Annotated in this window: 51 protein-coding genes and 1 tRNA gene (2 of these 52 cut by a window edge); 21 read left to right on the top strand and 31 right to left on the bottom strand. The window is 46.2% G+C overall.

What is annotated here, in order from left to right; genetic code table 11:
• On the top strand, positions 1–378 hold the 3' portion of the coding sequence (locus tag L5M49_RS01525; RefSeq protein ID WP_263191884.1) for a PLP-dependent aminotransferase family protein. It extends 981 nt beyond the left edge of the window; 378 of the gene's 1,359 nt are visible here — the last part of the coding sequence; the start codon falls outside the window, past its left edge; the stop codon is at positions 376–378.
• Positions 379–571: 193 nt separating this feature from the next.
• Here the strand turns inward: L5M49_RS01525 and L5M49_RS01520 are convergent, their stop codons facing one another.
• Positions 572–2,446 (bottom strand): choice-of-anchor I family protein, encoded by a 1,875-nt coding sequence (locus L5M49_RS01520; RefSeq protein WP_263265319.1) that lies wholly within the window; start codon positions 2,444–2,446, stop codon positions 572–574.
• Between the two features lie 452 nt (positions 2,447–2,898).
• Between L5M49_RS01520 and L5M49_RS01515 the strand changes: the two genes are divergently transcribed.
• The 3 genes from L5M49_RS01515 (at position 2,899) to ilvN (ending at position 6,853) form a co-directional block, all read left to right on the top strand.
• Positions 2,899–4,122, top strand: a complete 1,224-nt coding sequence (locus L5M49_RS01515; protein ID WP_198572274.1) for a multidrug effflux MFS transporter — start codon at positions 2,899–2,901, stop codon at positions 4,120–4,122.
• 518 nt (positions 4,123–4,640) lie between these two features.
• Positions 4,641–6,359 (top strand): acetolactate synthase 3 large subunit, encoded by a 1,719-nt coding sequence (locus L5M49_RS01510; protein ID WP_105252618.1) that lies wholly within the window; start codon positions 4,641–4,643, stop codon positions 6,357–6,359.
• On the top strand, positions 6,359–6,853 hold the full coding sequence (gene ilvN, locus L5M49_RS01505) for an acetolactate synthase small subunit (protein ID WP_028759823.1): 495 nt from the start codon (positions 6,359–6,361) through the stop codon (positions 6,851–6,853). The genes L5M49_RS01510 and ilvN overlap by 1 nt, the downstream gene beginning before the upstream one ends.
• A 97-nt stretch (positions 6,854–6,950) precedes the next feature.
• Here the strand turns inward: ilvN and L5M49_RS01500 are convergent, their stop codons facing one another.
• The 14 genes from L5M49_RS01500 to trmJ form a co-directional block, all read right to left on the bottom strand.
• Complete coding sequence (locus L5M49_RS01500; protein WP_028759822.1) at positions 6,951–7,394, bottom strand: Hsp20 family protein; 444 nt, start codon at positions 7,392–7,394, stop codon at positions 6,951–6,953.
• 361 nt (positions 7,395–7,755) lie between these two features.
• Positions 7,756–8,187 carry a nucleoside-diphosphate kinase gene (gene ndk, locus L5M49_RS01495; protein ID WP_263265318.1) on the bottom strand — a complete coding sequence of 144 codons (432 nt, stop codon included), beginning with the start codon at positions 8,185–8,187 and terminating at the stop codon, positions 7,756–7,758.
• Between the two features lie 197 nt (positions 8,188–8,384).
• Positions 8,385–8,552 carry a hypothetical protein gene (locus tag L5M49_RS01490; protein WP_006081849.1) on the bottom strand — a complete coding sequence of 56 codons (168 nt, stop codon included), beginning with the start codon at positions 8,550–8,552 and terminating at the stop codon, positions 8,385–8,387.
• Positions 8,553–8,769: 217 nt separating this feature from the next.
• Complete coding sequence (gene iscX, locus L5M49_RS01485) at positions 8,770–8,967, bottom strand: Fe-S cluster assembly protein IscX (protein WP_028759821.1); 198 nt, start codon at positions 8,965–8,967, stop codon at positions 8,770–8,772.
• A 113-nt stretch (positions 8,968–9,080) separates the two neighbouring features.
• Complete coding sequence (gene rimK / locus L5M49_RS01480) at positions 9,081–9,986, bottom strand: 30S ribosomal protein S6--L-glutamate ligase (RefSeq protein ID WP_006081851.1); 906 nt, start codon at positions 9,984–9,986, stop codon at positions 9,081–9,083.
• A 157-nt stretch (positions 9,987–10,143) separates the two neighbouring features.
• The gene (gene fdx / locus L5M49_RS01475; protein ID WP_006081852.1) at positions 10,144–10,482 is read right to left on the bottom strand and encodes an ISC system 2Fe-2S type ferredoxin; all 339 of its coding nucleotides are present in this window, start codon (positions 10,480–10,482) and stop codon (positions 10,144–10,146) included.
• 8 nt (positions 10,483–10,490) lie between these two features.
• The gene (gene hscA, locus L5M49_RS01470) at positions 10,491–12,353 is read right to left on the bottom strand and encodes a Fe-S protein assembly chaperone HscA (protein WP_263265317.1); all 1,863 of its coding nucleotides are present in this window, start codon (positions 12,351–12,353) and stop codon (positions 10,491–10,493) included.
• A 67-nt stretch (positions 12,354–12,420) separates the two neighbouring features.
• Entirely contained in the window at positions 12,421–12,945 is a 525-nt protein-coding gene (gene hscB / locus L5M49_RS01465) for a co-chaperone HscB (RefSeq protein WP_263265316.1), read from the bottom strand.
• A 16-nt stretch (positions 12,946–12,961) separates the two neighbouring features.
• Positions 12,962–13,285, bottom strand: coding sequence for an iron-sulfur cluster assembly protein IscA (gene iscA, locus L5M49_RS01460; RefSeq protein WP_006081855.1), 324 nt, complete (start codon positions 13,283–13,285; stop codon positions 12,962–12,964).
• Positions 13,286–13,299: 14 nt separating this feature from the next.
• Complete coding sequence (gene iscU / locus L5M49_RS01455) at positions 13,300–13,683, bottom strand: Fe-S cluster assembly scaffold IscU (RefSeq protein WP_006081856.1); 384 nt, start codon at positions 13,681–13,683, stop codon at positions 13,300–13,302.
• A 37-nt stretch (positions 13,684–13,720) separates the two neighbouring features.
• Complete coding sequence (locus L5M49_RS01450) at positions 13,721–14,935, bottom strand: IscS subfamily cysteine desulfurase (RefSeq protein ID WP_113940595.1); 1,215 nt, start codon at positions 14,933–14,935, stop codon at positions 13,721–13,723.
• A gap of 80 nt (positions 14,936–15,015) precedes the next feature.
• On the bottom strand, positions 15,016–15,477 hold the full coding sequence (gene iscR, locus L5M49_RS01445) for a Fe-S cluster assembly transcriptional regulator IscR (RefSeq protein ID WP_006081858.1): 462 nt from the start codon (positions 15,475–15,477) through the stop codon (positions 15,016–15,018).
• 390 nt (positions 15,478–15,867) lie between these two features.
• Positions 15,868–16,689: a serine O-acetyltransferase gene (gene cysE, locus L5M49_RS01440; RefSeq protein ID WP_263265315.1), complete on the bottom strand. Its 822-nt coding sequence runs from the start codon at positions 16,687–16,689 to the stop codon at positions 15,868–15,870.
• A gap of 40 nt (positions 16,690–16,729) precedes the next feature.
• Positions 16,730–17,458, bottom strand: a complete 729-nt coding sequence (gene trmJ, locus L5M49_RS01435) for a tRNA (cytosine(32)/uridine(32)-2'-O)-methyltransferase TrmJ (protein ID WP_263255051.1) — start codon at positions 17,456–17,458, stop codon at positions 16,730–16,732.
• A 153-nt stretch (positions 17,459–17,611) separates the two neighbouring features.
• Between trmJ and suhB the strand changes: the two genes are divergently transcribed.
• A complete protein-coding gene (suhB, locus tag L5M49_RS01430; RefSeq protein WP_028759815.1) occupies positions 17,612–18,415 on the top strand; it encodes an inositol-1-monophosphatase in 804 nt (267 codons plus the stop codon).
• Between the two features lie 270 nt (positions 18,416–18,685).
• On the opposite strand, the gene lolE is transcribed toward suhB, so the two are convergent.
• From lolE to L5M49_RS01415, 3 genes are all read right to left on the bottom strand, one after another.
• A complete protein-coding gene (lolE, locus tag L5M49_RS01425; protein ID WP_105252620.1) occupies positions 18,686–19,936 on the bottom strand; it encodes a lipoprotein-releasing ABC transporter permease subunit LolE in 1,251 nt (416 codons plus the stop codon).
• Positions 19,933–20,628 carry a lipoprotein-releasing ABC transporter ATP-binding protein LolD gene (gene lolD / locus L5M49_RS01420; RefSeq protein ID WP_028759813.1) on the bottom strand — a complete coding sequence of 232 codons (696 nt, stop codon included), beginning with the start codon at positions 20,626–20,628 and terminating at the stop codon, positions 19,933–19,935. Before lolD ends, lolE begins: the two co-directional genes overlap by 4 nt.
• Positions 20,629–20,762: 134 nt before the next feature.
• Positions 20,763–21,995 (bottom strand): lipoprotein-releasing ABC transporter permease subunit, encoded by a 1,233-nt coding sequence (locus L5M49_RS01415; RefSeq protein WP_263265314.1) that lies wholly within the window; start codon positions 21,993–21,995, stop codon positions 20,763–20,765.
• 94 nt (positions 21,996–22,089) lie between these two features.
• Here L5M49_RS01415 and L5M49_RS01410 point away from each other — a divergent pair, with 94 nt between their 5' ends.
• From L5M49_RS01410 to L5M49_RS01400, 3 genes are all read left to right on the top strand, one after another.
• Positions 22,090–22,731, top strand: a complete 642-nt coding sequence (locus tag L5M49_RS01410) for a hypothetical protein (RefSeq protein WP_263265313.1) — start codon at positions 22,090–22,092, stop codon at positions 22,729–22,731.
• Positions 22,732–22,816: 85 nt separating this feature from the next.
• Complete coding sequence (gene mfd / locus L5M49_RS01405; protein ID WP_263212749.1) at positions 22,817–26,302, top strand: transcription-repair coupling factor; 3,486 nt, start codon at positions 22,817–22,819, stop codon at positions 26,300–26,302.
• Complete coding sequence (locus L5M49_RS01400) at positions 26,302–27,303, top strand: peptidoglycan binding protein CsiV (protein ID WP_173244633.1); 1,002 nt, start codon at positions 26,302–26,304, stop codon at positions 27,301–27,303. Before mfd ends, L5M49_RS01400 begins: the two co-directional genes overlap by 1 nt.
• Positions 27,304–27,351: 48 nt before the next feature.
• On the opposite strand, the gene L5M49_RS01395 is transcribed toward L5M49_RS01400, so the two are convergent.
• The 3 genes from L5M49_RS01395 to L5M49_RS01385 all read right to left on the bottom strand — a co-directional run bounded on the left by L5M49_RS01395 (position 27,352) and on the right by L5M49_RS01385 (position 32,174).
• Positions 27,352–27,627, bottom strand: coding sequence for an acylphosphatase (locus L5M49_RS01395; RefSeq protein WP_028759808.1), 276 nt, complete (start codon positions 27,625–27,627; stop codon positions 27,352–27,354).
• 598 nt (positions 27,628–28,225) lie between these two features.
• On the bottom strand, positions 28,226–29,926 hold the full coding sequence (locus tag L5M49_RS01390; protein ID WP_263265312.1) for a toxin-antitoxin system YwqK family antitoxin: 1,701 nt from the start codon (positions 29,924–29,926) through the stop codon (positions 28,226–28,228).
• A gap of 10 nt (positions 29,927–29,936) precedes the next feature.
• Positions 29,937–32,174 carry a hypothetical protein gene (locus tag L5M49_RS01385; RefSeq protein ID WP_263265311.1) on the bottom strand — a complete coding sequence of 746 codons (2,238 nt, stop codon included), beginning with the start codon at positions 32,172–32,174 and terminating at the stop codon, positions 29,937–29,939.
• A gap of 682 nt (positions 32,175–32,856) precedes the next feature.
• Here L5M49_RS01385 and L5M49_RS01380 point away from each other — a divergent pair.
• Complete coding sequence (locus L5M49_RS01380; RefSeq protein WP_263265310.1) at positions 32,857–33,564, top strand: hypothetical protein; 708 nt, start codon at positions 32,857–32,859, stop codon at positions 33,562–33,564.
• A gap of 957 nt (positions 33,565–34,521) precedes the next feature.
• Here L5M49_RS01380 and ycfP read toward each other — a convergent pair.
• On the bottom strand, positions 34,522–35,061 hold the full coding sequence (gene ycfP / locus L5M49_RS01375; RefSeq protein ID WP_263265309.1) for an alpha/beta hydrolase YcfP: 540 nt from the start codon (positions 35,059–35,061) through the stop codon (positions 34,522–34,524).
• 79 nt (positions 35,062–35,140) lie between these two features.
• A complete protein-coding gene (gene nagZ, locus L5M49_RS01370; RefSeq protein WP_263265308.1) occupies positions 35,141–36,169 on the bottom strand; it encodes a beta-N-acetylhexosaminidase in 1,029 nt (342 codons plus the stop codon).
• A gap of 385 nt (positions 36,170–36,554) precedes the next feature.
• Between nagZ and L5M49_RS01365 the strand changes: the two genes are divergently transcribed.
• A complete protein-coding gene (locus L5M49_RS01365; RefSeq protein WP_131524458.1) occupies positions 36,555–37,931 on the top strand; it encodes an L-serine ammonia-lyase in 1,377 nt (458 codons plus the stop codon).
• A 118-nt stretch (positions 37,932–38,049) separates the two neighbouring features.
• Here the strand turns inward: L5M49_RS01365 and fghA are convergent, their stop codons facing one another.
• Both fghA and L5M49_RS01355 read right to left on the bottom strand, forming a co-directional pair.
• On the bottom strand, positions 38,050–38,892 hold the full coding sequence (gene fghA / locus L5M49_RS01360; protein ID WP_261272584.1) for an S-formylglutathione hydrolase: 843 nt from the start codon (positions 38,890–38,892) through the stop codon (positions 38,050–38,052).
• Between the two features lie 165 nt (positions 38,893–39,057).
• Positions 39,058–40,197, bottom strand: coding sequence for an S-(hydroxymethyl)glutathione dehydrogenase/class III alcohol dehydrogenase (locus L5M49_RS01355; RefSeq protein WP_006081880.1), 1,140 nt, complete (start codon positions 40,195–40,197; stop codon positions 39,058–39,060).
• 176 nt (positions 40,198–40,373) lie between these two features.
• Between L5M49_RS01355 and L5M49_RS01350 the strand changes: the two genes are divergently transcribed.
• On the top strand, positions 40,374–41,252 hold the full coding sequence (locus L5M49_RS01350) for a LysR family transcriptional regulator (protein ID WP_014610473.1): 879 nt from the start codon (positions 40,374–40,376) through the stop codon (positions 41,250–41,252).
• A 45-nt stretch (positions 41,253–41,297) separates the two neighbouring features.
• Here the strand turns inward: L5M49_RS01350 and L5M49_RS01345 are convergent, their stop codons facing one another.
• Positions 41,298–42,587, bottom strand: coding sequence for an NAD(P)/FAD-dependent oxidoreductase (locus L5M49_RS01345; protein WP_263183977.1), 1,290 nt, complete (start codon positions 42,585–42,587; stop codon positions 41,298–41,300).
• A 504-nt stretch (positions 42,588–43,091) separates the two neighbouring features.
• On the opposite strand from L5M49_RS01345, the gene L5M49_RS01340 reads away from it, so the two are divergent.
• Positions 43,092–43,739 carry a class I SAM-dependent methyltransferase gene (locus tag L5M49_RS01340; protein ID WP_263265307.1) on the top strand — a complete coding sequence of 216 codons (648 nt, stop codon included), beginning with the start codon at positions 43,092–43,094 and terminating at the stop codon, positions 43,737–43,739.
• Between the two features lie 51 nt (positions 43,740–43,790).
• Here the strand turns inward: L5M49_RS01340 and L5M49_RS01335 are convergent, their stop codons facing one another.
• Positions 43,791–44,369: a nuclear transport factor 2 family protein gene (locus tag L5M49_RS01335; RefSeq protein WP_263265306.1), complete on the bottom strand. Its 579-nt coding sequence runs from the start codon at positions 44,367–44,369 to the stop codon at positions 43,791–43,793.
• 432 nt (positions 44,370–44,801) lie between these two features.
• On the opposite strand from L5M49_RS01335, the gene L5M49_RS01330 reads away from it, so the two are divergent.
• Together L5M49_RS01330 and L5M49_RS01325 are read left to right on the top strand one after the other, a co-directional pair.
• Positions 44,802–46,790 carry a TonB-dependent receptor domain-containing protein gene (locus L5M49_RS01330; protein WP_263265305.1) on the top strand — a complete coding sequence of 663 codons (1,989 nt, stop codon included), beginning with the start codon at positions 44,802–44,804 and terminating at the stop codon, positions 46,788–46,790.
• A 535-nt stretch (positions 46,791–47,325) separates the two neighbouring features.
• Positions 47,326–47,616: a cytochrome c3 family protein gene (locus L5M49_RS01325; RefSeq protein ID WP_028759787.1), complete on the top strand. Its 291-nt coding sequence runs from the start codon at positions 47,326–47,328 to the stop codon at positions 47,614–47,616.
• Between the two features lie 237 nt (positions 47,617–47,853).
• Here L5M49_RS01325 and L5M49_RS01320 read toward each other — a convergent pair whose 3' ends face one another.
• Together L5M49_RS01320 and L5M49_RS01315 are read right to left on the bottom strand one after the other, a co-directional pair.
• Complete coding sequence (locus tag L5M49_RS01320) at positions 47,854–49,863, bottom strand: ATP-dependent DNA helicase (RefSeq protein WP_263265304.1); 2,010 nt, start codon at positions 49,861–49,863, stop codon at positions 47,854–47,856.
• A gap of 614 nt (positions 49,864–50,477) precedes the next feature.
• Positions 50,478–50,897 (bottom strand): PRC-barrel domain-containing protein, encoded by a 420-nt coding sequence (locus tag L5M49_RS01315; protein ID WP_028760076.1) that lies wholly within the window; start codon positions 50,895–50,897, stop codon positions 50,478–50,480.
• A gap of 285 nt (positions 50,898–51,182) precedes the next feature.
• On the opposite strand from L5M49_RS01315, the gene L5M49_RS01310 reads away from it, so the two are divergent.
• The 7 genes from L5M49_RS01310 (at position 51,183) to L5M49_RS01280 (ending at position 55,741) form a co-directional block, all read left to right on the top strand.
• Positions 51,183–51,344 carry a DUF3309 family protein gene (locus L5M49_RS01310; protein ID WP_081729035.1) on the top strand — a complete coding sequence of 54 codons (162 nt, stop codon included), beginning with the start codon at positions 51,183–51,185 and terminating at the stop codon, positions 51,342–51,344.
• A gap of 38 nt (positions 51,345–51,382) precedes the next feature.
• Positions 51,383–51,724, top strand: a complete 342-nt coding sequence (locus tag L5M49_RS01305; protein WP_028760077.1) for a BON domain-containing protein — start codon at positions 51,383–51,385, stop codon at positions 51,722–51,724.
• Positions 51,725–51,828: 104 nt separating this feature from the next.
• Positions 51,829–52,518 carry a Crp/Fnr family transcriptional regulator gene (locus L5M49_RS01300; protein WP_263265303.1) on the top strand — a complete coding sequence of 230 codons (690 nt, stop codon included), beginning with the start codon at positions 51,829–51,831 and terminating at the stop codon, positions 52,516–52,518.
• Positions 52,519–52,665: 147 nt separating this feature from the next.
• A complete protein-coding gene (locus L5M49_RS01295; RefSeq protein ID WP_263265302.1) occupies positions 52,666–53,433 on the top strand; it encodes a Crp/Fnr family transcriptional regulator in 768 nt (255 codons plus the stop codon).
• A 500-nt stretch (positions 53,434–53,933) separates the two neighbouring features.
• Positions 53,934–54,110, top strand: a complete 177-nt coding sequence (locus L5M49_RS01290; protein ID WP_258547609.1) for a hypothetical protein — start codon at positions 53,934–53,936, stop codon at positions 54,108–54,110.
• A gap of 345 nt (positions 54,111–54,455) precedes the next feature.
• The gene (locus tag L5M49_RS01285; RefSeq protein ID WP_028760080.1) at positions 54,456–54,878 is read left to right on the top strand and encodes a DUF4398 domain-containing protein; all 423 of its coding nucleotides are present in this window, start codon (positions 54,456–54,458) and stop codon (positions 54,876–54,878) included.
• Positions 54,878–55,741, top strand: coding sequence for an OmpA family protein (locus L5M49_RS01280; protein ID WP_263265301.1), 864 nt, complete (start codon positions 54,878–54,880; stop codon positions 55,739–55,741). The genes L5M49_RS01285 and L5M49_RS01280 overlap by 1 nt, the downstream gene beginning before the upstream one ends.
• 142 nt (positions 55,742–55,883) lie before the next feature.
• On the opposite strand, the gene L5M49_RS01275 is transcribed toward L5M49_RS01280, so the two are convergent.
• Positions 55,884–55,960, bottom strand: a tRNA-Asp gene (locus L5M49_RS01275).
• 391 nt (positions 55,961–56,351) lie between these two features.
• Positions 56,352–57,671: the 3' portion of a TIGR03503 family protein gene (locus tag L5M49_RS01270; RefSeq protein ID WP_263265300.1), read on the bottom strand. It continues 54 nt past the right edge of the window; only the last 1,320 of its 1,374 coding nucleotides appear in the window; its start codon lies off the right edge, out of view; it ends in the stop codon at positions 56,352–56,354.

The raw sequence follows: 57,671 nt of genomic DNA, 5'->3' as shown, positions 1-57,671 counted from the left end.
TGGATGGTGTCGCCGCTGAATATTGAAATAGCCTGTCAGTTGATAAAGAAAGGTCATATCACTGCAGAACGAGATACGCTCGTACGTCAACGCCAACGTCACTGTATCGCCATGGGCGAACGACTGGGATTAACCCAAACTTGGCGAGGGTTAAACGGTTGGATACAACTGCCAGAAGATATCAAAGCCCATCACCTCGTTACCGCACTGGCCGCAAAAGGCATATTAGTCCGTAATGGTGATGACTTTAATTGCCATGATAATTTTATCCGCTTGAGCCTTGGTGGCGCCGAAAACGACACTCAATTCAATCTCGCGGTTGAATGCATAGAATCGACCATACGTTCCTTAGTGCAAAATGCTTATTCAGTGGTGTAAAAGCGCTTAAAGACCATTAAGCTCAGCCAATTTTTATGCGCCATTTCAGATGAAGTTAATTCACACAAAATGGCGAATTTTGTAGAAGAGTGAATAAAAAAGCGCCAGTAGCATACATGCTACTGGCGCTGGTGTTACTGACAAGCTTGATGAACTATCGGTGAGCCATTAGCTATAACTTACTAGTGCACCACTATTTAATTTTAAGTTGGTAAACACTTGTGGTGCCACTGACTTCATTGCCTATGATTAACAAAGGATTACCGTTAGGGCTTTTATCGGCACTGACAAATTTCATCCCTTCTGGTCCCAAATCACCCGCCAATGTTGCATCACCTTTGACTGCACCTGTAGCGGTATCGACAACGAAGTCAGCTTCAAAATCACGGTTCACAACATAGTCGACAAAATGTACATCAAAAGGATTAGTCACGTCATAGATCATAAAGCCAGAGGTACGTTCTAAACCAACAAAGGCATATAGTCGTTGACCAATTTGGCCTAGGGCTAAAGCTTCTGGCTCTGGCCCCTTGTCATCGCTGCGACTATCACCTTTATTTTCTTCGTTGTTATTGTTGAACTTATCCCCCAGTAGTGCGGCGGTAATACGTTCAAAATCACTGCCACTGTCAAACACTTGCTGACCATCAGCATTCCAAATCGAGAAGGAACGAGCACCAAAGCTCACGACTTTGTCGTAGTCGCCATCCTTATCATCGTCCCCCATGCTCGTCGTTACCTTAAGACGCGCTAATTGGGTTTTATCTTTTGCGGCGGCAAATTGTGGGTGATTCGGGTCGAGCACTAAATCCCCTGCGCGGGCTTCTTCCGAAAAAGCCGCATAGTCACGGGAGTCACCTTCATTCGCAGTCACAATAAAGTCAGTGTTATTCCAACGGTAGCTAGCAAGGGTATCGGGTTGATACATGCCGTACATCCCAGTGTAGCTTTGCAGGTTCACAAGATTGTCTTTGTCACTCGCATCAATTTTATTCACATCAAGCCCGTAATCTTTGAGGCCTAGTGGTAAAATCTTAGAGACTTTCGCATTGGCGATATCAATCACGGCAATAGCATTGTTCTCTTGTAAACTGACAAATGCACGGCGGTTATCTTGGCTAATGGCGATATATTCAGGTTCTAAATCCTGCGCCACACTCGCCATTGGACCATTAATTTTAATATCAGCGGTGATTTCAGTTGCACGCGCACCGCCCTGATTAAACGCACTAAAATTTATGATGGTCGCAGCGGCTGCTGGCTTACCGTCAGTAATCGCAATAAGCGCAACACTGCCTTCAGGATCTAAGGTATAAGCAGGATTAGGTTCGCCTTCATTGGCCACGAGTAAGGTTTTACCATCATGGGTGAACACCACATTATCGGGTAAAGCACCGACTTTGACGGCGCTGATAAACTGCGGAGCATCTGTGCCGTTAAGCTGATAAAAAGCTACAAAACCATTGGCTTGAGTTTTATTGCCTGCAGAGTCACCACGCTCAATGGCAGCCGCTAACAAGTTGCCTGAAATACTCACGCTGTTAACGCTACCCATAAAGGTTTGACCCACATCCTTAGCAACATCGAGTTCTGCTAATTTGTCGAGATTATTCAATGCTAAAGGATCTGTGGCGTTTGATGAGGTCCCTAATAAACTGCCATCTATGATGTCAACTTTGCCGCTGATCGCATTAACCACAAAAATACGGTTAGATGCACTGTGATATTCAACGATTTCGGCGGCACTTAAGCCATAAACGCCAGTCTGATGACGACCAATCAACTCTGCTTTTAAGCTTGCAGTTTGTGGCTGGCAAATATATTGGGATTGCGCGACTGCAATTTCACTGTTATCCAATTGTCCATTATGGTTGGCATCTAATCCGGTATCGATACGCTGACCACCGGCGGGACAATTTGCATCACCAATAGTTAATGCGGTCACTTTAACCAGTGAATTTAAGCCGTTGTCGCCTTTATCACCTGCAGCGCCATCATCACCGCTGCAAGCACCGAGTAATAAGCTCGCCATAATGGCGGCTGCAAGCGGGAGTCGTTGTGTTTTCATCGTGTCATTCCTGAATATTTTATTTTTAGTAGGGTGAAGCTAAAGCCCACTAAATTAGTCAGCATAAAAGACACCTAGATGACAAAGCAGTGACACTCAGATGACAACTAACACTTTTGAATGAAGCATATTGGAGGATAACGGCTCGAGCCGCCAAGGTTATGCCTCGATTATCGAGACTTGCTACTTAGTTACAATTTAATCGGTAAAATACGGTAAAGAAATCATCGCAAAGATTGGTTTATTTGTCCTAGCGCTTTACTATGCTATTGCTTAATGCCTTACCGTGAAAATTGATCGAAGCACAATTCACTTTTCCCCAAACACTGCCAATTAGCGCAAGATGCTGGCTAAAAATGGACGGATTAGAGTGAATTGTCCTAGTACAATTTAAACCACGCCGCATAACCCTGAGAAATACGCTTTCAATTCTTTCGCCACCCGAGGTAACAGTGGACCCACAATCACAACCTTCTGCCCATAACGGTAGACGTATACCGAATTTAGCACTGCTTATTCCCATGCTAGCGGCGATTGTCGCGATCACACCATTGGCCATCGACATGTACTTACCTGCGATGTCGACATTGGCCCTTAGTTTTCATACCGATATCACAACAGTGCAACAGTCCCTGAGTATCTACTTAGCAGGCTATGCACTAGGCATGTTGTGTTTTGGCCCCTTAGCTGACCGCATTGGCCGTCGCCCTATGGTGATAATGGGGCTGAGTGGCTTTATGCTAACCAGTTTACTGATTGGTTTTGCTGGTCAAGTCGAAGTCTTTCTTGGGCTACGCTTTTTGCAGGCCTTTATCGGCGCAGCAGCGACTGTGGTGGTACCGGGATACATCAAAGAAGTCTATGGCGATAATACCGCCAAAGGTATGTCTTACGTGAGTTTAATCATGATGTTAGCGCCATTACTGGCACCTAGCATTGGCAGCGTTATCTTAGAACTCGGTGATTGGCATTTAATCTTCTTCATTCAATCTGCCTATGCCGCAACCCTGTTATTACTCGTGCTGTTTGCGCTAAAAATGCCCAGCGATAAAGATATGGATACCCGCAGCCAAAAATCGTTTCTTGGTGCCTATGCGACCGTATTTTCCCGATCTGGCGTTAAGTTAAACATTGCCAGCGGCGTGTTAACGTCTTTTGCGTTTTTCTGTTATCTCACCGCATCCCCCTTCGTTTATATGGAAGTCTTTGCCTTAGATAAATCCTATTTTGCCATCTTGTTTAGCACCAACGTTGGCGCCTTGATGTTGGCCAATATCATTAATACTCGCATTGTCGGCCGCTATGGTTCACTGCGTATGTTGCACGTATCGACCTTTTTTGGCGCTATTGCGGGGGCTGGTTTATTAACGGTCAACCTACTGGATATGAGCTATCATTTTACCGTGATCATGCTTATTCCTTTGATGGGCAGCCTAGGGGTGATGTCAGTCAACGCCGATGCGATAGTGCTGATGAAGTTCAAACAAGAAACCGGAACGGCAACGGCGGTTATTGGCACATTAAGATTTGGCTGTGGTGCGTTAGCGGGGCCGTTATTAGCGGTGTTCTATGATGGCACAGCAGTGCCCTTCTCTGCCCTCATGTTAGGCTCTATTGTGTTAGTCGGTATTTGCCAATTTAATCGTCCAAAGCATCAAATACAGCCGACGGTTTAAGGATCTATTTTTAAGGTTCCATGGATACCAATGCCACATCGGCAACACATGTTTGATCGCGTGAAAACAGCGCATTGGCTTTCACTAATGTAGCAAATAAGTAATATTCAATCGCAACAGTTAAGTATCTGCTTATCTAACGTCCCACACCAAAACGGCACTTTTAGTGCCGTTTTTGCTTTTTAAGCATCTAACAATCTGAAAAATATATGATAAACCCATAAATCAGCCTAGATTACTTGGCGATTCCAGCAAGTTCTCCAGCCATTCAAACGTGAAATTGTTTCAAGTTGGTTATTTTTTACATAAAAGGCTTGAAATGTTGTTTTTTTTGAATATGATGAAATTCTGTTCATTGCAACAGTTGCTGCATCCTAAGGATGAATCACTTGTCTTCTACGAAGTCAGTTCAGCATTTCGGAGTCTGAATTACCCTTCAGGCTTAATTTTTAGAGCGATTACCGTCGCTGTAACAAAATACTGTTTACCGTAACGGTACTATGCAATAGGAGTTCCACATGGAGATGTTATCCGGCGCCAGCATGATAGTGCGTTCTTTGATTGATGAAGGCGTAAAGCACATTTTTGGCTATCCTGGCGGTTCAGTTTTAGATATCTACGATGCCCTGCACGTTATCCCAGGAATTGAACACATACTCGTTCGACACGAACAAGCCGCCGTACACATGGCCGATGGCTACGCCCGTGCCACGGGTAAAGTGGGTGTGGTATTAGTCACTTCAGGACCCGGTGCCACCAACGCGATTACCGGTATTGCCACCGCCTACATGGACTCTATTCCCCTCGTCGTATTATCGGGTCAAGTACCGAGCAACCTTATCGGTAATGACGCCTTCCAAGAATGCGATATGATCGGCATCTCTCGTCCAGTGGTCAAACATAGCTTTTTAGTAAAAGATCCCACTCAAATCCCTGAAACGATAAAAAAAGCCTTTTATATTGCCTCTACCGGCCGCCCTGGGCCTGTGGTCGTCGACCTGCCAAAAGATTGCTTAAACCCAGCGCTGCTGCACGAATATATTTATCCCGAAAGCGTGAAAATGCGCTCATACAACCCGACAACCTCGGGGCATAAAGGACAGATCCGTCGTGGACTACAGGCACTATTAGCGGCTAAAAAGCCTGTGCTCTATGTCGGTGGCGGCGCCATTATCTCAGGTTGTGATAAGCAAATTTTACAATTAGCTGAGAGACTGAATATTCCCGTCGTCAGCACACTTATGGGACTCGGGGCTTTTCCAAGTACCCACAAAAACAGCCTAGGTATGCTAGGGATGCACGGTCGCTACGAAGCCAATATGACTATGCATAACTGCGATTTGATCTTCGGTATTGGTGTGCGCTTCGACGATAGAACCACGAATAATGTGGAAAAATACTGCCCGAATGCAACCATTTTACACATAGATATCGATCCCTCGTCTATTTCAAAAACTATCCACGTCGACATTCCCATCGTAGGGTCGGCCGACAGTATTTTAGACAGCATGTTGACACTGTTAGATGAATCGAACGAGCACAATGACAACGATGCCATCGCCACTTGGTGGAATGATATTGAGCAATGGCGCGGCCGCGATTGTCTGGCCTATGACAAAAACAGTGGTCGCATCAAACCACAGCAAGTGATTGAAACCTTGTATAAGCTGACCAATGGCGATGCCTATGTCGCCTCTGATGTTGGCCAGCACCAGATGTTTGCCGCCTTGTACTATCCGTTCGATAAGCCGCGCCGCTGGATCAATTCAGGGGGTCTAGGCACCATGGGGTTTGGCCTACCCGCCGCGATGGGGGTTAAAATGGCGATGCCTGATGCCACGGTTGTCTGTGTCACGGGAGATGGTTCAATCCAGATGAACATTCAAGAGCTTTCGACCGCGCTGCAATATGATACGCCGGTTAAAATTATCAACTTAAACAATCGTTTCCTTGGCATGGTTAAACAATGGCAGGACATGATTTACTCTGGCCGTCACTCACATTCCTATATGGATTCAGTACCTAATTTTGCCAAAATTGCCGAGGCCTATGGCCATGTAGGTATGACGATCAGCGATCCCGCCGAACTTGAGTCAAAAATGGCAGAAGCGCTGGCGATGAAAGACAGACTGGTCTTTATCGACATCATGGTGGATGAAACTGAGCACGTGTACCCAATGTTGATCCGTGGTGGTGCGATGAATGAAATGTGGCTGACCAAGACGGAGAAATGCTAATGCGTCGAATTATATCTGTATTATTAGAAAACCAATCCGGCGCCCTTTCTCGTGTGGTCGGTTTGTTTTCACAGCGCGGCTATAACATTGAAAGTTTAACGGTGGCGCCAACGGACGATATCACACTGTCGCGGCTTAACATCACAGTCGTTGCCGATGAAATGGTGTTAGAGCAAATAGAGAAGCAGCTACATAAACTCATCGATGTGTTAAAAGTTTCGAATATTACCGAGTCAGCTTATATTGAACGCGAATTAGCCCTTATCAAGGTCCGCGCCCAAGGCGAGTTTAGGGAAGAAGTTAAACGGATGGCGGACATTTTCCGCGGCCAGATTGTCGATGTCACCGCCAATTTATATACCATCCAAATGGTCGGCACATCAGAGAAACTCGATGCGTTTATTCATGCGCTAGGTGAAGTGACTAAATTGGTCGAAGTCTCTCGCTCCGGTGTGGTGGGTTTGGCTCGCGGAGAAAAGGCCATGAAAGCGTAACTTTCTCACGGAAATCTCGCGGACATTTTTTGCGTGAACACAAAAACAAGGGGAGCATTATGCTCCCCTTGTTTTTAGGTGGTTACCACAGTGTCAATTATGACTGGCTGTCTAGCAAGCGCGATGAAGTGATCTCAATTTTGCGTGGTTTCAATGCTTCAGGGATTTCACGCACTAAATCAATATTGAGTAAGCCATTTTCTAAACTTGCGCCGAGCACAGTGACATAGTCTGCCAGTTGGAAAGTGCGCTCAAAACCGCGTTCCGCTATGCCTTGGTACAAGTATTTACGCTCGGTTTGGCTTTCAGCTTTGTTGCCTTTCACCAGTAATTTCTCACCTTCACTGCTGATCTCAAGTTCATTCATTGAGAATCCGGCCACGGCCATAGTAATGCGATAGCGATTTTCGCCTAATAATTCAATGTTATATGGGGGATAGCCAGTATTGCCATTATTAGCGGCGGCATGTTCTGCCAGCTGAGCTAAACGGTCAAAACCAATGGCACTACGGTACAGGGGAGCTAGATCATAATTACGCATATTCATATCCTTGTCTTAAGCAATATGGAGAATTGGCGGACGGTTTTCACGATGAAAACGCTTGTAGAGTCTGCCGAGTTAAATCTTCTGCCCTTACGGCACAGAATTCACACTAGGATCCTCATCGAGCTATCCTGAAATAGATATAAGGACGGGAGAGAAAATTTCAAGCAAGAAAATTAAAAAAATGTGCAAAATTTAAAAAGACCAACAAAAACGAACTCTTATTAATTTTAATACTTTGAATTGACGTGTGATTTGTATAGAGGCATTAGCGTCATTGCAACACGGAAATCTATATTCGCTAAATTGCAGCCAATAAAAAAGGAGCCTAGGCTCCTTTTTCAGTCTTAGCATCGAATTAACGAGTGCGTGGACACAATTCTTCAGCGCTGAAGAAGTAAGCAATTTCACGAGCAGCAGATTCAGCAGCATCTGAACCGTGAGCCGCGTTTTCGTCAATGCTTTCTGCGAAATCAGCACGGATAGTACCAGGAGCTGCTTGAGCAGGATTAGTTGCACCTAAAATTTCACGGTGAGCTAAAACAGCGTTTTCGCCTTCTAATACTTGGACCATGATTGGACCAGAAGTCATAAATGCAACCAGAGCACCGAAGAAACCGCGCTCGCTATGCTCAGCATAGAAACCTTCAGCTTGTTCTTTGGTCAGGTGTAACATTTTAGCTGCAACGATCTTAAGACCAGCAGTTTCAAAACGATTGTAGATAGCACCGATGTGGTTTTTTGCAACAGCATCTGGCTTGATAATAGAAAATGTGCGTTCGATCGCCATAACTAGCTTCCTTTGTCAGCAAGTTTAAAAAATTCGCGCGGATTATACGAAATTTAAAAGCTAAATCCTATCTTTATAGCAAATTAGTCTGAGATATTGCGCACATTCGCTTTATTCGTAATCAGTTTGATCACACAAAATACCCCGCTAGGAGGATAAATCCTTAGCAGGGTTCATTAACTCATTAAAAAATGGGATTATTTTCTATTTTTTGCCCAAATACCAGCCCATGCAATCAAAGCGACTAAAATGACTGCGGGTGCAAGATCTAACAAGTGATGGAATAAACCGACACCGCCATGACCTGGATGAGCCCAAGCCATTGAAGGGACAAGCATACATAACAATACAAGCAAAAGTTTCATGTGAACATCCTTGCAGTTGCGATAATAAAGTTAAGCCATATAAATGCCTTAACCAATATACAACAAATTACGATATCCACTGAAAATGAACTTGACTGTGATCAAACTCTCGCGAAATATTCTCTGCGCCACTGCAAATACGTGAGGTAAATCACCTTAGTTAATTTTCTGAAGGACAAGATGCCTCACATAAAAAGCCGTACCACAACTGTGCTCACTACTTTTCATCAATCCAACACTGCTGAATTGCTTCCAGTATTTTTTCATTGCAATGCTTAGGATCATCAGCAAAATCATTCAAAGCTAACACCCACTCATACAGTTGGGTGAAATGCAGCTGAGTGGGATTCACCTCTGGGTGTGCTTCGAGTAATTCCAACGCAATATCTAACGAATCTATCCAAGTTAATGTCATCGTTTTCCCCTATTCTGTTCGCTTGAATGGATAAGCTAGTGCTTAACGCCGTTACCCATAAGGAGGTGAATCAAGTGTTGATATTCCGTAGTCAATACTCGACAACCGAGGCATTACCCCTGTGCTTGCGTCACCTTTTTTACTTTAATCGCATTTTTTTCAACAAAATCAATAATAGCACCCGCAACATCTTTCGTGGTGGCGCCTTCAATCCCCTCAAGCCCTGGTGAAGAGTTCACTTCCATGATCACAGGGCCATGGTTTGAGCGTAACAAATCAACCCCTGCCACATTTAATCCCATCGTCTTCGCCGCACGAATAGCTACAGAGCGCTCTTCAGGAGTCAGTTTGACTAAACTCGCCGTGCCACCACGGTGCAAATTAGAGCGGAACTCACCGGGCATCGCTTGACGTTTCATGGCGGCAATCACTTTATCGCCGAGCACGAAACAACGAATGTCTGCGCCGTTGGCTTCTTTGATATATTCCTGCACCATGATGTTGGCTTTAAGGCCCATAAAGGCTTCAATCACGCTCTCAGCCGCTTTGCGAGTCTCGGCTAATACCACGCCAATACCTTGGGTGCCTTCGAGTAATTTAATCACCAGAGGCGCGCCACCCACCATATCAATTAAGTCAGGAATATCACTCGGTTTATTGGCAAAACCGGTAATAGGCAAACCAATACCGCGGCGTGACATCAGCTGCATAGAACGCAATTTGTCCCGTGAGCGGGAAATTCCAACTGAATCATTTAAGGCATAGACGCCCATCATCTCAAATTGGCGCAACACCGCCGAACCATAAAAGGTAATCGACGCCCCAATACGGGGGATCACGGCATCAAATGCGGGTAACTCTCGCCCACCAATGTGGATACTCGATTGCCGCATATTGATATTCATATAACATTCAAGGGGATTGATTACGTGTACTTCATGACCACGTAATTGAGCCGCTTCAACGAGTCGCTTCGTTGAATATAACTCTGGCCCTTGCGATAAAATCGCTATTCTCATTTGGTCTCCGGCAACCATTAATTTTGAGCGCATAATACGCCTGCGCAAGGATAAATCAAACAACTAGAGGCATAGACAAGATTAGTTGCACAAATGCTCAACGCCAAAAGCAAAAAACCAGTCACGTGGACTGGTTTTAATCATTATCGAAGCAATATTAATTGCCTTCGCTAACCATGTTAACCGTGTATTTAGGGATCTCAATCACCATGTCAGTGTCGACCACTTTAGCCTGACAAGATAGACGGCTTTCGGGCTCGAGTCCCCATGCTTTGTCTAACATGTCATCTTCTAGCTCATCACTTGGCTCAAGATCATTAAAGCCTTCACGCACGATACAGTGACACGTCGTGCAAGCACAGGACTTTTCACAGGCATGCTCGATATTGATGCCATTACGCAGTGCAACATCGAGAATGGTCTCACCAACATTCGCCTCAAGCACAGCGCCATCAGGGCACAACTCGGCATGGGGAAGAAAGACTAATTGGGGCATTACATCACCTATATGTTGTCGATCGACTGGCCTTTAAATGCCACTCGAATAGAATTGTCCATACGTCTGGCAGCAAAATCTTGGGTTTGCTCATCCAGTTTTTCAATCGCGAGCTTAATCGCATCGGCATCATCGCCCGCGGCAACTTGCGCCACATTGGCCATAGTAGCATCGATCTGAGCACGCTCATCGGCATTCAGCAAATCGCCATCCTTCGCTAACGCGGCATGTAAAGACTCGAGTACCCTCGCCGCCTCCACTTGCTGCTCGGCCAGCATACGACGACCGATATCGTCTTTGGCATACTTCATCGAATCTTTCAGCATAGTGGCAATTTCAGTATCCGATAAACCAAATGATGGCTTAACTTGAATACTTGACTGCACGCCGGTGGATTTCTCCATCGCTGTCACGCTGAGTAAACCATCGGCATCCACTTGGAATGTCACCCGAATGTGCGCAGCGCCAGCGGCTAACGGCGGAATACCTTTTAAAGTAAAACGCGCCAGTGAGCGACAATCGTCAACCAGCTCACGCTCGCCCTGCACCACATGGAATGCCATGGCCGTTTGACCATCTTTAAAGGTGGTAAATTCCTGTGCTCGCGCAACCGGAATCGTGGTATTACGCGACACCACTTTTTCCACTAAGCCGCCCATGGTTTCTATGCCTAATGACAAAGGGATCACGTCGAGCAATAACAAATCCGATTCAGGTTTGTTGCCCACTAAAATGTCGGCTTGAATGGCCGCACCAATGGCGACAACACGATCGGGATCGATAGATGTCAGGGGTGGTTTACCGAAGAAAGCTTCGACCTGTTCACGCACTAATGGCACGCGCGTTGAACCGCCAACCATCACAGTTTCAAGCACTTCATCCGTCGTGACGCCCGCATCACGCAGGGTACGGCGACAGCTGGCAATCGTCTTTTTCACCAATGCCGCAATCATGGCATCAAATTCAGCTTTAGTAACGATTTGCGTCAGTTCAGTACCATCGGCAAGGATCACTTTCGCTTCAGTTTCTGCTGCATCAGTTAAGGCTTCTTTAACTCGACGCGATTCAATCAGCAACTGACGACTTAATTGTGAGTCGATGTCGCTAAGCTGCCACACTTGCTGCATATGTGCTTGCAATAAATGATCGAAATCATCACCGCCAAGCGCTGAATCACCACCCGTGGCAAGTACTTCGAATACACCGCGATTCAAACGCAAAATAGAAATATCAAAAGTGCCGCCGCCTAAATCATAGATGGCAATCACACCCTCTTGCTTAGAATCTAAACCATAGGCAATCGCAGCAGCAGTCGGTTCATTCAACAAACGTAGCACTTTAACACCCAGCAAAGCTGCGGCATCTTTTGTGCCTTGGCGCTGGGCATCATCGAAATACGCAGGCACAGTGATCACCACGCCTTGCAGTTCGCCGCCTAAGGTTTTTTCAGCGCGGGCGATCAGCGGACGTAAAATCTCCGCAGATACTTGCACGGGATTCACTTGGCCTTGGGGAGTCACAAATAAAGGTAAACCGTTTTCGCTTTCGGCAAACTCGTAGGGTAATGATTGCTCGCCAGCTTGAATATCCGCTAGGCTGCGGCCCATAAAACGCTTTACCGAAACGATCGTGTTTTGCGGATCCTGCGCCGAACTCAACGCCGCAAGTGCGCCGACTTCGACTGAATCTTGGGTATAACGCACGATAGAAGGTAATGAATGCTGTCCAAGTTCGTCCGGCAGGGTTGCCGTCTCTCCACTTCGAACGGCCGCCACCAAAGAATTGGTCGTACCTAAATCGATGCCAACGGCAAGTCTATGTTGGTGCGGCGCGGCACTTTGACCGGGCTCAGCTATCTGCAAAAGGGCCATATATATCCAACTTAGTAATGCCAACTCAAGCGTACTTGAGTCAGCAAAGTAACATAAACACGGAAAATCAATCTAACAGAGCGTCTTCGACTCTGGTCAACTCGTCGTGTAATTTTACCATAAATTTGAGTTTGCGAACTTGATCCGCCGCTAACAATGCATCTTCAGCCTGCTCACTGGTTAATAGTTGAGTCAGTTGCTGAGTGAGTTGCGCGCGGTACTCTGCAAACGATTGATATAGCTCGTCAATACTTGCTTGAGGATCGGCACTATCGCGTATATCTTCTAACGCCTCGCGCCATTCCATTTGCTGCATCAAGAAGCCGGTATCTTTCACTGTCGTGGTTTCATGGCTTAATTCAATTCCACGCAGCGACAACATATGCTCAGCGCGGCGAATGGGATCTTTTAAGGTTTGAAAACCATCATTGACTTGCGCCGTGCGCTGCACCGACAGCAATTTTTGCTGTTCAGTATCATTGGCAAATTTATCGGGATGAACCGCCCGTTGCAGTTCGCGATAGCGTTCTGCAAGTAAGGCGGTATCAATATCGAAGGCAGGGGAAAATTTAAACAGCTCGAAATAATTCATGCGTCAACTTTAGCGGTTAAACAGTGAAACTCTCACCACAACCACACTCACCTTTTGCGTTAGGATTATTAAATTGGAAGCCTTCATTCAGCCCTTCTTTAACAAAATCCAGCTCGATCCCTTGAAGATAGATAAGGCTCTTGGCATCTATGATGATTTTCACATCTTCGATATCAAACACTTCATCGTCATCATTTAAAGAATCAACGAACTCAAGTACATAAGCCATACCAGAACAGCCTGATGTTCTTAAGCCGAGACGAAGGCCTACACCTTTGCCTCGGTTGACTAAGAAAGATCTGACACGATCGGCTGCCGCTGGGGTCATTGTAATCGCCATCTTAACTCCAGATGTTACTTAGCTTGTTTCGATTTGTACTCGTCGATAGCAGCTTTAATGGCATCTTCAGCCAAAATTGAACAGTGGATCTTCACTGGTGGCAATGCCAATTCTTCAGCGATATCCGTGTTTTTGATCGCCGCAGCTTGTTCGATAGTCTTGCCTTTAACCCACTCAGTTACCAGTGAGCTAGACGCAATCGCGCTACCACAACCGTAGGTTTTGAACTTAGCGTCTTGAATGATGCCATCAGCACCAATTTTCAACTGAAGTTTCATTACGTCACCGCAAGCAGGCGCGCCTACCATACCGGTCACGACCGAAGGATCGTTTTTATCAAAAGAACCAACGTTACGTGGATTCTCATAATGATCTATCACTTTTTCACTGTAAGCCATGGTACTGCTCCAAAATTATCTATTGTAAAGGTCAGAATTAATGATGTGCCCATTGAACTTGGTTCAGGTCGATCCCATCTTTAAACATTTCCCACAAAGGAGACATTTCTCTTAATTTATCAATAGATTGAGTAATTACTTCGATAGCGTGATCGATTTCTTCTTCGGTTGTGAAACGGCCGATTGAGAAACGAATCGAGCTATGTGCCATTTCATCATTTAAGCCAAGTGCACGTAATACGTAACTAGGCTCTAGGCTGGCTGAGGTACAAGCCGAACCCGATGAAACAGCTAAATCTTTCAGTGCCATCATTAACGACTCACCTTCAACATAGTTGAAGCTGACGTTGAGGCTACCGCTAACACGCTCAATCGCATCACCATTGATATAGGTTTCTTCAATGTGCTTGATGCCATTCCATAATTTGTCACGTAATGCACCGATACGGGCATCATCAGAGGCCATTTCCGCTTTTGCGATTGCAGCAGCTTCACCTAAACCTACGATTTGATGCGTTGGTAACGTACCGCTACGCATGCCACGCTCATGACCACCACCGTGCATTTGCGCTTCTAGGCGAATGCGTGGCTTACGACGAACATATAGTGCGCCGATACCTTTAGGGCCATACATTTTGTGGCCAGAAATCGAGATCAAATCCACTTTCGTGGCTTGCACATCGATAGGTACTTTGCCTGCACTTTGTGCCGCATCCATGTGGAAAATGATGCCTTTTGAACGGCATAGTTCACCGATTGCATCGATATCGTGGATCACACCGATTTCGTTGTTAACGTGCATAATGCTGACAAGGATAGTGTCGTCACGCATTGCCGCTTCTAAACGTTCCATCGGAATGATGCCGTTTGCCGCAGGCTCTAAATAAGTCACTTCGAAACCTTCACGCTCTAATTGGCGACAAGTATCGAGAACTGCTTTATGTTCAGTCTTACTGGTGATGATGTGCTTGCCTTTCTTGTGATAGAAATGAGCAACACCTTTTATCGCTAAGTTGTTCGATTCCGTCGCGCCAGAGGTAAACACAATTTCGCGGTGATCGGCGTTAATTAACTCGGCAACTTGGTTGCGAGCAATATCCACCGCTTCTTCGGCTTGCCAGCCGTAGCGGTGTGAACGTGAGGCCGGATTACCAAAGATGCCGTCCATTGTCATGCATTGGAACATCTTTTCCGCGACTCTAGGATCAACAGGCGTGGTGGCGGCATAATCTAAATAGATAGGAAGCTTCATAACACACTCCGTACTGAGCAGTCTCTGGTAGAGGCTACATACAACGTACAAAAATTATTTTTATATATAACAAAGTGCCGCTATAAACTGACTCTTTGTTCCTTTTGCATAGTGTCTTGCTTAAGTGAGATAAATTGCACATCTCGCTTCTGCATCAAGCCGGCAAGACTGATACCATCTAAAAAATCGGAAATTTGTTTGCTTAAATCGCCCCAAAGTGAATGGGTTAAGCAGCGAGTTCCACTCTGACAATTGCCAAGTCCTTGGCAACGAGTCGCATCGACAGACTCGTCTACAGCATGGACAACCATGCCGACTGAAATATCATTGGCTTCTAGGCCTAAGCGATAACCACCGCCCGGTCCACGTACACTGGCAACTAAACCGTGTTTTCTTAGCTTAGCGAAGAGTTGTTCCAGATAGGAAAGCGAAATCCCTTGTCTTTCAGAGATATCCGCCAAGGGAACTGGTCCCGATGCTGAGTGGATTGCCACATCTAGCATAGCGGTTACTGCATAACGACCTTTTGATGTAAGTTTCATAACTACCATAGCTCCCGAACAGGTATGCATTATTTCAACATACCCGAGTAATTCAGTCAAGTATTAAAACCTACTAAAACACTCAAGTATATGAGTGTGCACATAACCAATACCCTTTCATCTGGGTGGGGTATTTAACCTTTTTCCGGCCTAAGATTCAATGCTAAAGCGCCAATTAATCGACATCTAGCACGATATAAACCCAGGATAAAAGTGAGCACGGTACTATGGCGCGATCAAACTCAGGTTTGATAGCGGTATGCGCCTTTACAACAGGATGAGCTAAAGTAAAACGCTAAACGAGACCCTTGATAAGGTCGGCCCTTAAACAAGTTAAACCGCTAAGTTAAACCCGTTCTTGAACCATTTCGTTGAACCATTTCTTGAAACTTAGATACTCGGATCAAACTCCTCTAACGCACTATGGCGTTTTTCCGCCGCCGCTTTTTCGGCATCATTGAACTCGCCCATATCCAGCTCTGGCAGTTTTTCAGTGCAGACATCGCCACCCAGCCCTTGAATGGCTTGACACAACTCTTGAACTTTCGAGTCCATCAGATGCATGTGATCGAGCATCTGCCCTATCGCATTGGCCACCGGATCGGGATTATCCGGTGATACCGCGTACGCATCGAAGCCGTATTTTTTCGCCATCGCGCTGCGGCGTTCAGTTTTCTCTTTCGATTGCGGTGACGGTGTAGCCACCACGCGCCCAGGAATCCCCACAACCGTGGTATCTTTGGGCACATCTTTCACCACAACAGAATTCGAACCCACACGCGCACCATCGTGCATGGTAATAGGACCGAGGATTTTTGCCCCTGCGCCCACCACCACGTTATTGGCTAACGTCGGGTGACGTTTCCCCGCCTGCCAGGTGGTTCCACCAAGCGTGACACCGTGATAAAGGGTGCAATCATCACCAATCTCAGCCGTTTCACCAATCACAACGCCCATACCGTGGTCGATAAAAAATCGATGACCTATGGTTGCCCCAGGATGGATTTCAACCCCTGTCAACCAACGGGAAAACGTCGATAAACAACGTGCCGTTAAGCGCCAATCGCGCTTCCATAGCTTATGGCTTATCCGATGCAACCAAATGGCATGCATGCCTGGATAGTTAACCAAGATCTCAAACGCGCTACGCGCCGCAGGATCACGGTGATATATAGATTCAATATCTTCTTTTAGCCTAGCTATCACGCCCATTGTTTATCCTTCGCGATTAGTGTTAATTATTAAGGTTTGGCTATTTTTCTTTAGAACCCGCCACTTTCTCAATTGACGTCAAAATACCCCTGAGGATATTCATTTCCTGACTCTCAATCCGTGCACGACTAAACAAGCGGCGAAGTTTCATCATCACTTGTCCAGGATGGTTCTTGATGATAAATCCAGTGGATAACAGTGTTGTTTCAAGGTGTGCGAAAAAACGTTCCTGATCGGCAGCCAAGGGATACTCAGTCAGCTCTTCTTCGGCAACGTCTTTTTGCGAGAGATGGGCAACGCGGGTTTCATAACAAATGATTTGTACGGCTTGCGCCAGATTAAGCGAGCTGTACTCTGGATTTGCAGGGATAGCCACATGATAAGTGCACTGTTGCAGCTCTTCATTGCTTAAACCATGGTTTTCACGGCCAAACACAATCGCAACAGGGCCTTTAAGTGCCTCGGTCGCTAATTTCACCCCAGCTTGTCTTGGCTCTAACATGGGCCAATCTAAGGTGCGACTGCGCGCGCTGGTTGCAATCACTAGACTGCAATCGGCAATCGCTTCAGCAAGTGAATCCACTTTCACAAGATGTTTCAGAATATCCGATGCACCCGCGGCTAATGCTATGGAATGACCGTCGGGCTCAACCCGGGGCTCTGCAAGATACAGAGTAGACAGACCCATAGTCTTCATCGCTCTGGCAGTAGAACCAATATTGCCGGGGTGCGAAGTCCCCACTAAAACCACTCGAATATTACTTAGCATGAAACAACTTAATTTAATTCATAAAACGTTGGGGACGAATATTATCACAGCCATTGCCGAATGCTTATATGAAAATCGGTATTTGATATAACTATCAAATCGAGTATAATACCGCCCGCTATTTTAACGTTCTTTAACATCCAGGGGATTGCAATGCATCCGATGCTGACGATTGCTGTACGCGCTGCCCGCGCGGCCGGCCAAACTATTATGCGCGCCTATACTGAACTTGACCGTATCGAAGTCAGTTCAAAAGGTATCAACGATTTTGTTACCAGTGTAGACAAGGAAGCAGAAGCGACAATTACTTACCAAATTCGTAAATCTTACCCTGATCACACTATCGTGGGTGAAGAGAAAGGCGAAAACCGCGGTGAGAATAAAGACTATGTTTGGATAGTCGACCCTCTGGATGGCACTAACAACTTTGTTAGAGGCATTCCCCACTTCGCGGTTTCTATCGCTCTGCAATACAAAGGCAAGACTGAAGTTGCCGTTGTTTACGATCCTGTCCGTGAAGAACTCTTTACCGCTGTCCGTGGTAAAGGCGCAAAACTCAATGATTTCCGTCTGCGTGTTACCAACGTGAATGAATTAGCACCTACCATGATTGGCACTGGCTTCCCATTCAAGGCGCGTCAACACACTGAAACTTACATGGCTATTTTCGGCGAAGTCTTCGGCCAATGTGCTGACTTACGTCGCGCAGGTTCTGCAGCATTAGATTTAGCCTATGTTGCCGCGGGTCGTTTGGACGGTTTCTTTGAAATCGGCTTAAAGCCATGGGACATCGCTGCTGGCGATCTGATTTGCCGCGAAGCAGGCGGTACAGTGACTGATTTTACTGGCAACCATAACTATTTGGTTTCGGGCAACATCGTTGCTGGCTCACCTAAGGTGACCACAGAATTAGTGAAGATCATGCGTCCATTATTGAACGAAGGCTTGAAGCGTTAATCGAAATTAACGCTTAGTTTAAATAAACGCATAAAACAGATACAAAAAAGGCCAGTGGTAATCTCTTTAAGAGCGCCCACTGGCCTTTTTGTTTATGTGGCTTTCATTCTAAAGCCTTAAGTACTCGAGTCATCAAGTCCTCAGTCGCCACAATATCGTATTTAGAAATAGTAATTAAGCAATAGTCATTGGGAAGAAAGGAGTGTCCTGAAAACATCTGCACTGATTTCAGCCCAAATCGGCTAACAGGACGAACAACCACTTATCCAGTTATCTACCCGCTAACGCTTGTGCTGGTGCAATTTGGCTCGCCTTCCAAGCGGGATACAAAGTCGCGATTAAACTCATCACAAACGCCATCACAATCACCAGTACTGCATCCGAAACATGCAACTCAGACGGTAAAAAATCGACAAAGTAAACATCGGCCGAGAGCAGTTGAATACCGAGTAACTGCTCAACTGAGCTCGCAATCGCACTTAAATTCAGCGCCACACTAATGCCAATAATGCCGCCAAGACCACAGCCAAGCAGACCATTTAACGCGCCCTGCACCATGAAAATCCCCATCACAGCCAAACGACTCAGGCCCATGGTCATCAAAATCGCAATTTCGGACGCTTTATCCCGCACCGCCATCACTAAGGTGGAGACGATGTTAAAACAGGCCACACCAATCACCAACACTAGAACTAAATACATCACAGTGCGAACTAACTGAATATCTTGATATAAATGCCCTTGGGTACGTGTCCAGTCACTGATATACACAGACTGCTTTTGCGCATAACCGAGTTCGCGCACTTTTACTGGTGCATCAAACACTTTATCGACGCTAATACGCACACCCGTTACACCGTTATTCATGTTCAAGATCTGCGCCGCGTATTGCAATGGAATATAAGCGGTTGTCAGTTCAAGCTCGCCGCCCAGATGATAGGTGCCTGACACCACAAAACGATGGCTCTTCGCCGCACGTAAACTGCCTGCCGCGTCGGGATCGATATCCTGCACATATAAGGCCAGCGTATCACCCACCTCAAGCCCCAACTTAGTCAATAAACTCTCGCCAAGGACGATATGATTCTCATCTTGGCTCAGACTCTGCCAGCTTGCATCACTCATAAACTGTGACAAAGTTGAAACCTTCGTTTCTTCTTTCGGATCAATCCCCACCACGGCTAAGCCTTGAAAACCACCAGGCTTCTGCACTAAACCTTGCATGCGAATAAAGGGGGCAGCACCACGAATACCTTCAATTTGTAGTGCACCTTGCGCAACACTCTGCCAATTGACGATAGGTTCGTCCACCCCGACAATGTCCGCCTGCGGCACTACACCCAGTAATCTTTGCTCTAGCTCGCGCTCAAAACCATTCATTGCAGACAGAACTATGATCAATACCGCCACACCTAAAGCGATACCGGCAGTCGATGCAAAGGAAATAAAACTAATAAAACTGTTGGATTGGCGGGCGCGATAAAAACGCCAACCAATGGATAGGGCTAACGGTCCTTTCATACTTGGGTTTCCGCCGCTAATTGCAAGTAACCGTTTTTCATCATCAGTTGGCGGTCCATACGGGCAGCCAATTTATGATCATGAGTCACCACCACAAACGCCGTACCTAACTGATCGGCCAGCTCTCGGATCAACTCATAAACCGCATCGCCACTGTTAGCATCTAAATTACCCGTAGGTTCATCGGCCAGCACTAACTTAGGTTTATTAATCAACGCCCTTGCGATAGCGACACGCTGACGCTCGCCGCCCGATAGTTCAGCGGGAATGTGAGTCATGCGATGGCCTAGCCCAACCCGCTCCAATAAGACTTTGGCATCGGCGAGCGCTTGTTTACGATCTTTACCTTGAATAAATGCCGGCATAGCGACGTTTTCTAGGGCAGTGAATTCAGGCAATAAATGATGGAATTGATAGATAAAGCCGAGATCTTGATTGCGGATCTGCGCTTGACGCGCACTAGACACTTGGTATAAATCTTCGCCTAGCAACAAGACTTTGCCCGCGGTTGGCTCATCCAAAGTTCCCATAATATGCAGCAGTGTGCTCTTACCTGAGCCTGAGCTGCCGACAATCGCCAACTGCTCGCCCTTAAACACCTGCAAATCGACATTAGACAACACTTGCGTGGTCACGGCGCCATCATGGTAACTCTTACTGACACTCTGCACTTGCAGTAACACGTCTTGCATTGAAGTTCTCTCTTAAACATGCTTTGGCATCAATTTATTTCATTAAATCAATGCATTAAATTATTTTCATCTTGGCAAGCATCACTCACGGATGAATACCCATGGGTGACGACTATTCATAAAAGCTCACGGGTTTACTCGTATCTCAGCGCAGTTGCGGGTTGCACTCTGGCCGCACGCAGCGCGGGATATAAGGTCGCCAACAAGGTGACCAATAGTGTGCCTATCACGATCACTGACAACTGCATCAACTCCAGTTTTACTGGCAAACTCTGTCCCGCACCTAAAATCGAAATGCCTAAGGTCGTCATAATGCCATTCAGATTCAAAGTGATAAGTATACCTACCGCGAGCCCAAGCACTAAACCAAGTACAGCATTGAGCGACCCCTGCACCACAAAAATGCCCATCACGGCGGGCGTGGTTACGCCTTGGGTTTTTAGCACTGCCACATCCGTGGTTTTATCGACCACCATCATCACTAGCGCCGAAACAATATTGAATGCGGCCACGGCCACAATCAGGCTCAGCAACAGTGACATCATGTTCTTTTCCATTTTTACCGCACCAAACAAGTGACCATAGGTATCACGCCAATCGCTGGTTGTTACCTTAATATCTTGTTTAGCGAGAACATCCTGCACTTTAGACGCTAAAGCGGGCGCGCTAAAGGGATCGGTTAAATAGAGTCTAAGCTGATCAATTGCCTCACTCGGTTGACGCATTAGACGCTTTGCATCTTGATAATGGATATATGCAACGCCAGCATCAACCTGAGAGCCCATTTCAAAAATGCCAGATACCAAGAACTTACGTTGACTCGGCACTGGGCCTAATGGGGAGTACACCACACCATCGCCACTCAATAATCGTACCGTATCACCGGGAGCGACTTTGAGTTGCCGTGCGAGCTCAGATCCTAAAATCACCTTGAAGTCGCCACTCGCCAACTGTTCAAATGCACCTGAGTAAGTGTGCTGCGCAACGGAGGATAACTTTTGCGCTAATTCGGGAAACACCCCATAAACCTGCACAGCGCGAATATTCGACGCAGATTGCACCATGGCCTGCGTCGACACGCTCGGTGTAACGCCTAACACACCCGGTAAGGCTTTAAGCGCACTCGCCTGCTTTGTCCAATCGACTAACGGCGCTTCGCTATAAAGGGTTAATTGTGGCACTGCACCTAAAATACGTTGCTTAAGTTGGCCTTCAAGGCCATTCATCACTGAACTGACAACGATCAAGGCTGCAACGCCTAAAAAAATGCCCGAAACGGCAAATAAGGTAATGAACGACGCAAACGCGTTCGCTTTTTTGGCCCGCCAATAACGGTAACCAATATAGAAAGGGAATCCTGGATTCATTGAAAGAGGGTTGCGTCCTGTGTGCTGAACTTGCTAAATCATGAAGATGGGCACGATAATAGGTGTATTGGTCCTATAAATAAAGAGGCAAGCCTTGTTCACTGACACCAATCCGTATTTTAGTGTGCCTCACCACTTTACCGCCTACCTAAGCCAATGGCCGAATTCCCAGCCATTACCCTCAGAAATGGCTCTGAGATCAATGCAATCATTAGGCATTCAACTGCTCAGCGAAGTCAAAACACTCGAAGCTAACTGCTTGCTACAGCTGCGCCATTTAGATAACGAGGCAAAAGTTGTCGTGGATTTTTTAAAGCTGCAATCCCGCAAAGTAGATCTAGTGCTGCAACATGTATTAGAAAAAGAAACCCAAGAAGGCGAAAAATGCTTTGGTAACCAATTTGGTGGCAGTGGCCTGAGATTACTCACCCCAACAGCCTTAGACATTGGCTCCCACTATAAAATTACTCTGTTTATTCACGACGAATTAGTTGCCATTCTCTGTTTTGGCAAAGTCATCGCCACTCAAGCACAAAAAATAGCACAAGCCGAAGGCGATATGAGTCGTAATGCCAGTACAGAGCAACATACTCAACCTGAACATCTACAATGGCAAACCGACTTTGAATTCAGTCAAATTCTTGAATCTGACGTGGAGCAATTAGTCAAAGCCAGCCTCAATGTGCAACAGAAACAACTCAAGTTACGCAAACTCGCCAGAGATGAGCGTCAATAGCCGCTGACTTTTCTCTGGCACCTACGCCATCAAGTCTCTACAATGTCTGCAACTCTTTGTGAATGAATCAGTTTATCGCACGCCAATGACTCACATATCTGCCCTAACGCCGCCAGCCGTCAAAAATGGCACTCAAATTCAGACTCTGTCCACCGTGGGCGGGGTTTGCCAAGCTGTTACACTCGCCAATTTAGCGCGTCAACATAAGGGAACGACCTTAGTCGTCACCAGTGACACGCCAAGCGCCTTAAGCTTAGAGTTAGAGCTAAGTTATTTGCTCAGTAAAACAGGCATTAAGGTCAGATTATTCCCTGACCGCGAAACCTTGCCCTACGACAGTTTTTCGCCCCATCAGGATTTAATTTCCCAGCGACTCGAAACGCTATCACAGCTGTCTCAGATTGAGCAAAATATCGTTATCGTGCCCGTCACCACCTTGATGATACGCCTGCCACCTAAGGCCTATTTAAGCGCCAACGTGTTTGTGCTCAAAAAGGGGGATAGCTACAAGTTACACGATGTACGCCAGCATTTAACCGACACTGGCTACCATTCGGTGGAGCAAGTGTATGAACATGGTGAGTTTGCCATTCGCGGATCGATTCTGGATATCTTCCCAACGGGGATGAATATGCCACTGCGCATCGAGCTATTCGATGAAGAAGTGGAAACCATTCGCCATTTTGATCCAGAAACCCAACGCTCATTGCAACCTGTCGACTCGATTCGCCTATTGCCCGCGAAGGAATTCCCAACCGACAGTTCGGCCATCGAAGGTTTTAGGCAAAGATACCGCCGCCGTTTCGAGGTCATAGTCAAAGAGCCGGAATCGGTTTATCAGCTAGTGAGCCGTAACTTGATGCCGGCGGGGATCGAAAACTACCTGCCGCTATTTTTTGATGACACCGCCACCCTATTCGATTACTTACCCAAGGACACTCAACTCGTCACCTTAGGCGATATCGAAAAGTCGGCGCGCGCCCATCTGCAAGAAGTCGAGCATCGCTATCAAGACAGACGCGTTGATCCGCTGCGGCCATTACTGGCGCCTAAAGAGCTGTATTTACTCATAGAAGAGTTATTTGCCGCCTTTAAACCGCTGCCACGTTATCAAATGCAAGTGCCAACAGATGGCACTGAAACAACGAAAGCGGTTGTTATTGCCGCCAGCCCCCTGCCCGACATCAGCGCCAATCATAAATTAAAGCAACCGCTGCTAGCGCTGCAAGATTATGCCAGCAGCGCCAAACGCATGTTGTTTAGCGCTGAGTCCGAGGGTCGCCGCGAAGCGCTGCTTGAATTGCTCGCTAAAATTCAGTTAAAACCTACGCTGTTTAACCATTTTGATGAATTTATTCAAAGTGATGCCAAGTTAGGCCTTATCGTGTCGCCGCTGTCACGCGGTTGTTTGCTGCAGATCAGCGCCAAAGAAAGTGTCAGTATCATTTGTGAGACTGAACTCTTCGGCCATCGTATTTCCCAGCAACGTCGCCGTGAAAAACAGCGTCAGATCAGTAATGATGCCCTGATTAAAAACTTGGCCGAACTCAAAGTTGGCCAGCCCATAGTACATTTAGAACACGGCGTTGCACTTTATAGGGGCTTAGTCACCCTAGATACGGGTGGACTGGTCGCAGAATACTTGCAATTAGAATACGCTGGCGGTGACAAACTGTATGTGCCAGTGTCTTCATTGCATCTCATCAGCCGTTACAGTGTTGGCGCCGATGAAGACGCCCACTTAAATAAACTCGGCAACGAGACGTGGGCTAAAGCCAAGAAAAAGGCGATTGAAAAAATCCGCGATGTTGCGGCCGAGCTGCTCGATGTCTATGCCCGTCGCCAAGCGCGTCCCGGCGAAAGCTGCGCAATTGATGAAGAAGAATACGCTCAATTCGCCCGCGGCTTCCCCTTCGAAGAAACCGTCGATCAAGAAAGCGCCATCATCGCCGTGTTAGCCGATATGCAATCGCCCACCGCAATGGACAGATTAGTCTGTGGCGATGTGGGCTTTGGTAAAACCGAAGTCGCCATGCGCGCCGCCTTTGTGGCCGTCAACGCTGGCAAACAAGTGGTCGTGCTAGTTCCGACCACATTGCTTGCCCAGCAACACTATGAAAACTTCAAAGACAGATTTGCCGACTGGCCCGTGGTCACTGAAGTGATGTCACGCTTTCGTACCGCCAAAGAGCAGACTCAAGTGCTGCAGCAATTGGAAGAAGGCAAAGTCGATATTGTTATCGGTACCCACAAGTTACTGCAATCTGAGGCCAAGTTTGAAAACTTAGGCCTGTTGATTATCGACGAAGAACACAGATTCGGTGTGCGTCAGAAAGAGAAAATCAAGGCGCTGCGCGCCAACGTGGATATCTTAACCCTGACCGCAACGCCTATTCCGCGCACCTTAAACATGGCCATGTCGGGCATGCGCGATTTATCGATTATCGCCACCCCGCCCGCCAAACGTTTAGCAGTGAAAACCTTTGTACGGGAATCAGATCCCGCGACTGTGCGCGAAGCCATTTTGCGGGAAATTCTCCGTGGCGGCCAAGTGTATTACCTGCACAATAATGTTGAAAGTATTGAGAAATGTGCCCAAGGCATTATCGATTTATTGCCTGAAGCGCGAGTCGTTGTTGCCCACGGTCAAATGCGTGAGCGCGATCTAGAACGGGTAATGTCAGACTTTTACCATCAAAGATTCAACGTGTTAGTCTGTACCACTATTATCGAAACCGGTATCGACGTTCCGAGTGCCAACACCATTATTATTGAGCGCGCCGACACCTTTGGTCTGGCGCAGTTACACCAATTACGTGGCCGCGTCGGGCGTTCGCACCATCAGGCCTATGCCTATTTGATGACGCCGCATCCCAAACGTATGACCCCAGATGCACGCAAACGTTTAGAAGCCATTGATGCTCTTGAAGATCTCGGGGCGGGCTTTATGCTGGCGACCCAAGATTTAGAGATCCGCGGCGCAGGTGAACTCTTGGGCGATGAACAGAGTGGCCATATTTCGAAAATTGGTTTTAGCTTATACATGGAAATGCTCGAAGCGGCAGTAAAAGCCTTAAAACAAGGCAAAGAACCGTCACTGGCGCAAATGCTCAATCAGCAATGCGAAATTGAACTGCGTATCCCCGCCCTTCTGCCTGAAGCCTATGTGAGCGACGTAAATATTCGTCTGTCGCTCTATAAACGCATCGCAGGGTGCGAAACACAGGCGGCGCTGGATGAGTTAAAAGTCGAATTGATCGACCGTTTTGGCTTATTACCTGAACCGACGCGCAACTTAATGGAAATGACCCTCTATAAACATGAGGCAACTCGCTTAGGTGCGACTAAAATAGAAGTGCACAGTAAAGGTGGCAGCATCGAATTTAGTGATGATCATGTCATAGATCCTGTGTTTATTATTGGATTACTCCAAAGCCAGCCACAAATCTATCGAATGGAAGGACCGAATAAGTTAAAGTTCAGCCTTGCAGCCGAAACCAGTAAAGACAGGCTCGCTTTAGTGAAACTCTTGCTAGAACAATTATCGCAACATCGTCTTGGAGATAAATAGTGTTACGTAAACTCGCGGTCTCTATCGCTACACTCATTGCACTATCACACAGTCAGGTCGTCCAAGCAGAAGCTTGGTTCGAAGTTGAAGTCTATGTGTTTGAACGCCAAAGTCAGTCAAGTGAACAATGGCCTGATGCGCCGAACAAGACGAAAACCGATAACGCAATAGACTTAATCTCCCCAGCTATCGCGCAAGCAATCACGCCGATACCCAGCGCATCTGCGCCTTGCACACTGGTATTTGATGCCGATGCAAATAGCCACTGCGCTGAAACCTTAAACGGTACCTCGACGTCAGAACCTATGCCTGCCGCGCCTGCGAGTGTGGAATATCGTTACCCGCCGGTGATCCCATCAGAAATCAGCAGCGCACAGATCAGTTATCCTACAGCCAATGGCAACCCAGTATTGTTAACCCGCAGCCAAAGTCAGTTCGCGAGCATTATCAATAGTATTTCCCGCGAACGTGGTACGCGCAGTTTACTGCACATGGCTTGGCAACAACCTATGCGTGGTAAGAGTGGCTCAGTACCCATACGCTTATTTGCGGGTAAAGATTTCTCAGGTACTTATCACTTCGATGGCAGAAAAATCATTAAGCAAGCTCAAGCAGAGCCTATGACTAATGCCGATGGCACACCAATGCTTGCACCTGCTGTATCACCGGTATGGGAATTAGATGGCACACTGAATATCTATTTAAGCCACTATTTGTATATTGAAACCGCATTGCACTTGCGCAAAGAAGGCAGAAAATTAATGCCAGCCGTACCCAGTGATGCGGCCGATACCAGCGCAACACTCACGGCGCCCAAAGTCATGACACCATTTTTAATGTCTGTGCCTTTGGAGCAAAACCGCCGCGTGAAGAGTGAAGAAATCCATTATTTAGATCATCCCGAAATGGGCATGGTGATCCAAATCCGCAAGATGGCGCAACCCAGTGCAATGCAAAATAATCAGAATGCCGAATCAATACAGACTGTTGGCCAATACTGAACAAACGCACAACCCGCACAATTCTTAAGCTAACACGGTACGTTTAAATTAAGACTGAACGATGGAGAAATCGAGGTAGATATCATCAGCCTCGTCTTCTCCTACCGTTACGGTTAATCCCTCGGTACAAGGCACACCTACTTCGCACCAAGCAATTAAAGCATTAACGGCAATGTCACTGCCTTGGGCGAGTACTTCAACACTGCCATCGCGGCAATTGGTTACATATCCTGTCACACCAAGGGCTCTGGCCTTAGTCAAGGTCGCATGACGGCAACCAACACCTTGCACTTTTCCCGTCAAATTAATTAATACTCGCTTCATCTCACGCTCCTTTTTCACGGAACCTTGTTATAGAAATAAGCATAGCCGCAATTATCCAAAGGCTAAGTGTTAACCTATGGATTTGTAGAACAAAAAACAAACAATATTTAAATTTAGGCAAAAAAAACAGCTAACAAGACTGCTGCTAGCTGTGTCGGGCGACATACGCAAAGGGATATCCAATAAATGGACAAATAAAACAGCAACTCTGTATCATTTTGTTACAAAATAGCAAGGGTCGCTACTTTACACAATAAATAATTATTTTCAAGAGTTTGAAAAGTAAAACTATCCATCACGAATGAATATAATGCTTTTAGCTGAAAATCAGCTCGTACACCCATCTGCATTGTTCATGTTTAAAAACATCCCCTGTGATAGCCGAAGAAGTATAAAGGCGTGTTGACGTTTAACGCTGAGATTGTGTTTGTTCTGGCAAGTTAGTAAACGCGAAACGAGGGTTTGAGAAGTGAGCCCTCTAATGACAAGCGGTGCGTATGCCTGACGATAAAGCAAGGCAGCAAACTAGATGCAAAAAAGCAAAAAACCGACCTAATTAGTCGGTTTTTGCTTGATTGTGTGGTTAGGTGATGAAGTGCTACTCGCTGATCATCTGACCATTTTGATAGCGATACTCGGATGACGGTTCACCATTAAAGTAGTACACCGACCTGCCGTGCAGTTGATTATCAAGATACTCATCACTTTGCAGCAGGCTGCCATCTTCATTAAAACTATAGCCTTTACCTTGCAATTGACCTTGATCATCATACTGGGCCTGCCCTAATAAATGGCCATTGACGGAAAAGGCCTGCCAGTGACCCACTTCGTGTCCAGCTTTATAGTTGCCATGCCAGAGCTTAACCATGCTGTAGCTGCTTTCATCTTGCAGCAGCCATTGGCCTTCGCGCTGACCGTTAACATACTGACCTTGGGCTTGAAGTTGTTTATCAAAGCCACGCAGTAAATACGCGCCATGTAATTTAGCGTTTTTATAAAACTCTCGGCGCATTATCGTGCCATCGGCTGCGATTTCTGTTTGTTCACCACTCAGCTCACCTTGTTGGTTAAACTGCTCATTGCGCGTCGTATCCGCGTTTTTTGTGACCCACTTGCCGGACTTTAACCCTAAGTGATATTGGCCGATGACAAAACCGCCGTCCTCGGCCTTGTCTTCTCGATATGCACCGTGCATTTGACCTTTGCGGTAGTTTATCCGCCTGATATAACCGTTCCAACCAGCACCGATATACAAACCATCGTATCGTCCCTTGAGTTGTTCATCACGTTCAATCAGCTCATCTGCTACATCAAAACGCTGACGTAAGCTCCAGTCTTTTGTAGTATCTTGCTGATATTTATAAGTTAACTTACCCGCAGAATCGAAGCGCTGTTCAGTGCTAGTCCGACCTTTAGCGAGGTATTGCGTGTCGGTTTGGGTCGCAACGTTACCGGCATTATCATAGGTAATATGTTGAATTTCACGACCATCCTTATCATATTTTTGCAGCTCTGCTAACCGCCCTTGTTCATCAAAACGCTGCTGGTTTCCCACCTGTTTATCATGCTCATAGTGTTTAATCTCTTGCAGCACATCGGCAGCTCGGTAAATCAACACTTCGCCGTGTATTTTCCCCTTAAGATAAAACTCTTTAGTGTATAACCAGCCGTCTTTTGTCCAATACAGTCGTTCGCCTTCTCTTTTTCCCGCCACCATATTAACGGTTTGCTCCGGCTGACCATTGTTATGAAAACTTTCATATAGCCCTTCCATACCGTTAGCGCCGTAGGTTACGCGTGTTTGCAACTGGCCATTGTTAAAATAACTTTGCGATAATCCTAATTCAGCACCATTCACACGATGCTGAAGCTCCCTTAATTGACCATTAGTATGATAACTTTTCTGATCTCCATGCAACTGGCCATGCTGGTAGTGGTACTCTCCCGAGAGCGCTCCGTCTTCCCAATAATGCAGATGCGTGCCCTGATAACGCCCTTGTGCATCGCTACTGCCCTTGCGAGACAGTTGACCGTCGGGATAGAAAAACTCGAAATCACCAACGATAAAACTCTCGGCTAAATTAGGACTGTTGACGCTGCCCTTAAAAACGGGTTTATCCGTCTCCAGATAAAAGAGTTGTAGCGGCCACACGCCATTTTGCTCTGTCGGCGCTTGCTCCTGATAATAAATGGCTTCACCAGGCACATCGCTAAGCCGCCATAGTTCGTCGAGTAAAATTCGCTCAGCCGACAGATTAAACGACATAAGTAGTGCAGATAATAGTAATAAGACTCTCATATTCTGCTCCTTAAGGTAACGCAGGGAATGTATTAACCCACTGTTTATTGACCGGTTCGCCGCTTATCGTCAGCTGCTCTATCTGTGCTGTGCGCCCCGCCAGTACAAACCAGCGTTCCTCACGTAATACTTGCTGCAACGGACGCTGATAAAAATCACTGCTGTCACCTTGAATAGCAGGAGCTAGCTGTAAATTTTGCGCATTTAAAAAACGATAGCGCCGCATAAAGTCGGCCACGGTTTGATGGGTATCAACATTCGGCAACTGAGTGATATCAATCAACCAGCTTTGCTCGGGTTGATACGCTAGCGCTTGCCATTTGGGCGTACCGGTACAGGCCAAAGTGCTGCTGACATTGATGTCGTAAAAATTGCGGCGGATCCCATCGGCGCTAGTCAGTTGGTACAGCGCAAACTTATCCAGCCCTCCACCAAAACCCGTGTTGTTAGTGCTTGTGTTTGTCCATTGCAGTGTGTGCTCGTTGACCTTAGGTGCATCGACAACACTGAGCGTACACACCGCTGCCTGCTCGGAAGTTAACAGCAAACTGACGCCGTATTTGGCCACGACTTGCGGCTCAAGTAAGGCGGGGTCTTCAGGTGCAGTAACTTGCGGCTGATTAACATAGGACGCATACATATCATCACTATAAAGCAGTTGTTGCTGCGCCGGCGGATAGGCGACATTTTGCGCGTAATCTTGAGTCGGAATAAAACGAATGTTCTTAGTCAGTTCACCACTGTCAACCACAGTATTCACATAGAGTGTCAGCGTGGGCGGCGCTGCGGGAAAGGTAAAATGTGTGATCGATTCATATTGTGTCGATGAGGCCAACGCCAGCATATTTTGCTCTGCCGGGGTTAACCAATCCGGTCCAGTGGGCGGCGGTGAAAGATATTTCACCATAGCGCCTTCGGCACCGTCAAAGCGCCGGTATAACCAAGATTTGTCAGTGCTGCCTCGCGATTTCAGCAAATAACTGAATGGTTTATCTGGGATTGGCGAGAGTTCCAGCTGTATATCTTCATACTGCAAGGCCACAGTTTTGCTGGGATCGGGGGTCAGGTTAAGTTTGACTAATTTCGCGCCGCGATAATGGGCAGTCGCGCGAAACTCAGCAACCTGAGCTAATAGGTCATTCGGTGCATTCCAGCCGATAAGCAAATTCTGCTGCTCAGACTGATGGAAACCATCCTGTTCTGGATAACTGTAACTGCCTACCTTGCTCAATTGCAGCGGCAGTACTGTGCCATCCGCACTGTGTGCTGTGATATCGGTTAAGCTAAACCCGCCTTCGGGTTTAAAACCTGAAAAGTCATACTGATAAGTCAGCTTTAATAAATCATCTTGCTGGTAAAAGTAGCCCGCATCATAGGCAAATACAGCATCTTGGGTTAAGGTCTTATTGACGTTATCCAACACAACGTCAGGTTGTTTTTGATACTCAAATACTGGGAAATCATAAAAACCTAAATACTGCGTCAGATCGCCCAACTGGCGCTCCTGCGGCAACATAATAACGTTGCTGCGCACTGTGCCCTTATAGCCGTAGCGCTCAAACGGCGCTTCCGCCACTAAGGCTAACTGCGCTAACCAACCCCGCTCACGCTCTAACATCAACTGACCGTATATTTTGGCTTGTTCGCCGCCACTTTCAACTTTGGCTAACACATGCGTATCTGTGACTTGCAATACAGTAAGCTTGGCATTGGCGTGGCCTTGATAGGCAGGAAGAGCGACGACCGCCCCCGCTTTGGCGGGTATGGTGCTAAGGAAGGCAGATGAGCTAAAGAGCTTTTTCAGTTCCTGCTCAAGCTCTGCGCCGCGTTCAGCCAACAGCGCCTGCCATACAGGTTTGTTCAGTGCACTGAATTCTTTAACGCTGCCATCGTCTAGATTTAAAGAAAATTCAAACCCCTGCGAGAAAATAGCGTGCATTTCTGGATTACGTTCGGCCCGCTGGCCACTACTGACGCCACTCCCTTGACCATCGCGCATGTTCATATAATCGACGTGCACTTGAAACCGACTGTTTTTGCCTGTTTCGAGGACCTTATAACGCAGCAATTGATGTGACGTGGCGTTAACCGTTTCGGTATGCTGACCATTGTCTACAGTGATGTTAGTGGTGCTATACAGCTGATACGAGCGCTCTTCCCCTTTTTCAGGCGTAAACTCAACATCAGCATCCCCAAAAGAACAGGCCGATAATAAACAGCATGCAACTACGCTAACCAAGTACTTCATGGTTATTCCTTGTATCTCAAACAAATAGTAAGCGCCGCATTATGCCCGTTCATACCCAGTAAATAAAATGCTTTGGCTATTTTGCCTGTCCAGCGCAACACCTTAATGCACGACTAAAATATCCTTTTAGATAGTCACAGGTACAGCAATGCCAATCTTAGGCAAATTCTTAATGACGAATTCCGGCATCAAGAACTGATGCAAACAGCTAGCTGTGCGGCATTAATTGTCATTGTTTCCCAGTGACTCGCCGATTTTTATTTAATAAGAAGTATCCCTTTGGACTCGACGGTAACATCTGCAGCACATGGAAGTGTAAATACCGCGTTCACATGGTCAATGATGTTCCCGACATCATAGTGACATTTCCCATATCCCTATGGGTCAGATGTGAAAGAGCAGCCATATCGCCAACGGTCACTGTTGTAACAAGGTCAAGCTTAACTAAGTCATTAATACACAAATCAGCCCTAAACAGCTTTTGCCCCAAAGCTGCCTACGGCCAATCATGAGTTGGAGTTGTGAGCTCTGAAATTGACTAAATTTTAGTAATGATTCAGAGTGGCCATTGTAACGGTGGCGATTCACTGGTTAGCAATTAATCAAAGCATGCTTCGGCCCTGTTTAAAAGAAGGAGCATGGATTAGACTCGAAAAGAAATTCGGACAGCCATGAGTAAAGTATGAAAAAGATAAACTACCTACTGATTTTTATAGCATTTCTGCTATCCGGTTGCACAAGTCAACCCACTGTATATATTTATGGAAAGTATCTAAATAACGACCAAAAAGAAGCTATAATAAACACCTTCGAGAAATCGGATAAATATCACGTGGAGGTAAACGATTTTGATTTTCCAACCGATATAACAGAAAACACTCTCCTCTACTCATTGTTTATACAGAAGCCTGAATCTATCGATATCGCGTCTAGCTTATCTGCCTCTGCTGGATTTTCAATTCAGCAAAAACAAGTTTTTACTGTAGGAAACCACTGGTATACAAAGGACTCAATAGCGTTATTTTTGTTCCCTAAAATTATAGATAACGACATGACTTTTTTTAAGCAAGATTTAATTAACGATTATAAAGCACAAAATTGCGGTACAGCGACCTCTCTGAAGCTTAATAAGAATGGTTCATTCAATCTCGAATCATTATCACAAGGCGGCGACAATATAATTGAATCAATAGATGGCATATGGAAGTACAGGCAGTACCCATATTTGGAATTGCAAAAAAAAGGTTCGCCATATGCAGACTATTACTTTGAAATAAGACGCTTTAAGGGTGCAGACAAGGTAGGTGAGATAGAGTTCTTGGAATTAGTTTCTCTGAATACTAGTAGTTTACCCGAAGGCTGTTCTTTCTTAATTGGTACGAGAATATAAGAGACATTTGAATCCAAGTATTAGGGGCTCTAAGCACTGTAAAGTCCATACAATTGAAGTAACGTGGACGTAAAAATGCAAGGGTTTTTCTAGAACTTTGTCCACCATCAGCAGCTTAGACCCCCGTCAAGCATTCAAAGGTATTAGCATGCGTTTTCAGCCAAATGTTGCTTACACATACTGTACTTTTGCTTCTTCAAACAGATCCAAAAATTAAGTGTTTTTCAGTGGATACTACCTCGCAACGCAAGTCTTATGTAGCACTTGCAAATGCCAACCCTTCAGTTAAAGACGTTTAGCTAAAAGCAAGTGGCAGCCATGAACAAAGCAAGTGCAAAAACATATAGCAAATTGCTAAATTTCGTTCCGGCCACAAACAGCAAGGCATCCACGGAACTGCCTACGCTACGATGCGGCTGTCCATTAGCAAAGTGTTAACCCATAGAAATTTTTATCCGAAATTCACCTGATACAGTTGAAGTTCTAACACGCTTTTGTCCAAAAGTGTGTTGCGTATGTCTTTTAAATCTACAGGTTACGTGAATCCACAAAAGGTGCGTCATGGTGATTGGCGAGACGACCGTCCGCCCCATGGCCGGGGCGGTCGAGCATCCAAGGATGGACTGGCTGCGTGTTGGTGAGTCAATGCCATGGCAAGCCTGTGCAAGTAGATACCAGCCAATGCTAATCCCCTAAAAACAAAACCAAAAGTCGCAGCCACTCGAGACTACTTTTCTACACATTTCAGTCCAAAACCAATACAGTCGATTTTATAATCTAGAGCCCTCAATATGCCCTACTGAAATATATACCCATAGTCACACTCATATTCAGAGTCGCAATGTCCGCCACATGAAGTACGAAAGCCAAACCATAAGGCGAAATAGCCGATGAGATAAATCCACTCCCCTCTTAAATATAAAAAGAGGAGTGATACTTTTATTCAATCGATATCAATCAAGCCAACTTAAAGGCTTTTATTTTGGGCAGATGGGCAGCGAGTTGGGGAAATTTGTGGGGCTGAACGTCATCCCAATCAATCGAATAATAGGGGCTTAATTCAGTGGCGAGTTGCTGATTATCGAACATCTCATCATTAACCGAAAATATACACATGGCCTTGTGGGTATTCTTTTCACGAAATTGCGACACGCACTTATTGGCAATATCGGCATATTCTTCTGGGCGATCGATCTTGCCCTGCATATTATTTTCTGGGTGCAAATTAGGATTAATCAGTACTGATTTAAGACCATTTAAAAATCCAATCCGCTCGGCCCAATAAGCGCCGAGTCCTACGCCAACCATTAACGGCACGGGATCGTCGCAATGCTGCATTTGCTTAGCGACTTCCTTGAGCAAGTGTTGCATGTCGTGCTTAGGGTGCAAGGTGCTGTAACTGATCAAACGTACGTCAGGGTCAATAAATTGCAACTGACGCATTTTTTCGTGATTACCTGGGCTAGTCGCATCAAATCCATGAAGATAGAAAATCATATCAAGGCCTTTTAATCATTTTTAATCACAGTGAATTAACTAACCCTAGCAAAAGAGTAATCTCACACCTTGCGCTACATCAAACTTTCGCCTGTTGGGCCAAACAAATTTGCTCGGCAAGCTGTTTGGCATTTTCCCAACGGGCCGTATTATCGAGCGCTGCTGCCGCTTGCGAGGCATTGGATTTAAGTAAACTCGCAGGATACTGTGGCGCGCTCGTAGGCCAAGTAAAGCCATCGAGTAGCGACATTACGCCCGCATTGTCATTACACACTAAAATCATGTCGCAACCTGCGGCTAAGGCGGCGCTGGCCCTTGCACGGTAATCGCCCGCAAATCCTGCGCCTTGCATGCCGAGATCGTCGGAGAAAATCACCCCGTTAAAGCCAAGTTCTTTACGCAGCACTTGTTTTAGCCAGTATTCAGAGAAGCCCGCAGAGTTGGGGTCGACTTTAGGGTAAACCACGTGCGCGGGCATCACGCCTAATAACTTTTCTTTTGCGATCAATTCTTTAAACGGCAGGATATCTTTTGCAAAAATCGCCTCGGCATCACGTTCATCAATGGGTTTCTCGTAGTGCGAATCCGCCACCACACTGCCGTGTCCGGGGAAATGCTTACCCACGGCGCCCATGCCAGCTGCGGCCATGCCAGCAATAAAGCTTTCGGCCAGTGTAATGACCTCGGCGGGCTCTGGGCTAAAGCTGCGTTTACCTATGACTTGGCTCACGCCGTTTAAGTCCAACACGGGCGCGAAACTTAAGTCGATATCGCAAGCCAGTAATTCGATTGCCATCAAGAAACCGAGCTCACAGGCCCAACGCTTGGCCAATACCATATCGCCCTTTGCTGCGGGTAAAATGTCGCCCATGGCGGGAATAATGGTAAAGCCATCGCGGAAGCGTTGTACTCGGCCACCCTCGTGATCAACGGCAATTAATATTTCTGGGCGTATTTGGCGTATCTGTTGTACCAGACGGATCAACTGATCACGGCTCGAAAAATTGCGGGAAAATAGGATTAAACCACCCACCTGTGGATGGCGTAGCATCTCAGATTCAGCCTCACTGACGTCCAACGACAGTAAATCCAACATTAAATAGCTCATACTTCTCCCTAAAAATATTCATTAATACTCAAAAAATAACCACTCAAGCCATAAGTAGTCCACGCTCACAAAAAAGCTAAAAAAAGCGAGCCACCTACCCTTGTAGCGCTATCGAAGCCTGTATTCTTGGCCATAAAATGGCCTGTAAAAAAGTCCCAATTAAGTTCAGCTTATCCGAACTATTACGAATAAAAAAAACTAATGTGAATTGTCACACTAATCTATGGGATACTGGCGTTAGAGTATCACACAAGCAGATTTCGCATGAAAGAACGCCGCCACTGACCAGAGTACACGCGCAAGATTAGCGTGCTTCAATCTGCAGAGCGAGCAATCCCATGCACTCAGACTAAAATAATAAACAAGACACAACAGGACTTCTATCATGATTAGCGTATTTGACATGTTCAAGATCGGCATAGGTCCATCGAGTTCACATACCGTCGGCCCAATGAAAGCGGGCAAAATCTTTATGCAAAACCTGACTGACTCAGGACTCGTGACCCAGATTGATGAATTAAGAGCCGAACTCTTTGGCTCCCTCGGCCAAACAGGCAAAGGCCACGGCACGGGCAAAGCAGTGATTTTAGGCTTAATGGGCGAAGATCCCGAAACCGTGGACACAGACAGTATCGACGGTATTTTAGAACACGTCTCCAAAGACGAAACCTTAACGCTGCACTGTGGCAAAGTGGTTAAGTTTACCCGTGAGCAAGGCATTACCTATCACAGACGCAAAACGCTACCTGCGCATGCTAACGCCATGACCTTGTACGCTTACTGTAAAGGAGAATGCATTTTTGATCGCACTTACTACTCAGTGGGCGGCGGCTTTATTTTAGATGAAGATGAAATTAGCCAACGTAATGCATCGCCAGCCTCACAAATTGAATCGGCTCCTTTTGATTTTGTGAGTGCGGCTCACTTACTGGAATTATGCGGAGAACAAGGTCTCAGCATTTCTTCTTTAATGATGGCGAACGAACTGAGTTTAGCCACTGAAGATGAAGTCAAAGCCAAGCTGTGGAATATTTGGCAGACGATGAAAACCTGTATCGAACGCGGTTATCAGAAGGAAGGTATTTTACCTGGCGGCCTAAAACTGCGTCGTCGTGCTCCTGCACTGTACCGTCGTTTGAAAGCCGAAGGCCGTAACAATGTCGATCCATTAACCGCTATGGATTGGGTCGATTTATTCGCACTGTCGGTCAACGAGCAAAATGCGGCCGGTGATCGCGTCGTCACTGCGCCAACAAACGGTGCTGCGGGAATTATTCCTGCCGTATTATGCTATTACGATACCTTCGTACAAGAAGTGGATATCGATGTCTGCGCCCGTTATCTATTAACTGCCGCTGCGATTGGTATTTTGTACAAGAAAAATGCCTCAATTTCGGGCGCCGAAGTCGGTTGCCAAGGTGAAGTGGGCGTGGCCTGTTCTATGGCCGCTGGCGCACTGACTGAAATCATGGGCGGTACAGTTGAGCACGTTGAAAACGCGGCTGAAATCGGCATGGAACATAACTTAGGTTTAACCTGCGATCCTGTGGGCGGCCTAGTGCAAGTGCCTTGTATCGAACGTAATGCCATGGGCGCGATCAAAGCGATCAACGCTTCTCGTATGGCCCTACGCGGTGACGGTAACCATAAGGTTTCACTGGATAAAGTGATCAAAACCATGATGGATACAGGCAAAGACATGCGCAGTAAATACAAAGAAACCGCCAAAGGTGGTTTAGCGGTCAACATTGTTGAGTGCTAAGTGCTGAGTGTTAATTCACTTTCGCTAATTGCTTAAATCGCACCATAAAAAATGCCATAACTCAGTGAGTTGCGGCATTTTTGTTTTAACGCATCGACGTGACTGCCGAATCGGCTATTTATGGCTTAAAGTACAAGCTATGGAACTTAAGGTGCTCTTCAATAAAGCTCGCGATGAAGTAGTAGCTGTGATCGTACCCCGCTTGCATCCGCACATCCAAGGGATAACCCTTGGTATGGGCGATATCCACCAGCGATTGTGGCATCAATTGGGTATCTAAAAAGCTGTCAGCTTCACCTTGGTCAATCAGTACTGGCACTTCGCTAATCGCGAGCTTAAGCAACTCACAGGCATCGTACTGGCGCCAATGTTCACGATTTTCACCTAAGTACTCGCTAAAGGCTTTAATACCCCAAGGTGCATTACTCGGATTCGAAATCGGGCTAAAAGCCGAAATTGAGCTATATCTGTGCGGATTACTCAGACCAATCACCAAAGCACCGTGACCGCCCATCGAATGGCCGGAGATGGCGCGCTGGGTAGTGACAGGAAAATGGGCTTCAATCAACGCCGGCAGCTCGTGGACTATGTAATCGTACATTTTGTAATGACGATTCCAAGGTGCTTTTGTCGCATTGAGGTAAAAACCCGCGCCTAAGCCTAAATCGTAAGCTTTATCCGCCGCATCGGGCACATCGTCACCGCGAGGACTGGTATCAGGGGCGACAATCGCCATCCCAAGTACTGCTGCCATGCGCTGTGCACCCGCCTTCTGCATAAAATTTTCATCGGTACAGGTTAGACCTGAAAGCCAATACAGCACAGGCACAGGTTTATTCACCGCCTCAGGCGGCAGATAAATGGCAAAGCGCATCTCGCAGTTTAACGACTGAGATTGATGGCGATACTGCTTATGCCAACCGCCGAAGCTCTTGTTACAACTGATATTTTCTATGGTCATACAAGTCCTTTTTAAGCTCAATCTTTTAGCGCTATTTATAACGTTAGTCTTAGCGTTAGTCATGGCGCTTATCGTCAGATCAGTTGGCAACACAGCAGACAGATTTGCACCTGTCTGCCGGTTTGTCACATCAAGCTGAAGCATCAACTTAGCGTGCAAAATCGCTTATTTATCAAAATGGATCACGCTACGGATGCTCTTACCTTCGTGCATCAGCTCGAACGCTTCATTGATTTGCTCCAGCCCCATAGTATGGGTGATAAAATCATCGAGCTTAAACTCACCCGCCATGTAACGCTCAACAATGTGTGGCAGTTCAGAACGCCCTTTCACACCGCCAAAGGCAGAACCGCGCCAAACGCGGCCAGTCACCAATTGGAATGGACGGGTTGAAATCTCTTGACCAGCACCGGCAACACCGATGATGACTGATTCACCCCAGCCCTTATGGCAACACTCTAAGGCGCTGCGCATCACGTTGACGTTGCCGATACACTCGAATGAGTAATCCACGCCACCGTCGGTCATCTCAACGATCACCTCTTGGATGGGCTTATCCAATAATTTTGGGTTGATGCAATCGGTCGCGCCGAGTTTTTTGGCTAACTCGAACTTAGATTCGTTGATATCAATCGCGATAATGCGGCTGGCTTTGGCCATAGTGGCACCGATAATCGCCGATAAACCGATACCGCCGAGGCCGAAAATCGCCACGGTTGCACCTTCTTCCACTTTGGCCGTGTTCATCACAGCGCCCATACCAGTGGTTACGCCGCAACCTAACAGACAAATTTCTTCTAATGGCGCGCTCTTATTGACTTTAGCCAATGAGATTTCAGGCAGTACAGTATATTCAGAGAAGGTCGAGCAGCCCATGTAATGGAAAATGGGCTTGCCATCGAGATAAAAACGCGTGGTGCCATCAGGCATTAAACCTTTACCTTGGGTCGCACGGATTTTTTGGCACAGGTTAGTTTTGCCCGATAGGCAGAACTTACACTCGCCGCACTCTGGGGTATAAAGTGGGATCACATGATCGCCCACTTGTACGCTGGTCACACCCTCGCCCACTTGCTCAACGATACCGCCGCCTTCGTGGCCTAGAATCGCTGGGAATACGCCTTCTGGATCGTCGCCGCTCAGGGTAAACGCATCCGTGTGACACACGCCCGTAGCCACAATGCGCACTAAGACTTCGCCCGCTTTAGGTAACATCACATCCACTTCTTCAATCTTAAGTGGTTGTCCTGGTCCCCAAGCAACAGCGGCCTTTGATTTAATAAACTGCGGTTTTTCGTTCGACATTGTTACGTCCCTTGAATAGGTAATAGGAGTAAGTCATTGGTGTATCATAAATTCAATTCAGGCCAAGCAAACTCTTGCGCCCATTGCACTAATGCTACTGAATAGGAGGATTGTATTTGTTTCTCAGCGAGAGACAATCTAGTATTCAAGCAATTCATTTTTACTGAGTAACAACAATGTATCTCTGGGACGGCATTTCTGAATTTGTCGCAGTGGCCGAGGCCGAAAGTTTTACCCTAGCAGCGCAGCGGCTGAATATCTCCACCGCCCACGTTAGCCGCCAAGTGAGCACCTTAGAAAATCGCCTTGGCACAAAACTCTTTTACCGCACAACCCGCAAAGTGTCGTTAACCGAAGAAGGCACGATTTATTATCGTCATTGCCGCCAATTACAAACGGGGTTAGAAGAAGCCGAGCGCGCCATCTCAAACCTAAAGGACTCACCCCAAGGCTTAGTCAAGCTCACAGCGCCCGTCGCCTATGGCGAGAAATTCATCATGCCGTTACTCAATGATTTTATGGTGCAATATCCCAGCGTTGAGTTTAGCGTCGACCTAACTAATCGCACCTTAGACTTGATTGAAGGCGGTTATGATCTGGCCATTCGCCTCGGAAAACTTGCCGATTCGAGTTTGATGGCCAAACCCTTAAGCAGCCGTACCCACTATGTCGCCGCCTCACCGAGTTATGTAGAAAAATACGGTCAGCCCCATACCTTATCTGAACTTAGCCAGCACAATTGTTTGATCGGTAATCATAATTACTGGCGCTTTGTGGAAAATGGCCGCGAGCGTAATATCAAAGTCCGTGGCAATCTCAATTGTAACAGCGGTTACGCATTAAGGGATGCGGCACTAAAAGGCATAGGGATAGTTCAACTGCCTGATTATTATATTGAAGAAGATATTCAAGCCGGACGGTTACTCTCCTTCCTTGACAGTCACCGCGAAGCCAAAGAAGGCATTTGGGCACTCTATCCGCAAAACCGCCACCTGTCGGCCAAGATCCGCGTATTGGTCGATTATCTTGCCGAAAAACTCGCCGAGCAGGATTAAACACTGTTTGAGCAGATTGATTGGTAGCAGACAAAACGGCGCAAACTAGCGCCAGTTTTCCCGCAAAGTGTAATACAACATGCCTAATGCCAGCGCTTGATTGCCAAACCATTCATTTAACGGAATACGGATATGGCGCATGGCCGCAAACAAATCAAATTCACGCAATTGCCCATCCATCGCATTGGCCATGATCTCGGCCATAATGTGCGATGTCGCCACTCCGTGCCCAGAATATCCTTGGCAATAGAATACATTCGGCGACACTTTACCGAGCTGCGGGATACGGTTAATCACAATTCCAGCCATTCCGGCCCAGGAAAATTCGATATTAACGCCCTTTAATTGTGGAAACGTACGCTCAATCGCAGGCCGTAATTCCGCAGCCACATTTTTAGGATCGCGGCCGCTGTAGTTAGTCCCGCCGCCGAACATCAGCCGTTTATCCGCGGTCAGGCGATAGTAATCCAGTACAAAGCGGCAATCATACACGGCTAAATCCTGCGGATTGATTTGTAAAGCGACATCATCGGGCAGAATCGCAGTGGCGCAATTGCCTAAGGACGCCGGAAATAACATACCGCGCAGTTTTGGACGGGCGAGTTTATGGTAAGCATTACCCGCGATCAGCACACTATTGGCGCGCACTTTTCCCTTGGCAGTGACAACAGTCGCCACATCGCCTTCTTCAATATCAAGTACGGGTGAGTGTTCAAAGATTAACGCCCCAAGACCTGCTGCCGCGCGGGCTTCACCCAAGCATAGGTTGACTGAGTGCAAATGCATGTTGCGCCGATTGACTAAGCCGCCGTGATACAAGGGCGAGCCTAAATAGGCGGGCATTTCATCGGCGGATACCAGCGTCATAAATTCACCCATGCCGCGGCGCTGCGCCTCATCATGCATAGCCCTAAGCTCCTGCATGTGCTTTGGCTGGTAAGCGGTTTGGATATGACCAAACTTTAAATCACAGTTTATGCCGTACTTGGCCACCCGATTTTTAATAATATCGTGGCCGCGCCAACGCATATTCCACACATAATCCTCAGCTTCATTGCCGATTTGACGGCGCAGCTGTTTTGTCATCGCAACATCGCCGGACAAACTGCCCGTCACCTGCCCACCGTTGCGTCCGGTCGCGCCCCACGCAATTTTATTGGCCTCAATAAGTGCCACTTTATAGCCCTTCTCAGATAATTCCAACGCCGTTGCCACGCCGGTAAACCCACCACCGACAATCGCCACATCGACTCGAATGTCGCCTTCAAGCGCAGGATAATCCGACTCTTGGTTAATGGTGGCATTGTAGTAGGAGGCGCAACGCTCTGCTGGCATGGTCATTCCTTGATGTTGAAAGTTAACTGTTGAAAGTTGATAGCTGAAAGTGAGTGTTAAGTCTTAGTTCTGGGCTCTCAGTTCTTCTGGACACTCAGTTTTGGAGACTCGTTTTAACACGGCATCATGCCGACGTTGTTTTATATTTTTTACAATCGTTCAGAATTTGTGAGTATATCTAAGTTGAGATCGAGGTCAACAGTGAATTGCGATAACTATTTTTGCAGGACATGACAAAGGGAGTTGAGCTGGCTGCAGGCTCCTTCTTGAAGAACCTGAAATGGAGAAGCTTGAGATGGAAGCTTCTGAAATGGCGGTACCTAAAATTAAGGCACTAAAATTAAGGTACTAAAATTAAGGCACCTAAGATTAAGTTATCTAAGATAGAAACTCCGAATGTTAAGGCGCGGCTCATTTTATCTTTTAAGCCTTATACTTTTTGCTGGTTTAAGATAGGCTTGTGCGGCGTCATCCTCTTTTTATCTCAGCAACCTAGAGTCCATTATGCCACTAATGCCAATTACCCAGCCACTTACCCAATTGCCGTTTTCCCAAGCGTGTGAAAACAACAAAGCGCCGATTTTAGCGGTATTAACACAAGCATTCTCACTCAACCAACATGTACTCGAAATCGGCAGTGGCACAGCGCAACATGCTGTGTATTTTGCAGCAAATCTTCCCCATTTAATCTGGCAAACCAGCGATCAGGCTGAATATATTGAGGTCATTACCGCAAGGTGTATGAATGAAGGCAAGCTACCCAATGCAGCGGCAAACCTACGCTTACCACTTACCCTTGATGTCACTGTGCCATGGCCAGTGGAGGGATTAACATCTGATATTGATGGCGTATTTACTGCGAACACTTTGCATATTATGAGCAAAAATATGGTTGAAACGTTTTTTACTGGCCTTGGTCTGTATCTCCCCCAACTTAAGACCCTGTGTATTTACGGCCCCTTTAACTACCAAGGCGAATTTAGCAGTGACAGCAATCGTCAATTCGATGCCTTTTTAAAACAACACAATCCCGCCAGCGGCATTCGTGATATTGAATGGATTTACAGTTTAGCCAACGAGCAAGGCTTAACGCTGAAGCAAGATGTGGCTATGCCCGCCAATAATCGACTACTGCATTTTGTTAGAGGCTAGCTTTTTGTTAAAGGCTCATTTTTTGTTAAAAGCTAGCTTTGGTTGAGTGGTTTAGTCCGTTTTGGCCTCGGCGGTTCTGTGCCCATAGCTCAGCACTCGAGTGGCTTTCCACTGTTCGTTCTGTTTGCGCCACACAATGACAAAGTCGGCTAGGCCATCACAGCTACCAGTTTCAAAGCTGCAAAAACGATGAACGCCTTGCTCTATCGCGCCAAACTCTTTCACCGGAAACACTTTCATCGTGCCCGCAACTAACTCGCGGCGGTAATGGCCACAGGCATATTTTTCGGTATTAGCGATCATGTCCTTGCGGGTCCAAGTGACGCCACCCGTGTCGTGGTAAAACTCCACATCTTCAGTGAAAAACGCCGCGTGTTTCTTGAGTTCAGCAGGGGCTGAACACTTATTGAAACTGTCGAACACAGCAAAATCCACCGCTGCAATTTGGGTAGATAAAGTGTCTGTAAGTGCAGCTACGGGCTGCGCAATGTCAGCTTGTGGAGCCCCTGCCGTTTTAACTGATGCTGCTTTAGCTAATGCGGGCGCATCTGTGGCAACAGCAGGTTCGGTAGTGGCGAGTGACAAAGTTAAAACAGCGACTGTGGCTAGGCTATAAAATGCTGGATTCATATTCTCTCCGTAAATATTGGCAATACATTTTGTATGGTGACGATTCACGTCACAAACATGAATGCACCACGAAACACAAAGTCACATCGCCAGCAAAGCTTATGCCAGTTAAAATATCCATATTAATCATATCGATATAGCTTAATATTACGTTATGCTGTTTTGTGCTGTGATAGTTTCTGATTATTCTCACTATTTTTTAGTGATTTATCCGACGACAGTCAGACTCAGATCGTCATACTCAGTGCCTTATGCTCAATACACTCAATCAGGATGACCATGCCAGCGAGCAACACGTCGAATATACGGGCTATCACACTGTTATTAAACACTAAAAATTTACACAGCCTTTACACAAAAGAGAGACGTCCAAGCTTGAAGCTATAATTAAGAATAATTATCATTCGCCAAAATTACCGAAGGAAGAATGATATGCCCCGCTTTATCCATCGCACTCGCCAAACCTCGCATCTATCTCATGCAACACAGACACCTATGTTGAGCCAGCTATCACGCGCTATTGGTTTATGTTTGTTATTACCTGCAGCATGGGCTAGTGCTGCAAATACGCAAGATACCACGCCAGAAATGGAGCGCATGGTGATCACAGCAACACAAACTAAACACTCGGAGCTTTCGGCGCCAGCTTCAGTGTCCGTGATTAACCGCAGTGAACTTGAAGCTCTCGTCATAGACGATCTTGCTAGCGCAGTCCGTTATATACAGGGTGTGAACATCAGCGAAGGCACGCCCTATGGTCGCAATGAAATCAGCCTGCGAGGTTTAGATTCAGATTACACTTTAATCTTGATTAATGGCCGCCGCATTAACTCCCGCGAAGCATTAACCTCTGGTTATGGCAACGATTTTGACTTGTCCTCTATTCCAATGTCTGCCATTGAACGTATCGAAGTTGTGCGTGGGCCTATGTCATCCCTCTATGGCTCTGAAGCTTTAGGCGGTGTGGTTAACGTCATACTGCGTCAACCGACTGAAGACTGGCAAACCAGCGTTGGCGTGCAATACGATGCACCGACCAGTGGCAAGGGTGGCGATAGCACTAAGTACAATTTCTACAGCAGTGGCGCGCTGATCAAAGATAAATTACTGGCAAACTTAATCGTCGACAGCAATAAACGCGATGCATGGCGCTCGGACTTAAAACCCACTATTGATGCGCTAGAAGACAGAGATGAAATCAGCGCCCTCGCCAATTTACAATGGCTGATTGATAACCAGCAAGATCTGCAATTTGACTTAAGTTACGCCAACGATGAACGCGAGTCTGATTGGAATAACTACGGCACGATTCTCACCAATAACCAACAAGCGGAGCGGATAAGTTCAGGTCTGACCCATAATGGCCACTGGAACTGGGGCGACACTCGCCTGCGCTATTACTATGAAAATGTTGAGGTGACTGACGACTCAGCGTTAATCGCCGAGATAGGTAATATCACCCAAACCAACCACAATCTCGACGGTCAAACTACTGTCCTGCTTGGCGATCACATGTTAACCAGCGGTGCAGAATACCGTTGGACCCAGCTCGAAAATAGCCGCAATATTTTAGGTGATGGCACCTTAGACGACAGCCAATCGGCATTGTATCTACAAGATGAATTTAGCTTAGGCGAACTCAATATCACATTAGGCGGGCGCGTCGATCACCACGATGTGTACGGCACCGAATTTAGCCCTCGCTTGTATTTGGTGTATAACTTAAGCTCTGAATGGGTCATTAAAGGTGGTGGCGGCAAAGCCTTCAAAGCACCAAATATGGCGCAATCCCAAGCCGATTATATTATCCCCGCTTGTCGTGGCGCCTGTACCGTTGCGGGAAATCCTGATCTTCAACCCGAAACCTCAGTGAACTACGAGTTATCGACCCAATATCAAACCACGGATTTTGGTGGCTCGATCACCTACTTCCATAACGATGTAGAAAATAAAATTATCACCGAAACTTGGAATAGAGTCCCAGGTACAGTATTAACTTACCAAAACGTGAACGAAGCTAAGATCACTGGTTGGGAATTACAAGCTTGGTACAATTTAACTCAAGATCTCAGCCTAAACGGTAATTACAGTAAAACCGATGCCGAAGATAAGCAAAATGGCGCGCCTTTTACCTTAACACCGGACGACAGCTATAACCTAAAACTGCAATGGCAGGCATTCGATGGTTTATCCACCTTTATCGCCTACCATTATACTGGCGAGCAGTATTTGCGAACCAATGTCAAATCAGAGGGTTATGGCTCGCTCGATATAGGTGCGAATTATCAAATTAATCCTATGTTTAGACTGAAGCTTGGCGTGACTAACCTAACGGATTCTGAACGTGACCAAGTTGCCACCGACCTTGATTATATTCAAAAGAGTCGCAGTATTTATGCTGGGGTAACTGCAAGTTTCTAAGCTCTACAAGCTAGAAACTAATGTGTAATTATAGCTCTGCTACTCAACATTAAACATCATAGGCGAAGCCCGTTTTGGCTTCGCCTATTGTTTTAAGATCAAAATAAATATCACACATCCGACTAGAAAAAGTAAAATCAATATATTTTCTAAAATATAGAATTTTTAAATAAACATCAAAAATATAAATTACATAATCCAGATTTAAATCATTAGTCTTTTACATTCCGCAATATAACCTTGATCATACTTTAACGCTAAAAAATAACTCACCCGTTAACCTTTGATAACGATCAAGGTTTTGTCATATTAAAAAACTATTATACACACGCAAGACTGCTAAAGCTTGAGGTGTAAAATTCTCGATTATTAAACTTACGCACCAAGCAAAAGCGATATTATCTTTCCGTTTATATCACTAATAAAACAGCGAGAAAAATACAGTTCCAACTTCAAGTTACATATTTCATAGCCAGATATATGATTTACTCGCTTCAAAATGATGATTTAACCAACAATAAAAAAGGGAAATAACATGCTTAAAAAGATGATGCTAATGTGCGCACTGTGCTTTTCAACGAATTTAATGGCGGTATCACTTGCCGACAGTCATTCTGAAAGATCTGACTGTGAATCCTGCCATAAAGATAAAAAACCTTCAGCGGATTATGTTTTTGAAAATCAGCAATGTGTATCATGCCATGGAGAAATGAAAACTCTCGCAGGTGAAGCTCATACTAAACATGATGGCGTTTTAACATGCACCAATTGCCATATCGCTCATCAAGAAAAAGCACCAGCAGATGCTTGCAAAGAATGCCATTAATTCACTAAAAATCTAAAACCAAAGGCCGAAGAATTATTTATTTTGAATGGAACCATTAGGCAGGATGCCACTTAACCCAACCTCCAAGGGTGTTTGCCATCTATTGCTCACAGGTGGCAATTTTTACCTCCGTTTTTATATCCTTACAATATGCGTAACGGCTCAATACTTAGTTCAGAATTCCATATCCGGCAAATAGGACAAGTTTACGTATGCTAGGTAAGCCATAGACGACTCTCAGGGGATTGTTCTCAAAAACGCCAATGCCTTTTCTAGGTCACGGGTGCGCGCCATCGGTGGAAGCGAGTTTAAAAAAGCTTGGCCATAGTAGCGATTCACAATGCGATTATCGCAAAGGATCAGCACACCTCGATCTTTTTCATCACGAATAAGACGGCCAACACCTTGTTTCAGCGCAATAATCGCCTGCGGTAACGACACTTCAGTAAAAGGATCGAGTCCCTGACGACTCACATTGTCGGCTCGGGCGCGATACAGGGGCTCATCGGGCGACACAAAAGGTAATTTGTCGATAATCACGCAGCTTAACAATTTACCGCGCACATCCACCCCTTCCCAAAAACTACTGGTGCCGAGCAATACCGCATTGCCGAGTTGGCGAAACTTAGTCAGCAGACTCTGTTTACCCGCTTGGCCTTGTACCAGCAGCGGATACTGAGTGCGAGTTCGCAGTGCCAGCGCCGCTTGTTCGAGCATTTTATGGCTGGTAAATAAAATAAAAGTCCGTCCCTGCGCCGCATCTATCGCTTGCACGCACACATCCACCAACTGCTTTAACGCTTGCTGTTGATTGGTCACGCTCCCAAGTTGTCTCGGCACACAAAATACCGCTTGGCGGGGATAATCGAAGGGACTGTCGAGAATACTTTGCTGCGCATCAACGATACCCATTTCTCGGGCAAAATGAACAAGACTGCGGTTAACCTGCAAAGTTGCCGAGGTAAATATCCAGCTGGTTTCGGGCACAAATAATTGTTGGCACTCACGGGCAATATTGATTGGTGAAATTCGCAGCACCACAAAGCGACTACCAAATTCGATGCTGTAGGCCGCCAGATTATTATCGCAGTTAAAAAACACACTGAGCTTGTTATTCAGCTCCGCCAACTTAATGGCGATATCATCTAACAATTCACTACGCCCAATATGGGCCATTAATAAATTCTGCAGCGCGGTTAATTCCGCTAATAAATCCCATGACGCCGCCGCGAGCGCTTTATTGCCCAGCACTAAACGCCAATCGGATTCGCCGCAGGAATATAACTGATTATGCCAATCACTTAATTTAGCGAGGCAACGCTGGCAAAATTGGGCGAGTTGCCCAGTATCACTGAGTTCAGTCTGATAAATAGCGAGTAGCTTTTGAATGAAATCATCGATAGTACGACTCGAACATTGCTGGCCAAAATAGTTAACGCAAATATCGGGTAATAAATGCGCTTCATCGAAAATCACCACATCAGGATCGGGTAATAACTCGGCAAAGCCCGTGTCTTTCAGTACGCTATCGGCGAAAAATAAATGGTGGTTAACCACAATGATTTTGGCATCCAGGGCACGGCTGCGCGCCTTGCGAGTAAAGCAGACATCGTAAAAGTCGCAGCGCTTGCCAATACAGCTTTCCTTAGTGCTGACCACGAGCGGCAGCGCCGAGGAATTCTCAGGCACTGAGGTTAAGCCGCCAATATCACCATCTTTGCAGGTGCTCGCCCACTGATTGATTTTCAACAAATCATCCAACAAACGCGCATCGATATGTGTCGCCTCACTCATTTGCTTATCGAGGCGCCACTGGCACAGATAATTATTACGCCCCTTTAGTAGAGCCAGTTTAGGCTCAATCCCCAACATAGCGACCAGCGCGGGTAAGTCTTTAAAAAACAACTGCTCTTGCAAGTTTTTACTGCCCGTACTGACGATGACTTGCTTACCGCTCAATATCGCGGGGATCAAATACGCAAAGGTTTTACCTACCCCCGTACCCGCCTCAATCACCACATTGCCCTTCGCCGCTATCGCCTCACTCACTTCCTGTGCCATTTGCATCTGGCTTGTTCGCGCACTAAACCCTTGAATATGTTTAGACAATACTCCATCGGGCAAAAATGCGCGTTGCACTTCGGACGCGAGTCGACTCACCGCTGCGGCGTCTTTTAAGGCTGAAGGCTTAGCGGCGATTTCTTTAGAGGAAACATGCTTTGATGTCGGTTGGTGGGAGCGAGTCAAAGGGAGAATCAATCCTTTATCAAGGTGTTAGGAACATCAGTGAAAACAGTACTGCAAGTCCACACAATAAATTACTGAGCGAGTGCATAGTGAAACTTTATAAGCACAAACAATGGTTAGTACCGCATGCCGCTGCCGTAAACAATAGCGTTAAGCTTAACAGCTCGAAGCATTATGCTGATTTGAGATAAGACTACAAGTTAGTAAGGATAATTTCACGGGAACTTTCCATCGCGCCATACGAGAGACGGCATTAAATCCGTTCATTATGAGTAAGTCAGTTTTGACACAAAGCAATACAAAAACTTATGATTTATGAGGTTTTTCCATAGATCTAGTGAATACTAAGAATCGAAAACAAAAAAGCCTTATCTTTCGACAAGGCTTTAATCATTTGATGAAGCGAAGACATTGATCAGCGATACACGCTGGTGACTTTCGATAATACGCTAGCTCAAACTTTTATCGTTATTAGGTTACAACCATGGCGATAAGCAAATCCCTAACAACTAAAATGCGTGTGGGCCCTACTCACTTGATAGGCACAACCACACTTATACATATTTACCGAATCCAAATAATAACGCAGGGGATAAATCCCCTGCTTAACACCATTAATCCCTACGGCTACCGTAGTAATCGTGCAGTTCGTTTTCCCATTCAACATCTTTCATATTGGGCCAATGGCCTTTGTCAAACCCCGGCGCCGTTTTGAGTCGCTCTAATGAGATGTCCATGACAAAACATTTTTGCTCATGATTAAGTGTCAGCATCTTCCAAGGCACTGCAAACAGCTTTTCTCCAAAACCAAAATAAGTACTGAACGACAGTACCGCATACCCGACGTGGCCCGTTTCCACTTCAAGCATAATTTCTTTGATATCCCCTAAGGTTTCACCAGAATTATTAACAACATTATTGCCGATCAGTGTTTCAGCGCCCATCAGATATGGGCCGGGTCCTTGTGCCAATGATGGAGAAGCGAACTGTGGATTGTTGTAAATACCGTAAACATCGCGATCATGATAATTCATTTTGTTGACCTCTTTATTAGCGCAGCCCATGAAACTGGACAACGGAATAAGTGAAATACCAAACGTTGGTTTCGAATTGAACATGTCCGTCATTGGACATAAGTTAGAGTATGCATCTCTACAATCACTCGCTCTGTTCGGCATACCGCTTATCAGTTAATGCGAATATAAACACATCGACTCGTCAGATCCCTGTAAGTGCGCCACCGTACCGACATCCCATTTGCTACGGCACAGACTCATGTTAACCAGTGCAAAATTGCCCCGGTATCAGGAAGATTAGCCATGTCAATTGCGACTATTTTATTGATTATTTTAATTTTGTTATTTCTCGGCATGCTCCCCACTTGGCCCCATAGCCGAAACTGGGGTTATCGTCCTGGTGGACTTATAGGCATAGTGCTACTGGTGCTGATTATATTGCTGTTAACGGGACGCGTTAGCTAATGCCCCCATTTTTACTCTTTATCAAAAAGGATAATCTGATGAGAACAATTAAAATGTTAAGTATCTTCCTGCTGGCTCTAGGCTTAGTCGCCGTGGCCAGTTGCAGTTCTGCATACAACAAAGAAGGTACTGGCGAGTATTTAGACGACAGTGTGGTCACCACCAAAGTGAAAGCTGCCATTTTAGGTGATAAAAACTTAAGTGTGGCCGAGATTAATGTTGAAACCTTTAAAGGCGTGGTCCAGCTCAGCGGGTTTGTTAAATCGCGTGAAGATATCAATACTGCGGTAAAACTGACAAGCAAAGTCCCCGGCGTAATTTCAGTCAAAAACGATATGCAACTAAAATCTGGCGCACCTTCACCGCAACTAAAAAACTAGTCATTTAATCTCCATCATTCCGCAGCCCCGTTCTGATGCTGCGGCCCTTCTTTTTGCAGCAGATTTTCTGGTGCCAAGTCAATGCCACCACAGGTTGAACCGCTATGCCCACTCAACACCAAGACACATTAGCCCCACAAATTCAGAACCGATTAATCCGTCATCTGCCAGTGGTGGAACAAGCGGATTTATTATCGCAAGCTGAGTTAGTCCAACTTAACTTTGCCGACTTACTGTGCAAGCCTGGCGAGTCATATCAATATGTCTATTTTCCCTTAACGGCTTTTATTTCTTTGATTGCTAAACTCCCCAAACATCCGGCATTGGAAATGGGTTTGATTGGTTACGAAGGTATGCTTGGGGCGACAACCTTGCTGGGCACTCGGCAAGTGCCTTCCGAGGCGATCATCCAAGGTTCTGGTCAAGCTTGGCGGCTCCCCATTGAAACCTTTGAAGGCTTACTCGCTCAAAATACCAATCTGAAGCAAATAGTAGAGACTTATCTATACACTTTGTTATGCCAATTATCACAAAATGCAGTCTGTGCCCATTTTCACTCCATTGAGTCTCGGCTAGCACGTTGGTTGCTAATGAGTCACGACCGAATTCAGACTGATGAGTTATATCTAACCCATCAATTTTTAGCCGACATGCTGGGTGTTAGGCGAAGCAGTATTACCGAGGCCGCAGGCAATTTACAGCTCCGCGGTAGCATTTCATATAATCGTGGGCGGTTACATATTCTTGACCGGCAAGCTCTACTTGCCCGTTGCTGTAGTTGCCCGTTGCTGTAGTTGCTATCACTCAATGCGCACTTAAGTGCATATTTTCCGCTCAACAATTCAAAAAATCTGCCATTATGTTCGCTACCGTACATAGCATCGGCGTTTCTCGCTGTAACCTTTATTAGCTACACCACCATTCAAGGACACGCTATCGTAATGGACACTCTAGAACTGAAAGCCCTATCAGAACACGTGCCACTGGAAAGTCACTTCCCGCCAGAATCCAATCGGTTGTTAGGTGAATTACCAGAAGAAGTCAAACAACGAATTTTCCCGCATCTGGAGCTAGTTCCATTAGAACTCGGACAAGTGGTCTGTGAAGCAGGCTCAAAGCAGCGTTATGTGTATTTTCCGTTGGACTCCATTATTTCGCTGCTGTATGTGATGGAAAATGGGGCATCCGCTGAAATTGCCGTCGTTGGCAATGATGGTATGGTCGGCGTTGCACTGTTTATGGGAGGAGAAAGCACGACGAGTCGCGCTGTAGTGCAAAGTGCTGGCGTTGCCTATCGATTGTTTGGTCAGCGGCTTAAAGACGAATTTAACCGTCATGGCGCCCTGCTCCATCTGTTACTGCGTTACAGTCAGGTGCTACTGACCCAAATGGCCCAGACCGCGGTTTGCAATCGCCACCATAGTATTGAACAGCAACTGTGTCGTTGGTTACTACTTTCGATAGATAGGCTGCCCGATGATCGCGTGCTGATGACACAGGAATTGATTGCTAATATGCTCGGCGTACGCCGTGAAGGTGTCACCGATGCGGCAGGCAAACTGCAGCGCATGGGAATTATCAATTACAGTCGTGGGAATATTGAAGTGGTCGATCGCGCGTTACTAGAACAAACCTGTTGTGAATGTTACACGGTCGTTAGGCAGGAATCAGAACGGCTGATGCCACCTCAACAAGCGCAACAAACATAAACCTACAGTGAATATAAGAATACAGTAACAATAGGGAGTGCGTTAAAAAGGAAGTGTTTAAAAACAACCGATACTTTAGTTACATCAGCCATAAAGACTCACATTTCAATTCTTATATCCTAACCGGTACTTCAAATAAAAATACACATAACGGATGGCTAGACCACTCGTACAACAGCCATTCTATCGTTATCCCATATGCCACTTCAGTACTACAACCACACTGGTACTGCAGAGCATAAACAAAACAGGCAGTCATCAACCCTACACGCCAACATGGCGCAAACTGATACTGCCTAATATCCAACACATTATCTTTGTAATCAATGTATTATAATTAATCATATCGACCCACCCAGCAAACAAAAAACGTGCCAAGCGGCCAATATTGCCACCACTAATCCCATGCGCGCTAACGCACAGACGTTCAATATTTAGCAGGTCATGCTGAATGTACGGTTCATGCACTCTTGCACTACACTGGGTTACTTGAGGTTTATATGAAAAAATTCACAGAACAACATAAATCCATCGATAACGATGCACAGAATTCCAACACCAACAAAGCCAATCCTCCCGTCGTAGCCCGCAACCGTCAGATGATCAAAACCACAGTTGCGGATAAAGCTAAACAAGACGTGGATACCAGTAAAAGCACACAAAATAAGCGAGGTTGAAGAACTTAAATCAAACGACAAGGAAGGTAACTGGACTGAAAAAGAGCCAAATCATCACTCGTTAGACTAGGACGTGACGAACAAACAGGGAAAAGTTTCATTGATTAAGTGTAAAAACTAAACCTTGCAGTAACACACTGCGTTTAGCTCAAGCCGATGCAATCCTTACTGTGTCGGCCCTCTTTAACTCAGAGGAGTAGATCATGAATTTCCGTGGCGTCAAATTACTCACTCATACCAACTGACTCAAAAATGGGGCTATTCACCAGCATATTGACTGTGCATGGTGGAATAACAAATCTAAAGACCACACTCGGTGCACTGTTTCCGAGAAAGGAATTTCAAATGAACATCAATAAAAATCAACAACCACAGCAATATTCAATCGGCCTGCAGCGAGCCAAGCACTTCTTATTGGCAGGTTGTATTGCAACAGCGCTCGTGGGCTGCAGTTCAACGCCATTGACTAAGACCGCAGAAATGGAACGGGCTGAACACACCATTGCCCGCGCAGAGCAAGCAAGAGTCGGCCAATATGCCTCAAATGAACTGGCACAGGCCAGACTTAAACTCCAATCTGCAAGCAGCGCATTACTCAATATGGACACTGTTAGCGCCGATCGTTACGCCATAGAGGCGAGCCTTGAGGCCGAATTGGCCCAAGCTCGCGCTGAGCTGGCACAAGCCAATAGCGTCAATAATGAAATGAAAAACAATATCAGCATTCTGCAGCAAGAAATGTTGCGCCGTTCAGGAGGAATTCAGTAATGAAAAAACCTATCGTTTCATCGGGTCGGCCTTTACGTTTTAGCCATATACTGGCATATAGCCTACTCCTAACCACAGTAGCAGCTTGTAGCAGTACGCCCAAAATAGCTGAAGGCATCGGTGATATCCGTACAGAACTTAATAAACTGCAAGCGAATAATGAACTGGCAATTTTAGCCCCTGCTGCAATCAAACGAGCAGAAGAAGCCGTTCGCGCTGCTGAACAACCAGTAAAAGACGAGCAACAATCACAGCACCTAGTGTTTGTTGCAGATAAGAAAGTCAATATTGCCTTAGCTCAAGCGCAGAGCCGCTTTGCCGAGGATCAACATAAAGTCCTCGCCAAAAAACGCGATGACGCCAGATTAGATGCTCGAACCACTGAGGCCAATCAAGCCCATCAAGATGCGCGCCTAGCCCGTGCTGATGCTGCAGGTGCGCGTCAGGAAACGACCGAACTGCAAGCCCAGCTCACATTGCTGAATGCCCGTCAGTCAGAACGTGGTTGGGTCGTAACCTTAGGTGATGTTTTATTTGATACTGCCAAAGCGGATCTTAAGTCATCGACCAGTCAACATCTAACCAACCTAGCGAACTTTCTGAACAAGTATCCCGCGCGTGGTGCCATGATTGAAGGGTATACAGATAGCGTAGGCAGTGAACAATACAATCTGGGTTTATCGCAGCAAAGAGCTGATAGTGTTAGCCATTTTCTACAGGGAAAAGGGATCCAATCCAATCGGCTCAGTAGCCTAGGTAAAGGTGAAAGCTCACCTGTTGCCAACAATGAGTCCGCCAGTGGCCGCCAGCAAAACCGTCGGGTTGAAGTCATCCTCACCGACACCGCACAGGCTCCACAGTAGCTATCTTAATCCTATTAAGATTTCAGCGTGTTCCTTGCTGACATTTGAATCGAGTCTCATCGCTAATAAGATGAACAGCGCAGAAATTAAGGAGATCAGTAAAAAGCAAAAAGCCCCATCTTTCGATGGGGCTTTTGCAATTTGGCGGAGCGGACGGGACTCGAACCCGCGACCCCCGGCGTGACAGGCCGGTATTCTAACCAACTGAACTACCGCTCCAAATTTTTCCATATCCCAATATTTGACGGGTATTAAACCCACTAACCCCAGCGTGACAGACCGCTGATGTCAAAACGATAGTCTAACCAACTGAACTACCGCTCCAAATTCTTCCATATCCAAGTATTTTACAGGTATCTAACCCGCTAACCCCAGCGTGACAGGCCGCTGATGTTAAAACAGAGCGATAATTCAACACACTTATCAAGGCTCTGCTTAAGATGCGAAGAATAATACGGTTGAGCCCTGCAGGCGTCAACCGTTTTTTTACTTCGATTTATCATTTGATTAAAAAAAAGCCAAGTCAATTGCAGACCTTGATTTATATCCCAAATATCGCTGCAAGGTTCCAGTCCAAAGTCATAAATCAAACACATTAAGCAACGCTTGGCTAACGGTCTTTATCTGCCTCATCTGGCATAGTGAGATCGATTTCATCTAATGAAGGCGCTGCGGGTGAATTTGCAGATGCTTCATTCAATAAACGTAACTCCGCGGCAGCTAAGGCCTGCGCCAAACTTTGGCGCTTACGCCACACAATTAATCCCACCACTCCTAAGACTAACAAGATAGCGTTGACTGTAATGATCCAGAACATTGCATCTTTCTTCGCCAGCTCTTCTTCCTCTGCCGCTTTTTGTGCAGCAACAGCAGCCAACTCTTCGGCACTTGGTGGTGGTTCTGGTGGTTCAATTAAGTTAAAGAAAAGCTCAGGTAAATCCAGCACGATTTCACGACCAGTGACAGTCGTCGTAGCCACAAAACCTTTAATTCGATAACTACCAAACTCTGTCACTGTAGGTAAATTTAACTCAGAGTCAGGCTCAGTGAGACCATTAACAACCAAAGGCAGTTGCAAGCCAGCAGGGCCGACTAACTCAAAGGAAAAATGCGTCTCAGCCAGCTGCAACACTGTCTTATCCACGTGTAACATAACTTTCCATTGCCCTGTTAGCGGATCGTCAGGGGTAATAACTTCTAGATTAATTGGCCGAGGTGACAATTTAAACGGGAATGAAACCTGCCGTTCAAACACATTATTACGTGCCTGCACGACAAACTCATACTCACCCCAAGGCTGCTTTATATTGATATTGCTGGTAAATACACCATCGTCGGGTTTTTCATCATAATCTTCACCATTGTCTTTATAGGAACCAACAATAATGTCACCCGCAGCAAAATTTTCATCGCCCGCCTTATGTTTACTCACAAAATGTGCCGTCCATTCGACTAAATAATCTAACCCAGGCATACGCACACGCTGCTCGTCACCCATTAGCTGCGCGACAATTTTAACGTGTTCACCTTGGAAGATTGGCTGCGGTAAAGGCTGGACTTCGATTTCGAGTTTAGAGAGCTTCTTAAGGGTTGAACCAGAGACGACCTTGCCCACCAACTGCCAAGGTCCGGGCTGTGGTGACTCAATGTAAATAATATCGCCTGTTATACCATCAACCCACTTAACGGTTGCTGGATGACGATTGGCGTACCATTTACTGCCATCGGGTAACACTATGACCACAGGCGCAGAGCCATATTCACGCTCCACTAATAAGGTCATGTTATCGACCATATGATCAATACGAAAACGGTTTTTAAGCTCGGAAGCCGTCTCCAATCCTACAATCGGCGTAGCCTTAGGTGGCTTGACGACTTTTTTAGCAGGATCTAGGTCAGCGGCCAATACACTCGCCACACTAAATAACAG

Source organism: Shewanella sp. SM74 (assembly GCF_025653725.1).
Classification (GTDB): Bacteria; Pseudomonadota; Gammaproteobacteria; order Enterobacterales; family Shewanellaceae; genus Shewanella; species Shewanella oncorhynchi.
The sequence above is the reverse complement of the archived record's forward strand: the minus strand, read 5'-3'. Positions and strand labels throughout refer to the sequence as shown.

Coding starts and splice junctions, on each gene's coding strand:
- hscA (WP_263265317.1), bottom strand. CDS start 12,353: ATGGCCCTTTTGCAGATAGCTGAGCCCGGTCAAAGTGCCGCGCCGCAC.
- ndk (WP_263265318.1), bottom strand. CDS start 8,187: ATGGCGATCGAACGCACATTTTCTATTATCAAGCCAGATGCTGTTGCA.
- iscU (WP_006081856.1), bottom strand. CDS start 13,683: ATGGCTTACAGTGAAAAAGTGATAGATCATTATGAGAATCCACGTAAC.
- iscX (WP_028759821.1), bottom strand. CDS start 8,967: ATGACATTAACTTGGATAGATTCGTTAGATATTGCGTTGGAATTACTC.
- iscA (WP_006081855.1), bottom strand. CDS start 13,285: ATGGCGATTACAATGACCCCAGCGGCAGCCGATCGTGTCAGATCTTTC.
- L5M49_RS01395 (WP_028759808.1), bottom strand. CDS start 27,627: ATGAAGCGAGTATTAATTAATTTGACGGGAAAAGTGCAAGGTGTTGGT.
- L5M49_RS01500 (WP_028759822.1), bottom strand. CDS start 7,394: ATGCGTAATTATGATCTAGCTCCCCTGTACCGTAGTGCCATTGGTTTT.
- L5M49_RS01295 (WP_263265302.1), top strand. CDS start 52,666: ATGGACACTCTAGAACTGAAAGCCCTATCAGAACACGTGCCACTGGAA.
- L5M49_RS01415 (WP_263265314.1), bottom strand. CDS start 21,995: ATGAATCCAGGATTCCCTTTCTATATTGGTTACCGTTATTGGCGGGCC.
- ycfP (WP_263265309.1), bottom strand. CDS start 35,061: ATGATTTTCTATCTTCATGGATTTGATGCGACTAGCCCAGGTAATCAC.
- L5M49_RS01390 (WP_263265312.1), bottom strand. CDS start 29,926: ATGAGAGTCTTATTACTATTATCTGCACTACTTATGTCGTTTAATCTG.
- L5M49_RS01290 (WP_258547609.1), top strand. CDS start 53,934: ATGAAAAAATTCACAGAACAACATAAATCCATCGATAACGATGCACAG.
- lolD (WP_028759813.1), bottom strand. CDS start 20,628: ATGCAAGACGTGTTACTGCAAGTGCAGAGTGTCAGTAAGAGTTACCAT.
- L5M49_RS01310 (WP_081729035.1), top strand. CDS start 51,183: ATGTCAATTGCGACTATTTTATTGATTATTTTAATTTTGTTATTTCTC.
- L5M49_RS01305 (WP_028760077.1), top strand. CDS start 51,383: ATGAGAACAATTAAAATGTTAAGTATCTTCCTGCTGGCTCTAGGCTTA.
- L5M49_RS01340 (WP_263265307.1), top strand. CDS start 43,092: ATGCCACTAATGCCAATTACCCAGCCACTTACCCAATTGCCGTTTTCC.
- rimK (WP_006081851.1), bottom strand. CDS start 9,986: ATGAGAATAGCGATTTTATCGCAAGGGCCAGAGTTATATTCAACGAAG.
- fdx (WP_006081852.1), bottom strand. CDS start 10,482: ATGCCCCAATTAGTCTTTCTTCCCCATGCCGAGTTGTGCCCTGATGGC.
- L5M49_RS01365 (WP_131524458.1), top strand. CDS start 36,555: ATGATTAGCGTATTTGACATGTTCAAGATCGGCATAGGTCCATCGAGT.
- fghA (WP_261272584.1), bottom strand. CDS start 38,892: ATGACCATAGAAAATATCAGTTGTAACAAGAGCTTCGGCGGTTGGCAT.
- L5M49_RS01450 (WP_113940595.1), bottom strand. CDS start 14,935: ATGAAGCTTCCTATCTATTTAGATTATGCCGCCACCACGCCTGTTGAT.
- L5M49_RS01520 (WP_263265319.1), bottom strand. CDS start 2,446: ATGAAAACACAACGACTCCCGCTTGCAGCCGCCATTATGGCGAGCTTA.
- L5M49_RS01280 (WP_263265301.1), top strand. CDS start 54,878: ATGAAAAAACCTATCGTTTCATCGGGTCGGCCTTTACGTTTTAGCCAT.
- L5M49_RS01380 (WP_263265310.1), top strand. CDS start 32,857: ATGAAAAAGATAAACTACCTACTGATTTTTATAGCATTTCTGCTATCC.
- iscR (WP_006081858.1), bottom strand. CDS start 15,477: ATGAAACTTACATCAAAAGGTCGTTATGCAGTAACCGCTATGCTAGAT.
- L5M49_RS01350 (WP_014610473.1), top strand. CDS start 40,374: ATGTATCTCTGGGACGGCATTTCTGAATTTGTCGCAGTGGCCGAGGCC.
- L5M49_RS01325 (WP_028759787.1), top strand. CDS start 47,326: ATGCTTAAAAAGATGATGCTAATGTGCGCACTGTGCTTTTCAACGAAT.
- L5M49_RS01385 (WP_263265311.1), bottom strand. CDS start 32,174: ATGAAGTACTTGGTTAGCGTAGTTGCATGCTGTTTATTATCGGCCTGT.
- L5M49_RS01490 (WP_006081849.1), bottom strand. CDS start 8,552: ATGAAACTTTTGCTTGTATTGTTATGTATGCTTGTCCCTTCAATGGCT.
- lolE (WP_105252620.1), bottom strand. CDS start 19,936: ATGAAAGGACCGTTAGCCCTATCCATTGGTTGGCGTTTTTATCGCGCC.
- ilvN (WP_028759823.1), top strand. CDS start 6,359: ATGCGTCGAATTATATCTGTATTATTAGAAAACCAATCCGGCGCCCTT.
- mfd (WP_263212749.1), top strand. CDS start 22,817: ATGACTCACATATCTGCCCTAACGCCGCCAGCCGTCAAAAATGGCACT.
- L5M49_RS01300 (WP_263265303.1), top strand. CDS start 51,829: ATGCCCACTCAACACCAAGACACATTAGCCCCACAAATTCAGAACCGA.
- suhB (WP_028759815.1), top strand. CDS start 17,612: ATGCATCCGATGCTGACGATTGCTGTACGCGCTGCCCGCGCGGCCGGC.
- L5M49_RS01345 (WP_263183977.1), bottom strand. CDS start 42,587: ATGCCAGCAGAGCGTTGCGCCTCCTACTACAATGCCACCATTAACCAA.
- cysE (WP_263265315.1), bottom strand. CDS start 16,689: ATGGGCGTGATAGCTAGGCTAAAAGAAGATATTGAATCTATATATCAC.
- hscB (WP_263265316.1), bottom strand. CDS start 12,945: ATGAATTATTTCGAGCTGTTTAAATTTTCCCCTGCCTTCGATATTGAT.
- L5M49_RS01335 (WP_263265306.1), bottom strand. CDS start 44,369: ATGAATCCAGCATTTTATAGCCTAGCCACAGTCGCTGTTTTAACTTTG.
- trmJ (WP_263255051.1), bottom strand. CDS start 17,458: ATGCTAAGTAATATTCGAGTGGTTTTAGTGGGGACTTCGCACCCCGGC.
- L5M49_RS01330 (WP_263265305.1), top strand. CDS start 44,802: ATGCCCCGCTTTATCCATCGCACTCGCCAAACCTCGCATCTATCTCAT.
- nagZ (WP_263265308.1), bottom strand. CDS start 36,169: ATGAGCTATTTAATGTTGGATTTACTGTCGTTGGACGTCAGTGAGGCT.
- L5M49_RS01510 (WP_105252618.1), top strand. CDS start 4,641: ATGGAGATGTTATCCGGCGCCAGCATGATAGTGCGTTCTTTGATTGAT.
- L5M49_RS01315 (WP_028760076.1), bottom strand. CDS start 50,897: ATGAATTATCATGATCGCGATGTTTACGGTATTTACAACAATCCACAG.
- L5M49_RS01355 (WP_006081880.1), bottom strand. CDS start 40,197: ATGTCGAACGAAAAACCGCAGTTTATTAAATCAAAGGCCGCTGTTGCT.
- L5M49_RS01285 (WP_028760080.1), top strand. CDS start 54,456: ATGAACATCAATAAAAATCAACAACCACAGCAATATTCAATCGGCCTG.